The following is a 56,952-nucleotide window of genomic DNA, read 5'->3' as shown; positions in this document are numbered from 1 at the left end:
GCCCCCGGCGTCGACCATGAAGATGCTCTTCGCGGACACCCTCCTGCCGAAGCTGCCGAAGACCACCGTCCACAAGGTCGCCCCCGAGGAACTCGCCGACGTCGGCGCGGGCAGCAGCCTCGTCGGACTCAAGGAGAACCACACCTACTCGGTCCACGACCTGTGGCTGGGCGTCTTCCTGCGCTCGGGCAACGACGCCGTCCACGTCCTGTCGGCGATGAACAACGGCATCGACCAGACGGTCAAGGACATGCAGGAGCACGCCGAGGAGCTGCAGGCACTCGACACCACGGTCGTCTCCCCCGACGGCTACGACGCCCCCGGCCAGGTCTCCTCCGCGTACGACCTGATGCTGATCGCCCGCAGCGGCATGCAGAAGAAGGACTTCCGCGAGTACTGCTCGACGGTGAGCGCCGACTTCCCCGGCGAGCAGAAGGAGGGCGAGAAGCGGGGAACGTTCAAGATCGAGAACACCAACCGCCTACTCACCGGCGCGAACGGCATCACCCCCTACAAGGGCATCGCCGGCGTGAAGAACGGCAGCACCACCCAGGCAGGCTCCACCTTCACCGGCGTCGCGGAACGCAACGGCAAGGTGCTGCTGGTCACCGTCATGCACCCCGACTCGGGAGAGAGCCTGGCCGTCTACAAGGAGGCCGGCCGGCTGCTCGACTGGGGCTTCTCCGCGGCCGGCAAGGTGACACCCGTCGGCGAGCTGGTGCCGCCGAGGTCGGCCGAGTCGGCAAACGACACGGAGGCGGTCAAGGACGACGAGGACCGCAAGGCCGACGCCGCGAATCCGGTCGCCGCCTCGCAGACCGGCTCCAGCGGCCTGAGCATCGCGCTGAGCGTCGGCGGCGCCGTGCTGATGGCCCTTGCGACCGCCGTGTTCCTGGTCAAGCGCCGCTGGCCGCTGCCCGACCGGGCGCGTCGCGGACCGGGTCAGTAGCGGCCACGGCGGGCTGATCACCGCCACTGCTCTCCGGCTCGCCGGCACTGCTGCTCGCTTCGCCGTCGCTGTGCTGCGTCGCCGTCCAGGCGGCGCAGAACAGCAGCAGCTTGGCCGTGAAGTTGATCCACAGCAGCAACGCGATCGGGACGCCGAACGCGCCGTACATGCTTCGCGACGCGACGCCGCTGATGTAACCGCCGAGCAGCAGCTTGAGCAGCTCGAACCCGACAGCGCCGATCAGCGCGGCCACCACAAGGCGCCGACGCGGCGGCTGCACCCCTGGCAGCAGGGTCAGCGCGTAGAGCAGGACCAGGAAGTTCGCGACAACACCCACCGCGAGCGCGGCGACCTGCAACAGCACTCCGCCGATCCCGCCGTCCTCGAGGCCCAGCCGGTCGGCGGTCCAGCCGACCGTGGTCGAGCCGAGGGCGGAGGCGGCGAACGACGCCAGGCCGATGCCGCCGAGACCGGCGAGCACGCCCACGTCCTTGACCTTGCGGACCACGGGATTGCCCTCGTCCACGTCGTCGAGCTCCCACACCGCCCGCAGGCATTCGCGCATCGACCCGACCCAGCCGACACCCATGAGCAGCAGCAGCGCACCGGCGACGACCCCGACCGTGCCCGCGTTGGCGACCAGACCGTTGATGTCGAGCTGGTCGGAAATACCCGGGACCTGGTCGGAGAGCTGCTCGTCCAGCTTGGCCAGCGCCTGCTGGTCGAGCGTCGCGGCGACGATCGCCGCGGCAACGGTGATCAGCGGGAAGAGCGCCAGAAAACTGAGGAACGTGATCGCAGCGGCAAGGCGCGTCCAGTGGACCCGGTCGAGCGTCTCGTACGACCGCCACGCATGGGTGCGCATCAGCCGCTGAACGAGGGGGCCGACGACGGGAAGCTTGATCAGCCAGTCCATACGCTACGCCTACCCGCCGTGACCCTCCGCAGGCCGGCGACTTGCCGGGAGATCACCGTCCGCTGCGGAGGGGCGCCTCGCACGGCCCGGGGAGCCAGGAGCAGCCGCGGAAGTTCTCGGGAAGCTCAGAGGGTGGTGGCGTGCTCGTCGACGGGGGTGCCCTGCGGGGGCACGCCGGAGATGCCTCCGAAGGTGTACGTGCTGAGCTTGCGCCACACGGCGTCCGCGCCCTGTTCGTAGAGGGCGAACGACGCACAGGTCCAGGCCGCCGCGTACTCGGAGAGCTCCTCGTACGCGCGGTCCATCGCCTCCTCGGAGATGCCGTGCGCCACCGTGACGTGCGGGTGGTAAGGGAACTGCAGCTCGCGCACCAGCGGCCCGGAGGCGTCCCGCACCCGCTTCTGCAGCCACGTGCAGGCGGCGCCGCCCTCCACGACCTGGACGAAGACGACGGGCGACAGCGGACGGAAGGTGCCGGTGCCGGACAGCCGCATCGGGAACGGCCGGCCGACCGCGGCGACGGCCGTCAGATGCGTCTCCACGGCGGGGAGCAGCGCGGAGTCGACCTCGGTGGGCGGCAGAAGGGTGACGTGGGTCGGAATGCCGTGCGCGGCGGGATCCCCGAAGCCCGCGCGCCGCTCCTGGAGCTGGCTGCCGTAGGGCTCCGGGACCGCGATCGAAACGCCGAGCGTTACGGTCCCCACGTCGTTCTCCTCAGGGTGTCGGTACGGATGGGATCGGTCGGATCGACAAGGGTCTGCAGCCGCCAGTGTGGCGGCTGCACCCTCTTTGTGGCCAGAGTCCTTGGACACAGGTCTTCGGACTCTTCGCGGTTCAGTGCTTCGCGGGGACGAATCCCAACTTGTCGTAAGTGTCCGCCAGGGTCTCCGCGGCCACAGAACGGGCCTTCTCCGCGCCCTTGGCCAGGATCGAGTCCAGCGTCTCTGTGTCGTCCAGGTATTCCTGCGTACGGGCCCTGAACGGTGTGACGAAGTCCACCATCACCTCGGCGAGGTCCGTCTTGAGCGCACCGTAGCCCTTGCCCTCGTACTTCTGCTCCAGATCGGCCACGGTCGTACCCGTGAGGGTGGAGTAGATGGTGAGCAGGTTGCTGACGCCCGGCTTCTCCTGCGCGTCGAAGCGGATCACCGTGTCCGTGTCGGTGACCGCGCTCTTGACCTTCTTCGCGGTGGTCTTCGGCTCGTCGAGCAGGTTGATCAGGCCCTTGGGCGTCGAGGCCGACTTGCTCATCTTGATCGTCGGGTCCTGGAGGTCGTAGATCTTGGCGACCTCCTTCACGATGTACGGGGCCGGGACGGTGAACGTCTTGCCGAAGCGGCCGTTGAAACGCTCCGCGAGGTCGCGGGTGAGCTCGACGTGCTGGCGCTGGTCCTCGCCGACCGGCACGGCGTCCGCCTGGTACAGCAGGATGTCCGCGACCTGCAGGATCGGGTACGTGAAGAGACCGACGGTGGCACGGTCGGCGCCCTGCTTGGCGGACTTGTCCTTGAACTGGGTCATGCGGGAGGCCTCGCCGAAGCCGGTGAGGCAGTTCATGACCCAGCCGAGCTGTGCGTGCTCCGGGACGTGGCTCTGGACGAAGAGCGTGCAGCGCTCGGGGTCGAGGCCGGCCGCGAGCAGCTGGGCCGCGGCGAGTCGGGTGTTCGCACGCAGCTCCGCCGGATCCTGCGGCACGGTGATCGCATGCAGGTCCACGACCATGTAGAACGCGTCGTGGGTTTCTTGCAGCGCCACGTACTGGCGGATGGCACCGAGGTAGTTCCCGAGGTGGAACGAACCGGCGGTGGGCTGGATACCGGAGAGCGCGCGGGGTCGGGATGAGGCCATGTTCCTCATTCTCTCAGGTACGGAACCGATCTCCGGCCGCCGGTGCATCCCTGGCCCTCCGCCCCCTTGGCGGGCCGGTGCCGCGGCCGCCGTCCGGCAACCGCGGCACCCCCGCGCCCCGGTCCCGCGCCGCTGACTGCCGGACGGCCGGAGGCACCGCCCGGCCGTCAGGGTCGTCCGGCGGTCATGGGTCAGGCGGTCAGGCCCGGTGCGGGGTAGGCGGCCATGAGCTCGGCCACCTCGGCCCGGATCGCGGCGAGCGTGTCCTCCTCGCCCTTGCCGGCGGCCGTGATGCCCCGGTCGATCCACTCGGCGACGGCTGCCATGTGCTCCGTGCCGAGGCCGCGGGACGTCAGGGAAGGAGTGCCGATACGGATGCCCGACGGGTCGAACGGCTTCCTCGGGTCGTAGGGGACGGTGTTGTAGTTGACGACGATCCCGGCCCGGTCGAGGGCCTTGGCCGCCACCTTGCCGGGGACGTCCTTGGAGGTGAGGTCCATCAGGATCAGATGGTTGTCGGTGCCTCCGGAGACCAGGTCGAAGCCGCGGGCCAGCAGTTCCTCGGCCAGCGCCTTGGCATTGGCGACGACTTGGGCGGCGTAGTCGCGGAAAGACGGCCGGGAAGCCTCGTGCAGGGCGACCGCGATGGCGGCGGTGGTCTGGTTGTGCGGGCCGCCCTGGAGTCCCGGGAAGACCGCCTTGTCGATCGCCTTGGCGTGCTCCTCGCGGGACATCAGCATCGCGCCGCGCGGGCCGCGCAGGGTCTTGTGGGTGGTGGTGGAGATGACGTCGGCGTGCGGCACGGGCGAGGGGTGGGCGCCGCCCGCGATCAGCCCGGCGATGTGGGCGACATCGGCGACCAGCACGGCGCCGGCCTCCTTGGCGATCTCCGCGAACGCAGCGAAGTCGATGGTGCGCGGCAGCGCGGTGCCGCCGCAGAAGATGACCTTGGGCCGTTCCTCGAGAGCGAGTGCGCGCACCTCGTCGAAGTCGATGAGCCCGGTGTCCTGGCGTACGCCGTACTGGACGCCGCGGAACCACTTGCCGGTGGCGGAGACGCCCCAGCCGTGGGTGAGGTGGCCGCCCATCGGCAGGGCCATGCCCATCACGGTGTCGCCGGGCTCGGCGAAGGCGAGGTACACGGCGAGGTTGGCCGGGGAGCCGGAGTAGGGCTGGACGTTGGCGTGCTCGACGCCGAAGAGCGACTTGGCGCGGGCGACGGCGAGCCGCTCGACCTGGTCGATGTTCTGCTGGCCCTCGTAGTACCGGCGGCCGGCGTAGCCCTCGCTGTACTTGTTCTGCAGGACGGTGCCCGAGGCCTCCAGCACGGCCCGCGAGACGTAGTTCTCGCTGGGGATGAGCCGCAGCGTGTCGGCCTGGAGTTGCTCCTCCGCACCGACGAGAGCGGCGAGCTCCGGGTCGGTCGAGGCCAGTGCGGGGTGGGAGAGGGGAAGGGTCATGGAAGTGGTCCTCCGGGGCGATCCGTGTCGTCGGCCGTGGTCCTCGGGGTGCCTGGGGGCACCTCCCGTGCCGAAGGCCACGGGGGAGGGCGGCACCTCGCGCGTATACCCGCGCACGGCTTCCTCGGGGTCGCTTCCCCGTACGCCAGTCGCCGTGCGTGCCGCCCACAGTAGCGGCCGGGGTGCCGACGCGCCGCGCCGTCCACACTGCGAGCCGCGGGCGGCGCGCGACGATGGAGAGGGGCACGGTCACCCGCGCCCCACACCGGCCAGCCGTCCGTCCGTCCAGATGATCGATCGGAGTGCCCGTGTCGACCACGACATCCGCCTTCGCCTCCGCCGAGGCGCACAGCGCGCACAACTACCATCCGTTGCCGGTTGTCGTCGCCTCGGCGGACGGCGCCTGGATGACCGATGTCGAGGGGCGCCGCTTCCTCGACCTGCTGGCCGGGTATTCGGCCCTCAACTTCGGTCACGGGAACCGCCGGCTGATCGAGGCGGCGAAGGCACAGCTGGAGCGGGTCACACTGACCTCCCGCGCCTTCCATCACGACCGGTTCGGGGATTTCTGCGCCCAGCTGGCGGAGTTGTGCGGCATGGAGATGGTCCTGCCCATGAACACCGGGGCGGAGGCGGTGGAGACGGCCGTGAAGACCGCCCGCAAGTGGGGCTACCGGGTCAAGCGGGTGCCGGACAACATGGCCAAGATCGTGGTGGCGTCCAACAACTTCCACGGCCGGACGACCACGCTGATCAGTTTCTCGACCGACCCGGAGGCCAGGTCGGACTACGGGCCGTACACCCCGGGGTTCGAGATCGTTCCGTACGGGGACCTGACCGCGATGGACGCGGCGGTCACGGAGAACACGGTGGCCGTGCTGCTCGAGCCCATCCAGGGCGAGGCGGGCGTGCTGGTCCCGCCGGCCGGTTATCTCCCCGGCGTCCGCAGGATCACCGCCGAGCGGAACGTGCTGTTCGTCGCGGACGAGATCCAGTCCGGGCTCGGGCGTACGGGCAGGACGTTCGCCTGCGAGCACGAGGGCGTCGTGCCGGACATGTACGTGCTCGGCAAGGCGCTCGGCGGCGGTGTGGTGCCGGTGTCGGCGGTGGTGTCCTCCGCCGAGGTGCTCGGGGTGCACAGGCCGGGTGAGCACGGCTCGACGTTCGGCGGGAATCCGCTGGCCTGTGCGGTGGCCCTGGAGGTGATGGCGATGCTGCGCACCGGGGAGTTCCAGCGGCGCGCCGCCGAACTGGGTGAGCATCTCCACCACGAGCTGGGGCTGTTGACCGACGCCGGTCTGCTGACGGCGGTGCGCGGTCGCGGGCTGTGGGCCGGTGTGGACATCGCGCCGGGCCTGGGGACGGGCAGGGAGCTCTCGGAGAAGCTCATGGACCGGGGGGTGCTGGTGAAGGACACCCACGGAGCCACCATCCGGATCGCCCCGCCGCTGGTGATCGACAAGGAGGATCTGGACTGGGGCCTGGACCAGATCCGGGCCGTGCTGGCCGGCGGCTGACCTGCCGCGCGGGCCCGAGGCCCGAGGGCCTGCGGCGGGCGGCGCCTGCCGTCCGTCACTCCCCCAGAGCCCGGCACAGCGCCTCGAGCGCGCCGTCCCACGCGCTGTCCGGAGGGGTCGCGTAGCCGACGACCAAGGCGTCACGGTCGGCCGGCGCGTCCTCGTGGCGGAAACGGCTGACCGGCTCGACGCCCAACCCCTGCCACGCCGCGGCGCGCAACGCCGACTGCTCGGTGCCGGGCGGCAGTTCGAGGACCGCGTGCAGCCCGGCGGCGATGCCGCTCACCCGGATGCCCGGGGCGTGCTCGGCAAGCTGCTGCACCAGCTCGTCGCGGCGGCGCCGGTAGCGCAGTCGCATCCTGCGGACGTGCCGGTCGTACGCGCCGGACGCGATGAACTCCGCGAGGGTGAGCTGGTCCAGCGCGCTCGACACCCAGTCGACGCCGCCCTTCGCCTCCAGCACCTCGCCGACCATCGCCTGCGGCAGCACCATCCAGGCCAGCCGCAGGCCGGGAGCGAGTGACTTGCTGGCCGTGCCCAGATAGACGACATGCTCCGGTTCGAGGCCCTGGAGTGCGCCGACGGGCTGGCGGTCGTAACGGAACTCCCCGTCGTAGTCGTCCTCGAGGATCACGCCGCCGGTCGTGCGAGCCCAGTCGACCGCCGCGGCCCGCCGGTCGGGGTGGAGCGGGACGCCGATGGGGAACTGGTGGGCCGGCGTCATCAGCACCGCCCCCACGCCGCGCAGCTCGCCCCGGCCCAGCGGAGCCGTGTCCGTGCCCAGTTCGTCGAAGGGCAGCGCCGAGGTGCGCAGTCCGGCGTCGGCCAGCAGGTTCCAGTGCACATCGAGGCCGTACGACTCGACGGCCACGTCCCGTACCCGCCGCTGCCGCAGCACCTTCCCCGTCAGCATCAGTCCGTGCACGAAGCCGGAGCAGATCACGATGCGCTCCGGTGCGGCGTACACACCGCGTGCCCGCGCCAGGTAGTCCGCCAGGACCGTCCGCAGCTCGACGCGTCCGCGCGGGTCGCCGTAGCCGAACGCCTCGTGGGGCGCGGCGCTCAGTGCCCGGCGTGCGGCCTTGAGCCACTCCGTGCGCGGGAAAGAGGCGAGGTCGGGGCTGCCGGGCATCAGGCTGTACGTGGGCCGGCCGCGCGGCGGGCGCGCCCCGACCGTGCCCGCCGCGGGCTCGCGCGGCGCGGACCGCTGGGCCACCCGGGTGCCGGATCCCTGCCGGGCGGTGAGCCAGCCCTCGGCCACGAGCTCGGCGTAGGCGTCGGCGACGGTATTGCGGGCGATCCCGAGATCGGCGGCGAACGAACGGGACGACGGCAGCCGCGTGCCCGGGGCGAGCCGGCCCGTGCGGACGGCCTCCCGCAGCGCGTCCATCAGCCCCTGCCGCAGCCCGGGGCCGTGCAGCTCGAGATGCAGATCGGCTCCGAATGCGCTGGAACTGGCCCACGAATCCGTCATGGAAATGGACCATACTCGTGCGCCATCTGCGCCGTACGGTCTTGACCATGACGACAACCACGACTGGGACGACACCGACGACCGTGACGGCATCGACGACGCCGAACGAGCCCCACGCCGCCGAGCACACCCCGCGCCTCGCCTGGACCGAGTTCGCCCCCGACGTCTACAAGGCCATGGTCAGGCTGGACCAGGCGTCCCGGAAGCACCTCGACCCGGTGCTGCTGGAGCTGGTCAAGATCCGCGCCTCGCAGATCAACCACTGCGCCTTCTGCCTCGACATGCACAGCAAGGACGCCTTGGCGGCGGGCGAGTCGGTCGAGCGGATCGTGCAACTCAGCGCCTGGGAGGAGTCGCGGCACTTCTACACGGAGAAGGAGATCGCGGCGCTCGAGCTGACGGAGGCGGTGACGGTGCTCACCGACGGGTTCGTGCCCGACGAGGTGTTCGCGAAGGCCGCCGAGCACTTCGACGAGACGGAACTGGCCCATCTCGTCTCGGCGATCACCGTCATCAACGCCTGGAACCGCTTCGGTGTGACCGCCCGCCTGGTTCCCGGTCACTACACACCCGGTTCGCTGAAGCACTGAGAACTGAAGCGCGCAGGAACGGAAGCACGCAGGAACGGAAGAGAAGCCACCGACGAAGGGCGAGGACGCGAGATGACTGCAGCAACGGGGACGTTCCGCGCCCTGCACCACGGCCGGGCGGCCCACGATCCGCTCGTGCTGCCGGGGCCGTGGGACGCGGCGAGCGCCCGCGCCTTCGCCGACGCGGGCTTCCCCGCCCTGGCCACGCCGAGCGCGGGTGTCTCGGCCTCGCTCGGCTACGACGACGGCGCGACGCCCGCGGACGAGATGTTCGCGGCCGTGGCCCGTATCGCCCGGGCCGTCGGCGTACCGGTGAGCGCGGACGTGGAGGACGGCTACGGGCTGCCTCCGAAGGAGCTGGTGGCCCGCATCCTCGACACGGGCGCGGTCGGCTGCAACCTCGAGGACACGGACGCCGCGACAGAAACGCTCAAGGACCCGCATCGGCACGCCGACTGGCTGGCGGAGGTCCGGGCGGAGGCGGGTGACGCGCTGTTCGTGAACGCCCGCGTCGACACGTACCTGCGCGGCGGGAGCGACCCGGCGGAAACGATCGCCCGCATCCGGCTGTACGTCGAGGCGGGCGCGGACTGCGTCTACCCCATTCTGGCGCCGCCGGAGCATCTGCCGCTGCTGCGGGCCGCGACGGACGCCCCGATCAACGTCGTCGCTCCCGCGACCGCGCCCCCCGTGGCCGAGCTGGGCCGCATGGGAGCGACCCGGATCACCTTCGGTCCAGGACTCCAGCAGCGGGCACAGGCCCATGTGGCGGATCTTGCACGGGAGTTGTACGGGCGAGGCGGACCGGACAAGCCCTGAGGTTGCTCAGCTCCGTTGAGCGGCGGTCGGCCCTACCCCCGCCGCTCGCGGACCGCCTGCCATCGCCACGAGGCTTGCCGCTCGGCCGACCACGCGGGGCTGCCGGCCACCGGCAAAGCGCTTGACGCTCGGCCAACCACGCGGTGGCCCGCCGGGCGCCGGCCCGGCGCTCGACGCCAAGCCCGCCGCCACAGGGGCTCACGCCCGGCGCGCCGGGCTCCGTCAGGCGCCCGGCGCGGCGGTCCCACGACCGCGCGTCACTTCCCGAGCCACGCCTTCCACGTCGGCTCGTTGGCCTTGACCCACTTCTCGGCCGCCGCCTCGGGGGACATCTTCTCCCCGGCGATCATCTGCGCGACCTCGTTCTGCTGCTCGGTCGTCCACTTGAAGTTCTTCAGGAGCTCGGCGGCGTCCCCGCCGTTCTTCGCGAAGTCGGCGTTGAGGAACTTCTGCAGCGGGGTGTTCGGGTAGGCGCAGGCGACCTTCTTCGGGTCGGCGTCGCAGCCCTCCTTGTACTCCGGGAGCTTGACCTCGACGAGTTCGACCTCGGCGTTCAGCCACTGCGGCGTCCACCAGTAGGTGAGGAAGGGCTTCTTGTCCTTGACGTACTTCTTGATGGCCGTGATCTGCGCCGCCTCGGAACCCGCGTAGTTCGTCTTCAGGTTCAGGTCGAGGTTCTTGATGATCGCGTCGTCGTTGGTGACGTAGTCCGGGGAGCCTTCGAGGATCTCGCCCTTGCCGCCGCTCTCGGCGGTCGCGAACTCCTTGGCGTACTTGTTGAGGTTCTTCCAGTCCGTCACATCGGGGTGCTCGTCGGCGAAGTACTTGGGCACGAACCAGCCGATGTGGCCGGTGACTCCGAGATCGCCGCCCTTGACGACGGTCTTCTTGTCCTCGACGTACCGCTTCTCTTCCTTCGGGTGTCCCCAGTCCTCCATGATCGCGTCGACGTCGCCCTTGGAGAGCGCGTCCCAGGCGAGGACCTCGCCCATCTGCTGGGACTTGACCGTGTAGCCGAGCTCCTTCTCCAGGATGTACTCCGCGACAGCCGTGTTGGCCTGCGCGCCGACCCAGGAGGGAACGGTGAGCTTCACGGTCTTGTCACCGCCTGCCGCGTCCTGGCTCTTGCCGGTGTCCGCGGCGCTGCACGCGCTGAGCGTCAGGACGCCCAAGGCGCCGACGACGGCGGTGGCGGTACGGATGGTTCTGGTGCGGTTTCGCATGATGGTGCTCCTGCTGTTCGTGACGGGGACGTCGGTGGTGGGTCAGGTGGATCCGTGACGCTTGCGGGCAGCCGGCTGGGTGACCCTGTCCAGTACGAGGCCGAGACAGACGATCGCCAGACCGGCGGTCATCCCGAGGCCCATCTCGCCGCGGGACAGGCCCTTGACGACGTCGTAGCCGAGCGCCCCGCCACCGACGAGTGCGCCGACGACGACCACGGCGAGAACAAGCACGACGCCCTGGTTGACGGCGAGCTGGAGAGCCGGCCGGGCGAGCGGCAGCTGGACCTGGAAGAGCTGCTGCCTGGCCGAGGCGCCGAGTGAGCGTGCCGCTTCCATGGCCGCGGGGTCGACCTCGCGCAGGCCCTGTGCGGTGATGCGCACGACGGCGGGCAGCGCGTACACGACGGCGGCGATGATGGCCGAGGCCCTGGTGACTCCGAAGAGCGCCACGACCGGGATGAGGTAGACGAACTGCGGCATCGTCTGCATGGCGTCGAGAACGGGCCTCAGCCAGCGCTCGAGGCGCCCGGCGCGGGCGCACACGACGCCCACGAGCACGCCGACGACCAGCGTGACGACCAGCGCGGCCAGCACCTGCGAGAGCGTGTTCAGGGACTTCGTCCATACTCCGAGCACGCCGATCGCCGACATCGCGAGCGTGGCCGTCAGGGCGGTCGCCCACGTGCCGACGATCCAGGCCAGGGCGGCGACGATCAGCAGGACCGACCACCAGGGCAGCCAGAGAAGGCCGTCCCGCAGCGGGTTGAGGATCCACAGGGTGAACTGCTCCGACCAGACCTCGGTGCCGCCGAGCACCGGGATGCCGGACGAGAGGTGCTCGGTGACCCAGCCCTGCGCCTTGTTCACCGGCGTGGAGATGTTGAACGTCCAGGCCTCGGGCCACGCGCCGCCGATCAGGAACCGGGCCGACACGGCCACGGCGGTGCCCGCCGCGACCAGGCCCCAGCCGGAGCGGCCGTGCAGCAGACCGCTGCCCGGGACGCTGTGGCCGATCCGGTCGCCGGCCGCCGCCGTCGTGCGGTCCAGCCAGATGGCGATCAGCACGATCGGGATGCCGGCGGTGAGCGCCTTGCCGACGTCGACGGTGGAGAGCGCCGAGTAGACCTCTTCACCGAGGCCGCCCGCGCCGACGAGGGCGGCGATGACCACCATCGACAGCGCCATCATGATCGTCTGATTGAGGCCGAGCAGCATCTGCCGGCGGGCGAGCGGCAGCCGGGCGGTCCGCAGGCGCTGCCACGGGCTCGCGCCGAGCGACGCGGACGCCTCGAGCACCGAGGAGTCGGCACCGCGCAGGCCGAGCGCCGTGAGACGGGCCATGGGCGGGGCGGCGTAGATGACGGTGCAGAACAACGCGGCCGGTGTGCCGGTGCCGAAGACCAGCACGAAAGGCAGCAGATACGCGAAGGCCGGCAGGACCTGCATCGTGTCGAGCACCGGTCGCAGCGCGCGGTTGATCCGGTCGGACAGGCCGGCCGCCAGGCCGATCAGCACTCCGAGCAGCGCGGCGGCCGCCACGGCGACGACCATCAGCGCGATGGTCAGCAGCGTGGCGTCCCACATGCCCAGCAGCCCGCACAGCGCGAACGCGCCGAACGCGGTCGCGGCCACCTTCGCCCCGCTGCGGCCGAGTCCGGCGGCGCGCCAGGCGACGAGGACGCCGACGGCGAGCACTCCGAGCCAGCCCATCGAGTGCAGCAGGTCGTACACGCCGCCGACCGCGTCGGTGGCGGTGTTGGACAGGTGCAGCAGGAAGTAGAGGAAGAGCGGGTGGGAGTCGCGGTTGTCGATGACCCACTTGTTGGCGTCGTCGAGCGGTCCCGAGATGTCGACGTGCAGAGCTTCCGGCCAGCTCCCGCTGCCCCACAGGGTGATCCCGGCGGGTACGAGGAGGACCGCGAGCGCGGCGAGCGCCAGCAGCTTGCCCTGCACGGGACTGCGCAGGACGTCGCGGAACGACCGCCTGGTGATGTTCTTCTTCTCCGCGGCGGGCGCGGACACGGCGGCGGTCATCGGCGCCACCGCCCGTCGGCGTTGCGGCGGGGCGTCAGGAGCGGTCTGCGGATCACGCGGCGGCCTCCTTGACGGCCGGGACGCCCGCGACGACGCAGAGCAGGCTCGCGTGGTCCACGACGCCGAGGCAGCGGCCGTCCTGGATCACCCGTGCGCTCTCGCCGGTGCGGGCCACGGCCTCGATCGCCTCGTACACCGTCGCGTCGGGGGCGAGCGCCGGGCCCGCCTCCGATTCGGACGCGTCGGCGGGCCGCATGGCGCTGCGCACCGTCATGACCTGCTCGCGCGGCACGTCGCGTACGAAGTCCCGCACATACTCGTCCGCCGGCTCGCCCACGATTTCCTCGGGCGTGCCCAGCTGGACGATCCTGCCGTCCCGCATCAGCGCGATCCGGTCGCCCAGCTTGAGCGCCTCGTTCAGGTCGTGCGTGATGAAGACCATCGTGCGGCCCTCCTCGCGGTGCAGCCGTACGACCTCCTCCTGCATGTCGCGCCGGATCAGCGGGTCGAGCGCGCTGAACGGCTCGTCGAACAGCAGCACTTCCGGGTCGACGGCCAAGGCGCGGGCCAGCCCGACGCGCTGCTGCTGCCCGCCGGACAGTTGACCCGGGCGGCGTGACTCCATGCCCTCCAGACCGACCTTGGTGACGAACTCGGCGGCGCGCCTGCGCCGTTCCGCGCGGCCGACGCCCTGGATCTCGAGTCCGTAGGCGACGTTGTCGAGGACCGAGCGGTGCGGCAGCAGCCCGAAGTGCTGGAACACCATGGACGCCCGGTGCCGGCGCAGTTCGCGCAGGCGCCCGGCGTCCATCGACAGCACGTCCTCGCCGTCGATGGCGATCGAGCCGGACGTCGGCTCGATGAGCCTCGTCAGGCAGCGCACCAGCGTCGACTTTCCGGACCCGGACAGACCCATGACGACAAAGACCTCGCCCTTGCGGACGTCGAAGGAGACGTCGCGCACGGCGGCGGTGCAACCGGTGCGGCCGCGCAGTTCGGTCGCGTCGAGGGCTTCGAACTCGGGGTTCGAGGGCACCCGGCCGGCCTTCGGGCCGAAGACCTTCCACAGGTCGCGTACGGAGAAGACAGGCGGCGGCGGAGTACTCATCGTGCATTACCTCCCAGCAGGTCCGCGCATTTCTCCCCGACCATCAGCACGCCGATCATCGGGTTGACGGCCGTCATCGTCGGGAAGACGGACGCGTCGGCGATCCGGACGCCGTCGAGGCCCCGGATCTTCAAGTCAGGTGCGACGACGGCGAGTTCGTCGTCGACCGCACCCATCCGGCAGGTGCCGGCAGGGTGGTAGACGGTGTGCGCGACCTTTCGCGCGTACTCGCTGATCTCCTCGTCGGAGGTGACCTCCGGCCCCGGGCAGACCTCGCGCTTCAGCCAGCCGGCGAGCGGTTCGCGCGCCGCGATCTCGCGCGCCAGCTTGATGCCGTCGACGAGGGTGCGGCCGTCGTAGTCGTCCTCGTCCGTGAAGTAGCGGAAGTCCAGCGCCGGCTTCACCTCGGGGTCGGCGCTGGTCAGGTACAGCCGGCCGCGGCTCCGGGGCTTCGGGATGTTCGGGGTCATCGACACACCGTGCGCGGGCCGCTCGTAGCCGAGGCGCTCGGGATTGTCGGTGAAGGGGATCTGGTAGAAGTGGAACATCAGGTCGGGCCCCGCGGACGCGGGGTCCCGCCGTACGAAGAGCCCGGCGTCGCTGTCCATCGCGGAGTTCTCCGGGATGGGCCCGTGGGTCTCCCAGACGATGACCGACTCCGGGTGGTCGAGCAGGTTCTCGCCGACGCCCGGCAGATCGTGGACGACGGGTATACCGAGCTTCTCCAGATCGGCACGCGGTCCGATGCCGGAGTGCATCAGCAGCCGGGGCGTGTCGACGGCACCCGCGCAGACGAGCACCTCGCGGCGGGCGCGTACGACCCGCTCCTCGCCGTCCTTGGCGCGCACGTGCACGCCGGTCGCCCGGGTGCCGTCCAGCTCCAGCCGGAACGCCCAGGTCTCCAGCGCGATGTGGAGGTTCGGCCGGTCCAGGAACGGGTGCAGATAGGCGACCGACGCCGAGGAGCGCTTGTTGTTCTCCGGGTGGTAGGCGAGGTCGAAGAAGCCGACGCCTTCGTGGAAGGGCTGCTGGTTGAAGCCCTCGATCCGCGGCACCTCGAGTGCGGTCTGCGCGGCGTCGACGAAGTCGCGGGCGATGGCGTTCCGGTCGGCCTCGTCGACCGGGACGACGTTGTTGCGCAGCTTCGCGAAGTACGGGTCCATGGCGTCCGCGTCCCAGCCGTCGGCGCCGGCCTCGGCCCACTCGTCCCAGTCGGACGGCAGCGGTTTGAAGGCGATGAGCGTGTTGTGCGACGAGCAGCCGCCCAGCACCCGTGCGCGGCTGTGCCGGATGTGCGAGTTGCCGCGGGGCTGCTCGGTGGTGGGGTAGTCGTAGTCGAGCTCGCCGCCGAGCAGTCCCATCCAGCGGCGCAGGGTCAGTACGTCGTCGCGGCCGACGTCGCTCGGGCCGCCCTCTATGACGGCGACGGTGACGTCGGGGTCCTCGGTGAGGCGGGAGGCGATCACGGAACCGGCGGTGCCGCCTCCGACGACGACATAGTCGTACTCGTGGATGTGGTCGGTCATGGTGCGTTTTCCTCGACTCGGCGACTCAGCCCGCGAACCAGCGCACGGGACGCGGGGCAAGGTTCTGGTAGATGTGCTTGGCCTCGCGGTATTCGGCGAGTCCGGCGGGGCCCAGCTCACGGCCGATGCCCGACTTGCCGAAGCCGCCCCACTCCGCCTGCGGCAGATACGGGTGGAAGTCGTTGATCCAGACGGTGCCGTGCCGCATCCGCCCGGCCATCCGGCGCGCCCGGCCGGCGTCGGCGGTCCATACGGCGCCCGCGAGGCCGTACTCCGTGTCGTTGGCCAGCGCGAGGGCCTCTTCCTCGGTACGGAAGGTCTCGACGGTCAGCACCGGGCCGAAGATCTCCTCGCGGACCACGCGCATCGAGCGGTGGCAGTGATCGAGGACGGTGGGCCGGTAGAAGTAGCCGGGCCCCTCCGGCTTCTCGCCGCCCGCCCGCAGCACCGCGCCTTCACCGAGCGCGGAGGCGACGAAGTCCTCGGTCCTGGCGAGCTGCTGCGCGGAGACCAGCGGGCCGCACTCGACGCCCTTCTCGGAGCCGCGTCCGAGGCGGATCTTCTCGGCCCTGCGCGCCAGCTCGGCGACGAACCTCTCGCGCAGCGATTCCTCGATGATGAGCCGCGATCCGGCGGAGCAGACCTGGCCGCTGTGGATGAAGGCCGCGTTCAGTGCCTGGTCGACGGCGGTGTCGAAGCTCTCCGGCGTGGCGCACGCGTCGGCGAAGACGACGTTCGGGTTCTTGCCGCCGAGTTCGAGGGCGACCTTCTTGACGCTGTCGGCGGCGGCGCGGGCCACCTTCGTACCGCTGACGAGCCCGCCGGTGAAGGACACGAGGTCCACGTCGGGGTGCTCGGCCAGGCGTGCCCCGACCTGGTCGCCGGGGCCGGTGACGACGTTCGCGGCGCCGGGGGGCAACCCGGCCTCCATCAGCAGGTCGATCAGGGCGACCGTGGTCAGCGGCGTGATCTCACTGGGCTTGATCACAAAAGTATTGCCCGCGGCGAGGGCCGGGGCAATCTTCCAACTCGCCTGAAGGAGTGGATAGTTCCACGGTGTGATCAACGCGCAGACGCCGACCGGCTCATGCACGACGACACTGTGGATTTCGTCGGACCCGGCGTCGACGACGCGGCCGCCGCTCTCGTTCGTGACCAGGTCGGCGAAGTAGAGGAACGCGTCGCGAACACAGTCGACGTCGACGCGGCCCTCTTCGAGGGTCTTGCCGGCGTCCTGGCTCTCCAGCGCGCCGAGCTTCTCCCTGTCGCGCTCCAGCAGCGCGGCGACGCGGCGCAGCAGGGCGGCCCGCTCTGCGACCGGGGTACGCGGCCAGGTGCCGTCGTCGAACGCGGCACGTGCGCAGTCGACGGCGTCATCCGTGTCGGCGACGCCGCCCTCGGCCACGACGGCGAAGACACTCCCGTCCACCGGGTCGATGATGTCGCGCGTGGCCCCGGAGACGGCGAACCGCCACTCTCCGCCCACGTGAATGGTCTGCTGTACTGCCGACACGTCCTGTTTGGCCTTTCGTTCCCGTTTTGCACCGCACCGGTCACCCACCCCGGCGATCTGGCTGCCTGCCCGAAAGACCGAAAACCATGCGCAACGGTTAACCGAATGTGTCCACGCTCACTCCGCGGCGACGTCCGGCGTCGGCGTCACACGTCGGCGTCACGCAGAGTGTCGGCAGGGGGACGGGCCGCCCCACCCCGCGCGATCATGCGGTCCGGCGTCGGCCCTAGGCTTTTCTTCATGGCCACGACCTTCAGCGCTCCGTTCCTCCGCCTCACCGAGCAGCACGCCGCCTGGGGCGCCGAACAACTCGAGACGTTCAACGCGTTCCTGCCCATGGGCGAGTGGAGCGCCGACCTCGGTCGGTGCCTGTACCGGCAGGCCGGGCGTGAGCTGCGGATCTCCCTGCTCGGGACGTTCGACGTGAACGACCGGTCGTGGCTGTGGGCCTGGGCCAACCCCGGCTTCCAGGGCTCACCCGTCGCCCGCGCGGCGGAGCGGATCAGGCAGTACGGACAGGCGCACGGGCTGCACGAGTTCACCGACGACCTCGTGCGCCTCGCCGGCCACGAGGATGCGCGGCGGGCGGCGGAGACCCTTGCCTTCACGGCGATGGGCGTGCTTGGCGCGGCGGGCTACATAGGCGTGCAGGCAAGCCCCGACGCCCGTGCGTACATGGTCCCCGACGACCCGCAGGTCCCCCGGGCCGAGCCCGATGCCATCACGCTGCCCCGGGTTCTGCTCACCGGGGCGGGGCTACTGGGCGGCTCGGCCCGACAGGTGGTCGCCGGGTACTTCGCTCACCACGAACTGCCGCAGCGGCAGGCCGAGGACCGTCTGAGCGCCGGACTCCCGAACGGAGGCACGGTCGACGTCCTCTTCGACGACCTCGACCGCATCGCGTCCGTGCACGTCAACTCCAGGGAGCCTGCCGCCGACCGGCCCGGCCCGCCAGGTCCCGCTTAGCCCCCGCGTGCCCGAGCGCCACCCCCGCCAAGACGACGGCGACAAACAGCAGCACCGTGATCGCCGGGTTCACGAAGGCGGGGACGAAGTCGTACGTGTGACCGTCCGACCACCGGCAGACCGAGCTCACCGGGAACAGACTGTCCTGCATGCGCTCCAGGTTCGGCCCGTCCACCGGCGAGGAGTACCCGTACCGCTGCGTCGCGCAGGTGTACCACTCGTTCTCGAGGCGGATGTAGCACAGAAGGCCGTACAGGTAGATCGCCAGCGCGACCGACACGCACACCAGCGAGACGTCCCGAAGAGTCCCCGCAAGGGTCGGTGCGCCGAAACGACCGCGGGCGGCGAACGCCGGGAAGAGGTAGGCGCTCAGCGTGATCAGGACCAGCACGCCCAGGATCACTATCCCGAAGGCGGCCATCCCGTGCTGGCCGGTGTCCGTTGCCAGTTGGACGGCATCGGCGGCGCCCACGGCGTCACGGGCCGTGCTGGTCGCAAGCATGCGCCCCATCATGCGCCATCCGCTCCCGCGCCGCCGCAAGCTCCTCCCAGTGATGCAGCAGCGCCCTGCACACTCGGCCCAGCGGCACATCGAGATCCATGTGATGCCGACCGCGCGCGGCTGCCACGCCGGGCTCGGCGGGCCCGTTCACCCTGGTCGAGCCCCGTGACGCGGACCTGTGCGCCTGCCTCGAAGTACAGGACGTGGGCCGTCTGATCACCGGCCGGCGAACGGTCAGCCAGTTCGCCAGGCGGTATGGAATCCTCCAGAGCCAGGCCCCCCTGACCGACGAGTTCCCCGACAGTCCGGACCGGCTCGCGAAAGCGCTCAACGAGCTCGAAGCAGCCGGATACCTGAGCCGCGTGAAGCACCGCGCCCCGGGCCAGCGCATCGGCACCCGGACCACGTACTACGAGTGCCCCGGCGCCAAGCCGGAGCCACGTGCGCCCCTGCGGCGGGTCAGCCTGGTCAAGCGGGAGCCCGGACGCGCAGCCGGCCACGCCGGCGCTCTGCCCGGCCTTGGTGAGCTGCTGCGCCAGCCCGCCGCCCAGCTCCTCGCCGGACTGCGGACGCTCGACCCGCGCCTGACGCTCTCCGTCCGCGACATCGCCGACCTGGCCCCGGCCGTCGCGCAGTGGCTGGACCGCGACGTACCCGGCCCGCAGGTCGCCCGTACTCTCGCCTCCGCGCTGCCCGCAGGCACCCTGTACCGACCGTCCCGGATCCTCGCGTACCGCCTCGAGAACTGGCTGCCGCCCGAGCTGCCGAAGCAAGCCGCGGCCGTGGGGGTCGTCCCGCTCCAGGAGTGCGAGGGCTGCGCCCGACCGTTCAGATCTGCGGTGCCGGGCCACTGCCGCGACTGCCGTCCGCCCTCTGCGGTAACCGAGGAATGAGGTATTCAATTGTATTCTCAACGAGTGGCTGACACGACGATCAAAATCACCGACGAGGTTCGCGACAGGCTGCGGATACTGGCGGAGGAGCGTGGCACCAGCGTCCGCGGCCTCGTCGAGCGACTGGCCGCCGAGACACCGACGGAGGCCGAGCGCGCGGAACGCTCCGCGCGAGGTCTGGCTTACGTCCGCGCAAACTTGTGCCGCGATCTCAGCGAGGACGACGTACAACGCGCCCAGCTGTGGCGGGCGGACATCGCGGCCGGCCGCATCGGGAGGCGTAGGTGATCATCCTTGATCACACCGCTGTTCTCGCCTTGTGCAGGGGACACCGTTTCCTGTCCGGTCTCGCAGTGGTCGAGGCGCCCGATCCTGCCCAGCGTGCCCATGTGCCCGCGCTCTGCCTGATCTCGGCGAGCCTGGAACTGCCGGGCGTCGCGGCTCACGTAGGCGCCTTGCCCGGCCTGGAGTTCGACCCGCTGGACTTCGCCGCATGCGCCGCCGTCGAGCAGGCCGTGTCCTCCGGCATCGACTGGCGCCACGCCCACGCGGTCCACGCCGCGGTGTCCGGCGCCGTCGACGGCCAGGTGCTCAGCGCGACGCCGGAGGCATACTCCGGGACCGGTGTATGGGTGGTCGACATCGGCAAGCCGTGACGATTCCCGACCGGATCGTCCTCGCGGGCTGACGCCGCGCCACCCTTCACCCCGCCCTGCGCCCTCCGAACGCCGCCAGCGTCCGCTCCAGCACCGGCATCGCCCGCACCACCCGCCTGGAGCGGATCAGCGCGTCCCACGCGGGCTCGAACTTCTTCCAGCCGCCCGCGTACGCGAGATGGCGCAGCCGCTCGTGCGCGCCGGGCTGGGCGGAGGCGCCGCGCCAGATGTTGGACCAGCGGTAGAAGTCGCGGTACGCACGCCAGTAGCCGTCCTCCAGCTCCTTCGGGGTCATGCCCTTGGGGCGGTAGACGACGTGGCGGGTGTCGTAGAGGTCCCAGTCACGGTGCACGATCCGGTCCTCCGCCACCATCTGCTTCCACAGTCCGGTGGACGGATACGGCGTCATGATGTGGAACGTCGCCGTCTCGATGCCCTGCTCGACGGCCCACTCCACCGTGCGGTCGAAGACGTCAGGGCCGTCCTGGTCGAGACCGAAGACGAAGCTGGCATTGACCATGACGCCGGCGTCGTGCAGACGGCGGACCGCCGCGTCGTAGTCCTTGCCGATGTTCTGGTTCTTGCGCCGCTCCGCGAGGTTCGCGTCGTTGACGGTCTCGAAACCCACGAACAGACTGCGCAGGCCCGCGTCGACCGCCCGCTCCAACAGGCCGGGCCGCAGCACGGAGTTGACCGTCCCGGCGGCCTGCCAGAGGCGGCCCATTCCCTTCATCCCGTCGAACAGGGCCTCCGCGAAACGGCGGTTGCCCAGCAGATGGTCGTCGAGGAAGTAGAGATGACGGCCCGGCAGCCGGTCGATCTCACCGAGCGCGTCGTCGACGGTCTGCGTGTAGAAGGACTTGCCGCCCTCGAAGAACGCGTCCTTGTAGCAGAAATCGCAGTGGTGCGGGCAGCCGCGCGAGACGACGATCGAGTTCGGAACCAGGTACAGGTGACGCTTGATCAGGTCGCGGCGGACGGGCGGCAGGCCGACGAGCGTGCGCTGGGCCGTGGAGTCGTAACGCCTCGCGGGAACGCCGTCCCGGAAGTCCTTCAGGAAGAGAGGCCACTGTTCCTCCCCCGGCCCCGTGAAGATCGTGTCGGCGTGCGCGGCGGCCTCTTCCGGCAGTGAGGTGACGTGCAGCCCGCCCATCGCCACGTGCACGCCGCGTGCCCGGAAGTGGTCGGCTATCTCGTAGCCGCGCCGCGCGGAGGTGATGTACGGCTGGAGCACCAACAGGTCGGGGCTGGGCAGCGCCTCGATGTCGATGCGCTCGACGTGCTCGTCGTACAGCGTCACCTCGTCCGTGTCGTCGAGGTATGCCGCGAGGGTCGCGAGACCGAGCGGCGGGAAGAGCGAGTACTTGATGGGGCGGAAGAGCGGACTGGTCGCTTCGGTCAGGGCCGGCAGGATCATCATCACGCGCATGTGAGCCGAGACTCGGAAACACACCGCCCCAGTTCCCGAACGCGTTCAAAACTTTTCCGCTGCGTTCCGGTGGAACGCCGTACGCCCCGGCCGCAGGAGCGACCGGGGCGTACGCACGACGGGGGAAGCGTCAGATCAGGCCGAGCTCACGAACCGCGGCGCGCTCCTCCTCGAGCTCCTGCACGGACGCGTCGATGCGCGCACGCGAGAACTCGTTGATGTCCAGGCCCTGGACGATCTCGTACTTGCCGTCCTTGCAGGTGACGGGGAAGGAGGAGATCAGGCCCTCCGGGACGCCGTAGGAGCCGTCCGACGGGATGCCCATGGAGGTCCAGTCGCCCGCGGCGGTGCCGTTGACCCACGTGTGGACGTGGTCGAGGGCCGCGTTGGCGGCGGAGGCGGCCGAGGACGCACCACGGGCCTCGATGATCGCCGCGCCGCGCTTCGCGACGGTCGGGATGAACGTGTCGGCCAGCCACGCCTCGTCGTTGACGATCTCGGCGGCGTTCTTGCCGGCGATCTCCGCGTGGAAGATGTCCGGGTACTGGGTCGCCGAGTGGTTGCCCCAGATCGTGAGGCGCTTGATGTCGGAGACGGCGGCGCCGGTCTTGGCGGCCAGCTGCGAGATCGCGCGGTTGTGGTCGAGGCGGGTCATCGCGGTGAAGCGCTCGGCCGGTACGTCCGGGGCCGCGGCCTGGGCGATGAGGGCGTTGGTGTTGGCCGGGTTGCCGACGACGAGGACGCGGATGTCGTCCGCGGCGTTGTCGTTGATGGCCTTGCCCTGCGGCTTGAAGATGCCGCCGTTGGCGGAGAGCAGGTCGCCGCGCTCCATGCCCTTGGTGCGCGGGCGGGCGCCGACGAGCAGGGCGACGTTGGCGCCGTCGAAGCCGACGTTCGGGTCGTCGGTGATCTCGATGCCCTTGAGCAGCGGGAAGGCGCAGTCCTCGAGCTCCATGGCGGTGCCCTCGGCGGCCTTGAGTCCCTGTGGGATCTCGAGCAGGCGCAGCTTGACCGGCACATCCGCGCCGAGCAGGTGGCCGGAGGCGATACGGAAGAGCAGCGCGTAGCCGATCTGGCCGGCCGCGCCGGTCACGGTGACGTTGACGGGAGTGCGGGTCATGGCGATCTCCGTAAGACAGCTGGCGGTGGGCAACTCTGCCCCTCGTGCGGGACCTCTCGTCCACGCCCTGCTGAATCTTGACGTGAAGAGATTTCCAGCGGTCAGGCTATCCGACCCGGACGCGCGCAGTCCTCCGACCCCTTGCGGCGCGGCTCACCACGTCGCACCACAAGATCGTCACCGTGTGTCACGCCCCGCGTCACTGCGGGGAGGTGCAGCCCTCCGCACCGGCCTTGAGCGTGGCGCACGCCTTCACGTCGGCCGGATCGGGGGCCGCCGCCATCGGCGTGTACGCGTCCTTGTCCGCGTTGACCAGAGCGCTCTCCCGGGCCTTGCCGCCGACGGCTATCTGCACCGAGTCGCCGACGGCCGCCTGGGTGATACGGGCCCAGGCCGCGCCGCAGACCTCGCTGTGACGGACCTCGACCACCGCCGTGCCGACGGTCGTCGTGGAGACGGTCTTCGCGTACTCGCCGCCGCAGCCCATGCTCTCCGGATCCTGGCCGCCGCAGTCGGCGCCGTTGCACTTCACGCCGGCGGGCAGCTGCGGGCTGCTGGTGGTGGGGGCGGCCGACCGCGTCGGGGCGGCCTGCCTGCCGTCGTCGCCACTGTCGCCGTCGACCAGCAGCCAGACCCCGGCGCCCACGATGAGCACGCTGGCGACTGCGGCGGCGATGAACGGGGCCTTCCTGCGGCGCCTGACGGGGCGATCGGCGGGGGCCGCGGGCGCGCCGGCGCCGTGCGGGGGCCGCCCGGCCTGCTGCGGTACGCGCTGCGGGGCCGTTCCGCCGGCGGGGCCGTTGGGGCCGGGCCCGTACGACGCGCCCGCCATGGGGGGCCACCCCGAGCCGGACGGCCCGCCGCCGGACGCGGGACGAGTGCCGGGCCCGGTCGTGCCGCGCCGGGGCGCAGCGGTGGGCGCGCCCTGGCCGGCGCCACCCCCGAGCGCCTCGCGCGCCTGCGAGATCCGTATCGCTTCCATCGTCATGTCGTGCCGCATCTCGGCCCGGCTCCACGCACGCTCGGCGAGTTCCCACATGGTGGTCACATGAATGGGGCTCGTGCCGGTCACTTCGGCGAGCGCGACGACGGCGCCCTTGGGGGCGAGGAGCCGCCCGTTGAGATAACGCTCCCAGGACGTCTTGCTGTACCCGGTGCGGTCCGAGACGGCCGCGATGCTCAGTCCGCTGCGGTCGACGAGACCTCGCAGCTGCCCCATGAACTCGCGGACCTCCGGGTCCAGCCCCTCGGGCAATTCCCTCCAACGAGGCATTGGTACTTCCCCCTTGTCCCCCGAAGTGCTTTATATACCCCCGCGCTGCCGATGCGCCTCGGGTGCGGCCCCAGTCTCGCATCCGTAGCACGACGATCACACCGTGGCGGAATGGTCACTTCCGTGCCACAGGCCACAGTCGTCCCTTGAACGCATTTGGCGCGTCCATGACTCTTGAAGCACGACGGCGCCCGTCCTCCCTCGGGGGAGAGGACGGGCGCCGTCGGCGTCCGGCGTCACAGCAGGCCGTGGTCGGCCATCTTCTTCTGCAGGTTGGCGTCCAGGGTCTGCAGGAACTGCTCCGTGGTCTGCCACGGCTGGTTGGGGGAAATCAGCAGCGCCAGGTCCCTGGTCATCTGACCGCCCTCGACGGTCTCCACGCACACCCGCTCGAGCGCCTCCGCGAACCCGGTCACCTCGGGGGTGCCGTCCAGTCGGCCGCGGTGGGCGAGGCCGCGGGTCCAGGCGTGGACCAACGCGATCGGGTTGGTCGAGGTGTCCCTGCCCTGCTGGTGCTGGCGGTAGTGCCGGGTGACCGTGCCGTGCGCCGCCTCCGCCTCGACGGTCCTGCCGTCCGGGGACATCAGGACGGAGGTCATCAGGCCGAGCGAGCCGAAACCCTGCGCGACGATGTCCGACTGGACGTCGCCGTCGTAGTTCTTGCACGCCCAGACATAGCCGCCCTCCCACTTGAGTGCGGCGGCCACCATGTCGTCGATCAGACGGTGCTCGTAGGTCAGGCCGGCCCTGTCGAACTCCCCCTTGAACTCGGCGTCGAAGACCTCCTGGAAGATGTCCTTGAACCGGCCGTCGTACTTCTTGAGGATCGTGTTCTTCGTGGACATGTAGACCGGGTAGCCACGGCCGAGCCCGTATCGGAACGAGGCGCGCGCGAAGTCGCGGATCGAGTCGTCGTGGTTGTACATGCCGAGCGCGACGCCGGGGCCGGGGAACCGGTGCACCTCGACCTCGATCGGGTCGGAGCCGTCCTGCGGGGCGAACGACATCGTCAGGGTGCCCGGCCCGGGGACCTTGAAGTCGGTGGCGCGGTACTGGTCGCCGAAGGCGTGGCGGCCGACGACGATCGGCTTCGTCCAGCCCGGCACCAGCCGGGGCACGTTCCACATGATGATCGGCTCACGGAAGATGACGCCGCCGAGGATGTGGCGGATCGTGCCGTTCGGCGAGCGGTACATCGCCTTGAGTTTGAACTCCTCGACCCGCGCCTCGTCGGGGGTGATCGTGGCGCACTTGACGCCAACGCCGTGTTTCGCGATGGCGTTGGCGGCCTCGACGGTCACCTGGTCGCCGGTGGCATCGCGATGCTCGATGCCCAGGTCGAAGTACTTCAACTCGACATCGAGGTACGGCAGGATCAGCTGTTCCTTGATGAACCGCCAGATGATGCGGGCCATCTCGTCACCGTCGAGTTCGACGACGGGGTTGACTACCTTGATCTTGGCCATCGGGTGAACGTCCCTCTCGCGCGTCGACCGGCCCGCCGCCCCCGAGGGGAGGAAACGGGCCATCTCGACATCAAGCTACTCGCGAGAGAGGGCGACACTCCGGATCCCGGCCGCAGGACCGGCCCCGGGACCTCCCGTTCGGACCCAGGGCCCTTCGTTCGGACCTGAAAGAAAGACCCTCGACCCGATGCGGACGAGAGGCCTCAGCGCACCGTGAAATGAACGGCGTCCTCGAGGAACGGCACGTCGAGCCACGGCTTCGGCTGCGCCACCAGGGCGAGCAGAACGATCATCGTGCCCAGCAGCCCGTACGTGATCATGTCCGTGAAACGCGAGCGGACGGCGAGCATGCCGACGGAGGGCGTGACCCGCCGCAGCACGGCTCCGACGATCAGGCCGGCGCCGATCAGGATCGTGCCGACCCGGAAGGCGTCCGCGAAGGCGTCGGTGCCGATGATCAGCAGGCCGATGCCGGTCAGAGTCAGGACAGTGAGCAGCGGCCACTGCCGCGCGGGCGCCGGGGCGTCCCTGGGCGCGGCCCGACCGCCACCCTCGGGCCGCGCGGTGTCACGCGTGACGGTCGGCGGGCGCCTTGAGCCCGCTCTGCGGGCGGCGTCGTCCGAATCCTCGGACGCACCCCCGGGGCCGTCCTGCGGCCCGTCCACCGACGCCTCTTCGCCGGAACCCGCGTCGGGGCCGGGGTCAGTGCCGTTCAGCCACGCCCGGACCTCCTCCTCGGACGGCAGCTCCTCGCCCTCGGAAGGGTCGGAGTCGTCGAGGGCTTCGCCGTCCTTGGGGTTGTCGGACGTGGAGCCGTCGACGGCGTCCGCGGTCCCGGCGCCCTCGGCCGGCTCCGCACCGCTCACGTCCGCCGGACCCTGCCCGCGGTCGTCGCCGGCGGCAGGGCCGGGCGAGGAACCGTTCGAGGAGTCCCTCGAAGGGCCCTTCGAGGGGCCGGAGGCGGAGCCGTCGGGCCCGGCGGCCTGCGGGGCCACGTCGTCGTTCGGGCGCACGTCCATCGGACCGGCCCCCGTCAGACCGCGGACTCGGCGGAAGCCGCGCGCTCGGCCGCCTCGACCACGTTCACCAGCAGCTGCGCCCGCGTCATCGGGCCGACGCCGCCCGGGTTCGGCGCGACCCAGCCGGCCACCTCCGCGACACCGGGGTGGACGTCGCCGACGATCTTGCCGTTCTCGTCGCGGCTGACGCCGACGTCGAGGACGGCCGCGCCCGGCTTGACGTCCTCGGGCTGGATCAGGTGCGGCACGCCGGCCGCCGCGACGATGATGTCGGCCTGCCGGAGGTGGGCGGAGAGGTCGCGCGTACCGGTGTGGCACTGCGTGACCGTCGCGTTCTCGGACTTGCGGGTGAGCACAAGCGGCATCGGCCGCCCGATCGTGATACCCCGCCCGACGACCACCACGTTCGCGCCCTTGATCTCCACTCCATGGTGGCGCAGCAGCTGGACGATGCCGTACGGGGTGCACGGCAGCGGCCCCTCGACGCCGAGCACCAGCTTGCCGAGGCTCATCGGGTGCAGCCCGTCCGCGTCCTTGGCCGGATCCATCAGCTCCAGCACCCGGTTTGCATCGATGCCCTTGGGAAGCGGGAGTTGGACGATGTAGCCGGTGCACTCGGGGTTCTCGTTGAGCTCCCGCACGACCGCCTCGATCTCCTCCTGCGTGGCGGTGTCGGGCAGTTCGCGCTGGATCGAGGCGATGCCGACCTGCGCGCAGTCGCGGTGCTTGCCGTTGACGTACCAGCGACTTCCCGGGTCGTCTCCGACGAGAAGGGTCCCGAGCCCGGGGGTGACACCCCGCCCCTTGAGGGCCGCCACGCGGGCGGTCAGATCGGACTTGATCGCAGCTGCGGTGGCCTTGCCATCGAGAATCTGGGCAGTCATGCGCCCATCCTCGCGGATGAACCCTCCCTCGTTCCAATCCGGCCCACGGGGCGGGCATCGCCTCGGCGGAGCCCCGCAAGCACAACAGGTTGCACTTGCACAACACCTGCGTATACCGACTGGACAAAAAGTCGACGCAGATACGACGATGAACCGCGCAGTGCCGCGGGCAGTGCCGGGGGGCAACTAGAGATCGACAGTCGTGCAGTTCCTCCGCTCCGACCGCGTCGTCCCCGCACTTTCAACGGAGGAAACCCGCCATGAGCTTCGGCGACCCGAACAACCCCTACGGCCAGCAGCAGGGCCAGCAGCCCGGCTACGGCTACCCCCAGGCACCGCCGGTCCAGCAGCCCTACGGCGGCGGTTACCCGGCCGGTCCGACCGAGATGCCCGGCATCACCAAGGCCGCCCGTATCTTCCTCTTCGTCATCGTCGCCTGCCAGCTCGCTGTCGCCGCTCTCTACGGCTACACGATCTCGGAGTTCGACAAGGCCGCGGCCGACCTGAACGGCACCGAGAGCGAAGCCTTCGCCGACCTCGGCAAGGGGGTGCTCGGGTTCCTCCTGGTGCTCTCCCTCGTCTTCGCCGCGCTGGGCCTGGTCCTCGCGCTGAAGTACGCCAACGGCGCCAACGGCGTCCGCGTCTGCTCGATCGTCTACGGCGCCTTCGCCATCATCAGCGGCATCTTCACCATCCCGATCGGCCTGATCACGCTGATCGTGGCGATCCTGCTGATCGTGTTCGCGTCCAAGAGCGCGACCGCAGACTGGTTCAAGCGACCGCGTCACTGACCTCGTGGCGCTCCGAAGGCCGTGACTCCCGACGGGATCACGGCCTTCGGTCTTTCTCGGCCGGTCTCGTGCCGCACCGGCGGAAAGCCGTGCTCTTGGGCCCTCCCTCTCCCTACCCCGGCGCTGACTCCACCTGGGGAGGGGAACGGACGGCCCGCCGGCTTGCGACCGGCGGGCCGTCTTCGCGCGCTCAGTGCTCACGCTCAGTGGAAGAAGTGGCGCGTCCCCGTGAAGTACATCGTCACGCCGGCCTTCTTCGCGGCCTCCACGACCAGCTCGTCGCGGACCGAACCGCCCGGCTGCACCACGGCCTTGACGCCCGCCGCGGTCAGGATCTCCAGCCCGTCCGGGAACGGGAAGAACGCGTCCGACGCGGCGTACGCGCCGCGCGCCCGCTCCTCGCCGGCCCGCTCGACCGCGAGCTTCGCGGAGTCGACGCGGTTGACCTGCCCCATGCCGACACCCACGGAGGCGCCGTCCTTGGCGAGCAGGATCGCGTTGGACTTCACAGCGCGGCAGGCCCGCCATGCGAAGGCCAGCTCGGCGAGCTCCTCGACGGAGAGTGCCTCGCCGGTCGCCAGCGTCCAGTTCGCCGGGTCGTCGCCGTCGGCCTGCAGACGGTCGGTCACCTGGAGAAGCGCGCCGCCGTCGATGGGCTTGATCTCGACCGGGTTCGCGGGGGCGCCCTCGGCGCGCAGCACCCGGATGTTCTTCTTCTTGGCCAGGACCTCGACCGCGCCCTCCTCGTAGCCGGGCGCGACGATCACCTCGGTGAAGATCTCGGCGACCTGCTCGGCCATCGCCACGGACACCGGGCGGTTGACCGCGATCACACCGCCGAACGCGGACAGCGGGTCGCAGGCGTGCGCCCTGCGGTGCGCCTCCGCGACGTCCGCACCCACCGCGATGCCGCACGGGTTGGCGTGCTTGATGATCGCGACGCACGGCTCGGAGTGGTCGTACGCGGCCCGACGCGCGGCGTCGGTGTCCGTGTAGTTGTTGTACGACATCTCCTTGCCGTGCAGCTGCTCGGCCTGCGCCAGGCCGCCGCTGCCGGAGGTGTAGAGCGCGGCGGCCTGGTGCGGGTTCTCGCCGTAGCGCAGCACGTTCTCGCGCTCCCACGTGGCACCGAGGAAGTCCGGGAACTCCGACTCGTCGGCGGGGGCGTAGGACGAGGCGAACCAGGAGGCCACGGCGACGTCGTAGGCGGCGGTGTGCTGGAACGCCTCCGCCGCGAGCCGCTTGCGTGCCGCCAGGTCGAAGCCGCCGTCGTTGACCGCGGACAGGACGTCCGAGTAGCGGGCCGGGCTGGTGACGACCGCGACCGAGGGGTGGTTCTTGGCTGCGGCGCGGACCATGGAGGGCCCGCCGATGTCGATCTGCTCGACGCACTCGTCCGGACCGGCGCCGGAGGCGACCGTCTCCTTGAACGGGTACAGGTTCACGATCACCAGCTGGAAGGGCTCGACGCCGAGCTCGGCGAGCTGGCTGCGGTGATCCTCCAGACGCAGGTCGGCGAGGATGCCGGCGTGCACGCGCGGGTGCAGCGTCTTGACCCGGCCGTCCAGGCACTCCGGGAAGCCGGTCAGCTCCTCGACCTTGGTCACCGGCACACCGGCGGCGGCGATCTTCGAGGCCGTGGAGCCGGTCGAGACGAGTTCGACGCCCGCCTCGTGCAGGCCGCGGGCGAGGTTCTCGAGCCCCGTCTTGTCGTAGACGCTGACCAGCGCGCGACGGATGGGCCGCTTCATGGATTCGGCGGTCACGGGATAATTACCTTTCGTCCCTCAATGCGGTAGCCGTTACGGGCCAGACGCCCCACGACATCGACGAGCAGCCTTCGCTCGACTTCCTTGATGCGCTCATGAAGAGCGTCGCCACCGTCTGCGTAGTCCTCGTCCCGGACCTCGACCACGCCCTGGGCGATGATCGGCCCGGTGTCGACGCCGTCGTCGACGAAGTGGACGGTGCACCCGGTGACCCTGACGCCGTGCGCGAGTGCGTCGCGCACGCCGTGGGCTCCGGGGAAGCTGGGCAGCAGGGCGGGATGTGTGTTCACGAACCGCCCTCCGAAGCGCGCGAGGAACTCCTTCCCCACGATCTTCATGAAACCGGCCGACACGACGAGGTCCGGCTCGTACGCGGCAGTGGCCTCGGCGAGCGCCGCATCCCACTCGTCGCGGGTGGCGAAATCCTTCACCCGGCAGACGAAGGTCGGCACGCCCGCGCGCTCCGCGCGCTCGAGACCGGCGATGCCCGCCCTGTCCGCGCCCACGGCGACGATCTGCGCTCCGAATCCGTCCGGGTCGGCGGCGATCGCGTCGAGAAGGGCCTGAAGATTCGTCCCTGACCCGGAGACCAGGACGACGAGGCGGGCGGCAGCCACAGAGAGACTCTTTTCGCGTTACGGTGCGGCATACGGTGCGACTTTGTGCGGTCGTACGAACGAGTCGCATCCCCGGATACGGGGAACTCTACGAAGGGGTCGACCGTCAGCAACGATACCGGCACACAGAACGGCCCCCACGGGACGGGGGCGTGGCCGGAAGGTAGCGTCTGGGGGCAGAGCCCGCGCCAGACGGGCCCGATCACGGGCATGACGAGGGGAAGACGTTCACCAGATGCCGGACCGACGCCGCCGTACGGACCTCCTGTTGCCGCGGGAGCGCCAGTCCACGGACGACAACAACCCCTTCGCGCCGCCGCCGGAGGGCAGGCCGGACCAGCCGTGGCAGCCACGCCACCCGTCGCAGAGCGACGACTCGTCCTCGAACTCGAAAGACTCCGGCTCACCGGACTCACCGGACTCATCCGACGGGGGCAGCTCCGGCTCGGGCTCCAACCGGGGCAGCCAGTGGAGCAGCCGCCAGCCCGGCCGCTCCTCGGGCGGCTTCGGCGGCCGCCCCGGATCTGACGGGAACGGTGGCTCGGGCGGGCAGTCCGGCGGCCCCGGGGGCATGCGCTGGGACCCGACGGACCCGGCCCAGCGGCGAGCGCGGTACGCCCTGCTGTCGGGCATGTGGGCGTTCTTCTTCGCGGTCTTCGACTTCGCCGAGATCGCTCTGCTGCTGGGCGCGCTCGCGCTGTACTGGAGCATCAGCTCCCTGCGGGCCAAGCCCCAGCGCCGGGTGTCCGCCGACGCCCTGACGACGGGCGGCACCCCGCCGAACGCTCCGCCCCCGCCGCCGCACGCCCCCGCTTCCGCCACCACGTCGGGCGGCAAGCCGCAGATCACCTCGGCCGTGAGCGGACTGGTGATGGCGAGCATCGCCCTGCTGATCGTGGCGGCCTCGTTCACGGCGCAACTGGTCTACCGCGACTACTACACCTGCGTGAACGACGCCCTGACGAAGTCGGGCCAGCTGGCCTGCAACGAGGAACTCCCGAAGCCGCTGCGCGGCATTCTGGGCGTCAAGGAGTAGCACCCCGCATCGCGGAACCACGTGACGCCGCGACGGACTCCGGTCCGTCGCGGCGTCACGTGGTTCCGGGGCTGCCCCCGGCGGCGTCAGGACTTCGCATCCGCCGGGGGCGCCTCGGGCGCCGGGGGCACGTCCGGGTCTGCGGGTGCGTCCGGAGGTGCGGATGCGGCCGGAGGTGCGGATGCGGCCGGAGGCGCGGCCGTGGGGGCGTCCCGGGAAGCGGGGACGGGCCCGTCCGGCCATGCGGGGGCGTTCGCGCGTGCGGACGTCAGGGAGGGGCGGGTACGTCGGCGGGCGACGGCTCGTCCGGTTTCTCAGCGGCCCCTTCCGGCGCGGGCACGTCCGACGCGGCCCCTTCCGGCGCGGGCGCGTCCGGCTGCGCCGGGGCGTCCTCCGGCGTCGGCACCGGCGTCGGCGGCAGGTCCGTCCCGAGGACCACCGAGGGCTCCTTCGGCGAGGACTCCTTCGGTGCGGGCTCCTTCAGCGCTGCCCAGCGGGTCTCGCCGGGCCCGGGTTCGGGCCAGGTGTCCAACGGCCGGAAGTCGTACGGTTCGAACTCGTCCTCCGCGTCGAGGTCCTGGCCCGTCGGCTGCCCGGACTCGTCCACGGTCACTGCCGCAGCCGCCCCGGCCCCCTCCCCCGCCGTGCGGTCGCGCCGCAGCAGTCCGCGCCACCACCCCTGGCCCGACCTCAGCCGCCAAGCCCGCAAGACCAAGGCCAGCGGAACCCCCAGAACGGCCGTCCAGACCAGTGCCGCCGGGCCCGCGAGCCACCACACCGGCCCGAATTCGGCGAGGCGCCCGGTGCCCAGCGGCCCCCCGGAAGCCGCGGCCAGCACGGCCACGACCATCCCGCAGCCGACCGAGCCGAGCAGCGCGGCGAGCGCGGTCCCGCCGGGGCGCCAAGCCGTCTCGCGCTCCCCGTACCGCGGTGCCGCCGTCCCCACCGTGAACCACGCGATCACCGCGGCCGCGGCGACCGGGACCGCCATCGCCGCCCAGTGCAGTGGCGTGCCCGGCCCCTGCGCCGGCACCGCTGCCAGCAGGGGGAAATCGGGCAGCGCGGGCGACCCGGCCAGAGCGAGCGGCGTGGCCGTCGCGCCCGTACCGACGGCGAAGCCGGGGCCGAGCCCGTAAGTCGCGCCCCACACCGCGGCGTTCGGCACGAGAGCCAGCGTCAGCAGCACGAGCGCCGCCTGTCCCGACCACTCCCCCGAGAGCCCCAGGAACGACTCCTGGACCGCCTTCCCGTGCCAGACCGAGGAGACGATCACGAGTACCGCACCGCCGGCGAGCAGCGCCAGCGCCCCGGCGGCGGCGGACCGGAGGGCGACGTGCGCCCGTGTGCGGGCGAGGGCGACCCGCAGCCACTGCGGCACCCACTCGGGGAGCGGGCCGAGCGGCCGGCCGCTCGCGGTCCAGGACCCGAACCCCGCCGCCACGAGCGTCACCAGCGGCAGATGAAGCAGGGCGCTCAGCGGATCCGCGGCGAAGGACCCACCGGCGGCATAGAGCACGACGGGCGCGCCAACCATCACGTAGCCGCTGGTCACCATGGTGGGCGCGCCCCACGCCGAGGGCCTCGGCCTGCCCTCGTCGGGTTCCAGGGCGTCGCGGGCCGCCCGGTGCGCGAGCCACGCGGGCAGGGCGACGAAGAGCAGCGGCACGACCCCCATCGGCGCGGGAACGCCGGACAGCGTGTCCGCCCGTACGAGTTCCGTGCCGTGTGCGAGCAGCCACAGCGCCGCCGCCACGTGCAGCGCGTCGGCGGGGCCGCTGTCCGGGAAGGGTGAGCTGATCCACATCACCATGACGAACACGCTGATCAGGCCGAGCCCGAGCCCTGCCGCCGTCGCGCCGCGCACGAAGGACGCGACCAGCGCGACCGACGTGCCGCCCTGCACGGCGACCTCGGCTTTCGGCATCGGGGGGCTCTGTTCGGTCACTTGGGTCACGCGGCCATGCTGCCAACGACACGCGCTTTATCCACGTAACGGGGCAATGGCCGATGTGTCGCACAAGATACGTTTATGTGTTTTTTCGCCCATTGCAGTGCCGCATGGAGCCCTTCATGAGAGAAAGCACCACACGCTCCACGTCCGGCGCCCCCCTGCCGCCCCCCGCGGAACGGCGCAGGCTCCGGGAGGCCCTGTCCCTGACCGAGGCCGAGGTCGCGACGACGATCGGGGTCACCCGTGCGACGCTCCGGTCCTGGGAGACGGGCCGCGCGAACCCCAGAGGACGCAAGCGCGAGGCGTACGCACGGCTGCTCGCCTCGCTCGACGCCCAGCGCCCGGAACCCGCGCCGCCCCTGGTGCCGCGCCCCAAGCCGTCGGCCACCCCGCACGGGGAACCGCCGCCCCGCCCGCCGGCCGCGGCCCCGGCCCCGCCCGTGACGACCGCGGAGGAGGCCTTCGACGAGCTGTACGCGCGCACGGCTCCCGGTCTCGTACGCCAGACATACCTGCTGACCGGCCGCCGCCTGCTCTCCCAGGAGGCGGTGGAGCGCGCCTTCCACATCGCCTGGGAGCGCTGGCCGGAGGTTGCCGTGGACCGGGATCCGGCCGGCTGGGTGCGGGCCGTCGCGTACGACTGCGCCATGTCCCCGTGGATGCGGCTGCGGGCCGTCCACCGGTACCCCGACGAACCGCCCGAAGAGCCGTCCCGGCGCGGCGTGCTCGAGGCGTTGCAGGAACTCCCCCCTGCGTACCGCCGGACGCTGCTGCTCTACGACGGCCTCGGTCTGGACCTGCCCGAGACCGCCGCGGAGACGGAGGCGAGTACCCCGGCCACCGCCAACCGCCTCCTGCACGCGCGCGAGGCCGTGGCCGAGCGGCTCCCCGAACTGGCCGACGCGGGCGTGCTGCAGAACCGGCTGTGGGAGATCACGAGCAACGAACCCGTCCCCGTCATGACACCGGCGCACGCGGTGCGCGACAGCTGCGAGCGCCGGGCCGGGCTGTGGACGAGGTCGGTCGTGACGGCGACCGCACTCATCGTGGCGGCGACCGCGTTCACGCTCGTCACGGCGCCCCGGCAGTACGATCCCCCGATGTCCCCGGCCCAGCGGGTCGAGGACGTGCCGGGACCGCAGCACGGCCCACCGGTGCTCACGCCCAAGGTCAAGCAGCTGCAGGACAAGCTGCGTGCGAAGACGGCCGGCAGGCCCGAGCATCTCGTACCGCTGCTGCGTTGAGCGCGGTGATCCGCCGCGCGCGGATACGCGTGTGGGCCCGCCCCGGTCACCCGGGAGCGGGCCCACACGCGTACTGCGTCCCTCACGCGTACCGCGCGAGGAACGGTCGGCGAGGATCAGCCGGCGAGAATGGCTCGCGCCAGCTTGGCCGTCTCGGTCGGCGTCTTGCCGACCTTGACGCCTGCGGCCTCGAGGGCCTCCTTCTTCGCCTGGGCGGTGCCGGAGGAGCCGGAGACGATGGCGCCGGCGTGGCCCATGGTCTTGCCCTCGGGCGCGGTGAAGCCCGCGACGTAGCCGACGACCGGCTTGGTGACGTTGGCCTTGATGAAGTCGGCCGCCCGCTCCTCGGCGTCGCCGCCGATCTCGCCGATCATGACGATCAGATCGGTGTCGGGGTCCGCCTCGAACGCCGCGAGGGCGTCGATGTGCGTCGTGCCGATGACCGGGTCGCCACCGATGCCGACGGCGGAGGAGAAGCCGATGTCACGAAGCTCGTACATCATCTGGTAGGTCAGCGTGCCGGACTTCGACACGAGACCGATGCGGCCGGGCTTGGTGATGTCGCCCGGGATGATGCCGGCGTTGGACTGGCCCGGCGTGATGAGGCCGGGGCAGTTCGGGCCGATGATCCGGGTCTTGTTGCCCTTGGACGTGGCGTACGCCCAGAAGGCGGCGGAGTCGTGGACGGCGATGCCCTCGGTGATCACGACGGCGAGCGGGATCTCGGCGTCGATGGCCTCGACCACGGCGGCCTTGGCGAAGGCCGGCGGCACGAAGAGGACGGAGACGTTGGCGCCCGTCTTCTCCATCGCCTCGGCGACGGTGCCGAAGACCGGGACCTCGGTGCCGTCGAAGTCGACGGACGTGCCGGCCTTGCGCGGGTTCACGCCGCCGACGATGTTGGTGCCGTCGCCCAGCATGAGCTTGGTGTGCTTCATGCCCGTGGCACCGGTCATGCCCTGGACGATGACCTTGCTGTCCTTGTTCAGGAAGATAGCCATGGTTCTACGATCCCTCTTCCCTTACTTCGCAGCAGCGGCGAGCTCGGCGGCCTTGTCGGCCGCTCCGTCCATGGTGTCCACACGCTGCACCAGCGGGTGGTTGGCGTCGGAGAGAATCTTGCGACCCAGCTCCGCGTTGTTGCCGTCGAGGCGGACGACCAGCGGCTTGGTGACCTCTTCGCCCTTCTCGGCGAGCAGGGCCAGGGCCTGGACGATGCCGTTGGCGACCTCGTCGCAGGCGGTGATGCCGCCGAAGACGTTGACGAAGACGGACTTGACGTCCTCGTCACCGAGGATGATCTCGAGGCCGTTCGCCATCACCTGGGCGGACGCGCCGCCACCGATGTCGAGGAAGTTGGCGGGCTTCACGCCGCCGTGCGCCTCACCGGCGTAGGCGACGACGTCGAGGGTCGACATGACCAGACCCGCGCCGTTGCCGATGATGCCGACCTCGCCGTCGAGCTTGACGTAGTTGAGGTTCTTGGCCTTGGCGGCAGCCTCGAGCGGGTTGGCTGCGGCCTTGTCCTCGAGGGCCTCGTGCTCCGGCTGACGGAAGTCGGCGTTCTCGTCGAGAGACACCTTGCCGTCGAGCGCGATGACACGCCCGTCGGCGACCTTGGCCAGCGGGTTGACCTCGACGAGGAGCGCATCCTCGGCGATGAAGGTCTTCCACAGGGTCACCAGGATGTCGGCGACCTGGTCGGCGACCTCCGCCGGGAACTTCGCCTGGGCGACGATCTCGGCGGCCTTCTCCTTGGTGACACCCTCGTTGGCGTCGACCGGGACCTTCGCGAGGGCCTCGGGCTTGGTGGCCGCGACCTCCTCGATGTCCATGCCGCCCTCGACCGAGGCCATGGCCAGGAAGGTGCGGTTGGTGCGGTCGAGGAGGTACGAGACGTAGTACTCCTCGGCGATCTCCGGAGCGGTCTCCGCGATCATCACCTTGTTGACCGTGTGGCCCTTGATGTCCATCCCGAGGATGTCCGTCGCGCGGGCGACGGCCTCGTCCGGAGTGGCGGCCAGCTTCACGCCGCCGGCCTTGCCGCGGCCGCCGACCTTCACCTGCGCCTTGACGACCGACTTGCCGCCCAGCCGCTCGGTGGCTTCGCGCGCCGCCTCAGGCGTGTCGATGACTTCACCGGCCAGCACCGGTACACCGTGCTTGGCGAAGAGATCCCTCGCCTGGTACTCGAACAGGTCCACGCGCGTCCGTCCCTTTTCTGATGATCGCGGTTCGTTGTCTGCGTGGGCGTGCCGCGAAGGGCAACGTGACTGCTCTTGTCACTAGGGAGGCACACACGGTGTCCGTGGGCGCGGCATGTCCGCCTGGCAGGTTATCCCCGCCGGACGTGCGCCCCTAAATCGCAGATCACACCTGAGCGGTGATTACGGTCACAGAGCGGGTGCGGTGGGTAGGGGCGCAGGGACGGGCGGGGCGCCCCGGCCCCGTTGGGCGAGACGCCCCACGGGGTCGACGGGACGCCCCTTCTTGGTGCTCGATGCCTGGTCAGCCGCCCTGGCGGCGCCTGACCGGGCCGCTGCTCAGATGCCGTACGGGAGGTAGCTCGGCGTCACGTCGGAGACGACGCCACGCGCACCGGCGACGGCGTTGCCGGCGAGCGGAACGGTGTCACCCGTGACGTTCGTCGCAATACCCTCCGCGAAAGGCCGGACCTCGGACACCACACCGGCGGCGAACGGGTCCACCTCGGACACCACACCGGCGGCGAACGGGTCGACCTCGGACACCACGCCGGCGGCGAACGGGTCGACCTGGCCGGTCACGCCGTAGGCCAGGCCGGTCGCGGCCGAACCGACACCCTGGGCGACCGGCCGGACGTGCGCGACCACGGTGTCGACCACGGGCTGCACCTCGGCGGCCACACCGGCCGCGAACGGGTGGACCTCGCCGACGACACCGCCCGCGAACGGCTGCACCTCGGAGACCACACCACCGGCGAGCGGCTGCACCTGGCCCACCACGTCGCCGGCGAACGGCTGGACCTCGCCGACGACACCGCCCGCGAACGGCTGCACCTGACCGATGACCCCGCCGGCGAACGGCTGCGCCTCGGAGACGACGCCCTGCACGAGAGCACCGGCGTCACCGACGGCCTGAGTCGCGACCGGCTGAACGCCGGCGACGGCGGTGCCGACGACGGGCGGCAGGACGGCCGCGGAGGTCTCGTCCACGATCGGACCGGAAGCGGCGACCGCGGAGTGCGCGCCGGCCTCGACCTGCTCCGGGGCCTGGTGCAGCTCGTGGGCGAAGGCGGACAACGGACCGAAGAGGTAGTCGATGTCGGCGTCGACCGCCGGGGTCTCGACCGCCGGGGCCTGCACGCGCGGCAGCCCGGCCTCGGGGACGGACGGCGCCTCGTACGAGGGGAGCGCGCCCTCGACGTACTGACGGGCCTGGTCCTTGACGTACTGACCGGCCTGGTCCTTGACGTACTCACCGGCCTGCTCCTTGGCCTCGGACGTCACGTCGGACACGGCGTCCCGAGCGCCACCGTAGGGCAGCCGGTTCGCCGGCTCGGCGTCGGCGACGGCCTTGTCGGCGACCGTGTCGGCGTCGGCGAGCGTCTCGACGGCGTCGGACGCCTCTGCCGCCTGGTCCGGCGTGGACAGCGGCAGGGAGGCGGGCAGCTCGTCGGCGGAGGCCGCTGCGGTACCGAGGGCCCACATACCGGTGGCCGTGGCGGCGACGGCTATGGAACGACGGATGTTCTTGTGCATGCTTGGTGGTTCCTTCGAATTCGTTCGGCGGTCCGGAGGGGGTGAGGGCTCCGGAGTGGCGGGCAGACCTGCCCACCCCCGCGTGGCAGGTCCTGAGGCGGGGGGAGGCCTGCCCTAGCCGGGGAATTCGAGAACGTCGCGCGGCCTGTCGCGCGTCGGCGGCTCCGCCGCCGGGCACACGGGACCGGACGCGAAGGCGTCGGGCGATCCGTGTGCGGGCGTCGCCGCCTGCTGGTCGCCCGCACGAGGCGAGTGGGTCTCGCCCGAGTGCGGTACGACGCCGTGAAGGGAGCGGCACGGGTCGAACGGCCCCGGAGCGGGAGCGCGCGCCGGTGCCTGTACGGACTCGAGCCGAGAACCACCGACTCGGGCGTCCTGCTCGCCGTCAGGGTGAGCGCCAGGCCGACCGGCGACGGCACCGGACTGGTCCGGTGCCGCCCGGCCCGTACCGCCGACAACGGATCCAGGGCCGGCGGGTACGGCGCCGTACACGGCGTCCTGCGACGCGGGCTGCGTCACCGTCAGCCCGTCCGGAACGGCGCCGATGCCACCGGTGCCCGGCAGATCTCCCTGTGGAAGCGGGCCGGTGAGGACGCCCAGCAGGGAACCGACGAGCCGCATCGCGCTGTCGGTGACCGGAAGGCTCATCTCGCGGAGCGAGTCCCCGGCCGGTACGGCACGCGCGGCACCGGTCGCCTCGACGAGCCGTACGGAACCGGCGGCGGCGCGCCGCACTTCGCGGACGACCGGCTGCTCGGCGAACTCCTTGGCGGCCGCATCCCACCGATCGGCGGGAGAAGCGGGCGCGGTGGGAGAAGCAGGGTCCGCGGACGAACCTGCCGCCGTGCCCGTCGTGTCCGTCGCGCCCGTCGTGCCGGTCGCGCCCGCCTTGGCACCGGCGGCGACGGTGCTCCGCCCGGTCGTCGGTGACGCGTGGGCGACGCTCTGGGACGGGACTGCGGCACGGACGTTCGTGGTCGCGTCGGCCGGCGATTCGGCCGCATGCGCCGGGGCACCGAGGAGAAGACCGAGCGCCAGCAATCCCCCGACGAAGAGCAGCACGTGCAGCACCCGTGGCCCGGGCGCCGTCCGGCGCAGCGCGCTCAGGACGGCAGCGGGGCGAAGCGCTGCGGCAGCCACAGTGGAGGAGCTCTCTTTCGGTCGGGGCGGGACGATGCTCGCACGAGCCTCCCGGGGCGACGCAAATCCACTGTTACCGATGAGTCACCTTGTCATGGCCTGTGACTGATGGGCCGCCATATCCGGTATGACCATGTCCGGTGCGGTGATGTCCGGTGTGGTCGTGTCCGGTATCGGCAGAGGCCGCTTCTCGATGGCCGCCGCCATGACATCGGGGAAGAGGTCCGGCGTACAGGCGAACGCCGGTGCTCCGAGGGCCGCGAGGGCTGCCGCGTGCTCACGGTCGTATGCCGGGGCACCCTCGTCGGACAGTGCGAGCAGAGTGACGAACTGCACGCCGGACGCCTTCATCGCCGCGACCCGCTTGAGCATCTCGTCGCGAATGCCGCCCTCGTACAGATCGCTGATCAGCACGACAACGGTGTCCGCGGGCCGGCTGATCTGCGACTGGCAGTACGCGAGCGCCCTGTTGATGTCGGTCCCGCCGCCGAGCTGGGTGCCGAAGAGGACGTCCACGGGGTCGTCGAGCTGGTCGGTCAGGTCGACGACCGCCGTGTCGAAGACGACGAGCCGGGTGGCGATGGAGCGCATCGAGGCGAGGACAGCGCCGAACACCGACGCGTAGACGACGGAGGCGGCCATCGAGCCCGACTGGTCGATGCAGAGCACAACCTCCTTCTTCACCGCCTGCGACGCCCGCCCGTATCCGACGAGCCGCTCCGGGACGACGGTGAAGACGCCGTCCTTGCCGGGAACGGGCAGGTAGTTCTTGAGGTTCGCCCGGATCGTGCGGTCCCAGTTGATGTCCCGGTGGCGGGGCCTGCTGATCCTCGCCGAGCGGTCGAGCGCCCCGGTCAGCGTGGAGCGAGTGCGGGTGGCGAGCCTCTTCTCCAGGTCGTCGACCACCTTGCGCACGACGGCACGCGCCGTCTCCTTCGTCGTCTCCGGCATGGCCTTGTTGAGCGAGAGCAAGGTGCCCACGAGGTGGACGTCCGCCTCCACGGCCTCCAGCATCTCGGGCTCCAGCAGCAGCGCGGAGAGCCCGAGCCGCTCCATCGCGTCGCGCTGCATGACCTGCACGACGGAACTGGGGAAGTACGTGCGGATGTCACCCAGCCAGCGGGCGACGGACGGGGCGGACGCACCGAGCCCCGCCGACCTGCCGCCACCGCGGTTTCCCGCGCCGGAGCGGGAGCCGTAGAGCGAGGTGAGCGCACCGTCCATCGCCGCGTCCGCACCGGAGAGCGCGCAGTCGGTGCCGTCGGCACCCGACTCGCCGCCCAGCACCAGCCGCCACCTCCGCAGCCTCTCGTCACTACCGCCCTGCGTCATCGGGCCACCCCCGTCAGGTCGTTGTCGTCGATACCGAGCAGCAGCCGCAGCACGGGAAGGACCGCATCGGCGCGCGCGGTGTCGAGATCCGGCCCGAAGCCGGGCACCGCGGTGTCGGCCGGGGCCGCTCCACCACCCGCACCGGGGCCGCGGCGGACGAGTTCGCCCAGCGTGCGGCGGACACCGGGCTCGTAGGCCGAGAACGTACGGCGCAGCAGTGGCAGCACGTCCGTGAACGCCCCCGCCGGCACACCGGTCAGCCAGGAGTCGACCAGGCCCAGCAGGCGCTCGTCGTGGACCAGCAGCAGTCCACCGCCGGACGCACCGCCGACGAAACCCTCGATCCAGGCGGCCGCGTCCGACGGCTCCGCCCCCGGGGAAAGGGCGAGCGCCATCAGCCGCGCGGCCTCTTCCTCCCCGAGCCATCCTTCGTCCAGCAGCAACCGTGCCGCCCGGCCGCGGATCACACCCGGAACGGAGTCGCGGCCGGCGAGCTTGTGCAGGACGGATCTCCAGCGCTCGGCCACGCCTTCGGGATCCGGCAGCAGCCCAACGGCGCTGTGCACGCCGTCGAGATGACCGCGCATCTCCGCCGCGCCGTCCGCGTCGAGTCCGACGCAGGCGGGTGGCAGGCCGACGCAGATCCGCTCGGCGAGCCCGACGGCGACCTCGGCGAGCGCGGCCGTGTCCGTGGCCCGTACGTCGCCGTACCGCAGCGAACGGGCGAGCGCCGGGAAGGCCTGGGCCAGGTGGCTCACATCGGCGTCGAGGGCGGCACGGTCGGCGAGGGCTCTCATGACGACCGGGAGCGCCTCGGGCAGTTCGGCCAGGAGGCACTGCTCGGCCAGCCCGGTCACCTGCCCCAGCGCCGTCGCGGAGACGGCCTGCGACTGCGCCTTCGCGGTGGCGGCCGAGATCACCGTGGTCCCCCAGACACCGGCCTCCGCGACCTTCACGAACAATTCGGGCTCCCAGCGCAGCCGCCAGCTCTCGCGGAACGTGCCGGTGCTCCCCCGCCCGCCGACGGGCTCGCCCCAGCCGACGGCGAGCAGCCGCAGCCGGTGCAGCAGTCTGCTCTTGGCGGCGTCGGTCTCCTTGCGCAGATCGAGCTCCAGCTCGCGCTCGAGGGCCTCCGGCTTGAGCCGCAGGCTGCGCTGCTGCCGGGTCAGGTCCCGCTGGAGCGGCACCGCGGGCGCCGCGTCGGGCACCTCGCCGAGGACATCCCCGATGACGAGCCGGTCCCGCACCAGGCCGAGCGGCACGTCGGAGCCGTCGCACATCACGGCGCGAATGGCGTCGACGGTCTCGGTCAGCCCGGCCAGCGGCCGTCCGCGCATGGCCGCCAGCGTCTCGGCGAGCCGGACCGCTTCGATGACATGGGCGGACGACACCATCCGGTCCTCGTCCCGGAACAGGCCCGCGACCTTGGTCATCCAGCGCTCGACGGGCCGTTCGGGCGCGCCGAAGAGATGCGCGTACCAGCCTGGCGAGTCGATGCCGGCGCCGTACCCGGAACGGCGGGCCAGCCGTCGGTGGGTCCAGGGCACCCAGGTCATCTCCGTCTTGACTCTCGGCAGTCCCTTCAGGAGCGCCTTGTCCGCGGCGACGGTCGTCCTCGCCTCGAGCGCCGGGACGTGCCACGCACCGCAGACGACGGCGACGCCGTCGCCGAACTCCTTCACGGCGGCGCGCAGTCGGAGCCGCATGTGCGCCTCGCGGACGAGGTCCCGGTCGTGCCCGCCGTGTCCGTACGTCTCCCGGAGTGCGGCCATGGCCTCCCCCAGCGCGAGGAACGGGGCGAACGGATCGGGATCGCCCGCCACCTCGGCGCCGGGGTCGCCCGGCCGGGCCGGACCGCTCCTGGCGGCCGTCGGGCGGCCCGGGACCGCCGACGACGAGCCGTCGGAGGACACCCCGCTCAGGGTCCGCGGCGATGCCGCCGTGCTCGGTGCGGGGTTGCTGCCGCGCAGTTCGACGACGTCCTCCCACCACCGCTCAGGGTCGTCGTATCCGGCGGTCTGCGCGAGCACGCCGATGGGATCGACCCGCACGTCGCGCGCCTCGTCGTCGGCGCCCTCCGGCTCGGGGTCCGTCTCCTCGGTGAGCGCCAGGGAATGAGCCGCGGGAAGGTCGATGAAGCGCACCGCGGCGCCATGGTCCAGCGCCCAGCGGATGGCGACCCACTCGGGGGAGAACTCGGCCAGCGGCCAGAACGCCGCCCTGCCCGGGTCGTCCACCGCATGGGCGAGGAGCGCGACCGGCGGGCGCATCTGCGCGTCGGCGGCCAGCGTCAGCAGGGCGTCGCCCTCCGGCGGCCCCTCGATCAGTACGGCCGCGGGCCGGGCCGCCTCCAGCGCTGCCCGCACCGCCCGTGCCGAGCCCGGCCCGTGGTGGCGGACACCGAGCAGGAGCGGGCTCGTCATGCGCTCACCTCACGGCAGGCGCGGTAGAAGTCCTTCCAGCCCTCCCGCTCACGCACGACCGTCTCCAGGTACTCCTGCCAGACGACGCGGTCCGCCGCCGGATCGCGCACGACCGCGCCGAGAATGCCCGCCGCCACGTCCGCCGGCCGCAGAACGCCGTCACCGAAGTGCGCGGCGAGCGCCAGCCCGTTGGTCACGACGGAGATCGCCTCCGCCGTCGACAGCGTCCCGGACGGCGACTTGATCTTCGTACGGCCGTCGGTGGACACCCCGTCCCGCAGCTCGCGGAAGACCGTGACGACCCGGCGGATCTCCTGCAGGCCCTCCGGCACGGCCGGGAGGTCGAGCGAGCGCCCGAGCTGGTCGACGCGCCGCGACACGATGTCGACCTCTGCCTCCGGCGTCGCCGGCAGCGGCAGCACCACAGTGTTGAAGCGCCGACGCAGCGCGCTGGACAGGTCGTTGACCCCGCGGTCGCGGTCGTTGGCGGTGGCGATGAGGTTGAAGCCGCGGACTGCCTGCACCTCCTGCCCCAACTCCGGTATCGGCAGGGTCTTCTCGGACAGGATCGTGATGAGGGTGTCCTGCACGTCGGCCGGGATGCGGGTCAGCTCCTCGACGCGTGCCGTCATGCCGTCGGACATGGCACGCATGACCGGGCTGGGCACCAGAGCGTCCCTGCTGGGGCCGTGCGCGAGCAGCTGGGCGTAGTTCCAGCCGTAGCGGACGGCCTCCTCCGGCGTGCCGGCGGTGCCTTGCACGAGGAGGGTGGAGTCGCCGCTGACGGCCGCGGCCAGATGCTCGGAGACCCAGGTCTTCGCGGTGCCCGGGACGCCCAGGAGCAGCAGCGCACGGTCGGTGGCGAGCGTGGTGACGGCGACCTCGACGATGCGGCGCGGCCCTACGTACTTCGGCGAGATGACCGTCCCGTCGGAGAGCGTGCCGCCGAGCAGGTAGGTGGCGACAGCCCAGGGAGACATCCGCCAGTTGACGGGCCGCGGCCGGTCGTCGACCGCGGCGAGCGCCGCGAGTTCGTCCGCGAACGCGTCCTCCGCGTGCGGTCGCAGGACTTCGGCTTCTGTGGTCGCGCCGGTTGCGGACACGGTCATGGATCCCCCTCCAGATCGTTCGACCCGATGTGGGATCCACCGTGCACCATGCCACTGACAATCGATCGTGGCGGCGACATGACCGCAGGTCAGAAGCCGAAAGTCGCAGCCGGGAAGGCGAGTCAGCCGCCGATCGGCGACTCGGCGATGCAGCCGCCGGCGGTCACGAGACCTTCGGCCTTCTCCTCCTTGAGCACCTTGCCCTCGTGCGTGATCTTGCAGCTGACGTCGGCCCCCGTGAGGTCCGCGGCGATCGGCATCACCGCCGCGGGCATGATGCCGCGCAGCGTGACCGTCTTCTTCCACGGCAGGGTGGGCTTGTCGACCGTCTCGATCTTCGGGTTCATCGCCTCGCCGCCACCGGCGTGGAACTGGATCGAGTCGACGTTCTTGCCGGTGACCTCGTACGTCACCTCGTACGTCTCGTTGACGGCCTTGTCGACCGTGTCGACCGCCTCGGAGCAGGCGGTGAGGCCGAAGGCCAGACCGGCGGCGAGGCCGGTTGCGGCGACGGCGCGTGCTGTCGTGCGGATGGAACGGTTCATGCCGGATCCCCCATGTCCCGGACGTGATGTGAGCCCAATTTAGCAAAGCGAAGGCAAAGCCACACCGTCTCCGACCGTACGAAACCGCTGGTCAGGTGGATTGTCAGTGGGGGCCCGTAGCGTCGTACACATGCTGCGAACAAACGGGGGAGGGCCCCCGCACGCCCCGGAGACGGGAGTGCGCTGGGCGCCGGAGCAGGTGATGTCACTGGCTCCTGACGAGGCATCACGCAAGGCGGGCAACAAACTGGCCGCCGCGGGTCCGTGGTCGGGCGCGGGCTGCGACAGGTCGGGGGCCCTGTGGGGGCTGTGCAAGGGCAGCGGCAGCAAGCCGTACCAGACCGTCGTCGACACCACCGACCCTGCGTACAAGTGCAGTTGCCCGAGCAGGAAGTTTCCGTGCAAGCACGCGCTGGGGCTGCTGCTGCTCTGGGCCGCGGACGAGCAGACCGTCCAGGAATCCGCCGTCCCCGACTGGGCGGAGGAGTGGCTGGCCGCGCGCAAGCGCCGGAAGGACCAGGAGCAGGGCCGTGCCGGCTCCGGGGCCACCGCGAAGAGCGCCGATCCGGAGGCGGCCAGGAGGCGCGCCGAGCGCCGGGCCGAGCGGATCACCGCCGGCGCGACGGAACTGGAGCAGCGGCTGGCAGATCTGCTGCGCGGGGGCCTCGCGTCGGCGGAGCAAGCCGGCTACGGACCGTGGGAGGAGACCGCGGCCCGCATGATCGACGCGCAGGCCCCCGGTCTCGCCGCCCGTGTCCGCGAGTTGGGGGCGATCCCGGGATCCGGCCCCGGCTGGCCGGTCCGGCTGCTGGAGGAGTGCGCCCTGGTCCATCTGCTCGACTCCGCGTGGCTGGGGCGCGAGCGCCTCCCGGAGCCGTTGGCCGCCACCGTCCGCACGAGGGTCGGGCTCACCTCGCCCGCGGAGGGCCCGACCGTCCGGGACCGATGGATGGTCCTCGCCCAGTACGACACCTGTGACGGCAAGCTCACCACGCGCCGCGTCTGGCTGTACGGACGCGAGTCGCAGCGGGCCGCGCTGCTGCTGTCCTTCGGCGCTGCGGGCCGCTCGCCACAACTGGCCCTGCCCGTGGGGACGATGATGGACGCCGAAGTCACCGCGCACCAAGGCGGTCGGCCGAGGGCGGAGCTGGGCGAGCAGTTCACCCCGCCCGTCGCCGTCGACGCCCCGCCGGCGGGCGGCTCGTGCGACTCGGCCGTCGAGGCATACGGGCAGGCGCTGCGCGACGACCCCTGGCTGGAGTCCTGGCCCGTCACGCTCACCCGCGTCATACCCGTACCGGACGCAGACGGATGGCAGCTCGCCGACGCGGACGGCGGCGGCGCGCTGCCCATCGCCGCCCCGGCGCTCGCCCGTCCCGGACTGTGGAAGCTCGTGTCCCTCGCCGGCGGTCTGCCCGTCACCGTTTTCGGCGAGTTCGGTCACCGGGGCTTCACGCCGTTGACGGCCTGGCCCGAGGACATGTCCGAGACGGTCCCGCTGATCTGAACGTCGGGAGACCCCTATGACCAGCACCACCGCAACAACCACAGCCGGCACCACCGCAACAACCACAGCCGGCGCCTCAAGCACCACAACCGGCGCCGCGAGCACCGCCGGTTCGTCACCGTGGGAAGAGCTCGTCACCTCGGCTCTGCTCGGCACCGACCGCCGCACCCCGCCGGCCGGCACCGTGCCCGCCGGCAAGGACGCTCCCCTCGCGCTGCTCGACGCTGCCGCGCTGCACACAGTGCGGCGCAGGGCAGGCCTGCGGCCGGGGCCCGCGGCGGACGGGGGGACGGAGCCGGCGCCGCTCGACCCTCGCCGCGCACTGCCCGCACCCGCCCGGCGACGGCTCGCCCAGCTGCTGGCCGACCGCGCCGGCCCGTCGGGCACCGGAGGCAGACGCGGCACCGCACCGGACCTCACCGAGCTGCTCCCCCAATGGCTCGCCGCCGCCAACGAACACGGCTACCAGACACCGGCCTCCCTGCTTCCCGCGCTGCTGGACGCGGCGCGGGCACGAACCGACCTGCGGCCCCACGCGCTGGCGTTCGCCGGGCCGCGCGGACTGTGGCTCGCACGGCTCAACCCCGAGTGGAAGTTCGCACTGCGCGGCGGATCGGCGGGCTCCGCACTGCCCGACATGGGCGACCCGGAAGCGGTGAGGAGTCTGTGGGACGAGGGCCTGTTCGCGGAGCGGGTCGCGCTGCTCGCCGGCGTGCGGGCGCATGACGCGAACGCCGCGCTGACGCTGCTCGGCACGACATGGGCCACCGAGCGGGCGGAGGACCGGCTGATGTTCCTCGACTCGCTGCGGGCCGGGCTGTCCCCGGCGGACGAGCCGTTCCTGGAACAGGCTCTGGCCGACCGCAGCCGCAATGTCCGGGCCACGGCAGCGGAGCTGCTGTCGGCACTGCCGCAGTCCGCGCTCGCCGGGCGCATGGCGGAGCGCGCCGCGTCCTGCGTCGCCCTGGACCGCAGCGGCGACGCGGGGGCGGTGATCGCCGTGGAAGCGCCCCACGAATGCGACGCGGACATGCAGCGGGACGGCGTCGTCCCGAACCCGCCGTCGGGGCGGGGCGAGCGGGCGTGGTGGCTGGGCCAGCTGGTGGAAGCCGCACCGCTGTCCGTCTGGTCCGGCCGGCTCGGTGGGCGAACGGCCGACGAGATCGTCGCGCTGCCGGTGTCCGACGACTGGGCGGACGAACTGCACGCCGCGTGGTGCCGGGCGGCGGTGCGCCAAAGTGACGCCGAGTGGTCGCGCGCCCTGCTCGGCGCGCCTGCCGCTCCACCGTCGACAGGGCCGGGCACCACATCATTGGCCGAACGGTCGAAGCTCCTCGCGATCCTGCCGGACGACGAACGGGCGGCCTGGGTGGCCGAGTTCATAGCCGCGCACGGCCTGTCGGAGGCGTTCCAGCTGCTCGGCGTGTGCGCGGTCCCGTGGGCCGAGCCGCTCGGCCGGGCCGTGGTCGACGCCCTCGACATCGCCCGGGACGCGGGCAGTTATCCATGGAGCTTCAGCGGCGTGATGGGCCTCACGGAACGCTGTCTGGCTCCTGACGAGGCGGACAGGCTGGAGGTCCTGACGGCGACACCCGACGAACAGGAGAACGCGTCACCGGGCGCGGGCGGCTACTGGTCGGAGGCATTCCAGCGCCTTGTCTCCACACTGCGCCTCCGCGCCACCATCCGCGCCGAACTCACCCCACCCCCCGCCCCCGCCTGACCTGGGGCGTGGGCCTCCGGGGCGCAGCGCCCCTCAGCTGCCACCCCGGTCAGGGAAAGCGGGCCCCGGCCTCGGGGCGCGGCGCCCCCTCGGGTGCCGCCCCGGTCGCGGAAAGCGGGGCCCGGCCCGGGCCCGGGAAACGCGCGCCTACGCCTCCGCCGTCGCGCGGACGTTCGCGTTCACCCAGTCCACGATCGACGCCGTCGTCGCGCCCGGCGTGAAGATCTCCGCCACGCCCTTCTCCTTCAGCGGCGCGATGTCCGCCTCGGGGATGATCCCGCCGCCGAAGACCTTGATGTCCTCCGCCTCGCGCTCCTTCAGGAGCTGGATGACCTTCGCGAAGAGCGTGTTGTGCGCGCCGGAGAGGATCGAGAGGCCGATCGCGTCGGCGTCCTCCTGGATCGCCGTGTCGACGATCTGCTCGGGCGTCTGGTGGAGTCCGGTGTAGATGACCTCCATACCGGCGTCGCGCAGCGCCCGCGCGATCACCTTGGCGCCACGGTCGTGGCCGTCGAGACCCGGCTTGGCCACCACCACGCGGATCGGACCAGTCACACCCATCACTGCCTCCTACGTCCCCGCGGCCCGTACCGGGGCGCGGAGAGTGAACGAACGTTATCTCCAGCATCCCGCAAGCCGCCGTTTCGCGGTGCACCGGGAGGGGGAAATCACACGTGGGACATTTTCGCTGAGCGTCGTACCGGCTTCAGGCATCGCGCACGCCCTCCGCGCGCGCCCCCGGGCACGGTCGCACGGGGAGCCGCCGCAGGTCCACTACAGGTCGTCGTACCACCGTGCCGACAGCCGCACGGCACGGTGGTACGGCACCGACGGCGCGGAGACTGCCGCGCCGGACTCATCACGCGCGCTTCCCATGAGGGCACGCGGGGCAGAGCCGCCCCCGCCGTGCCGTTCGGGAGGTCGTCGTGAAGGCCCTGCCTCTTTCCCTTACCCTTCCGCGCCTGCACTGCCCGCGACTGCCGGCCGCGCTTCTGCGGGCGACCGCCCTGGAGCTGGCGATCCTCGCCGGGCATCTGCTGCTGTATCCGACCGGCCTCACTCCTGAGCGCCGCCGCCGTGTCCACGCCGTACCCAGCCTGCCGAGGGCCCGGGCCGATGTGCCCACCGTCCTGCTGCACGGCTTCGTCGACAACCGCTCCGTGTTCGTCCTGCTCCGCCGCGCTCTCGCCAGGCAGGGCCCGCACCATGTCGAGTGCCTCAACTACTCGCCCCTCACCTGCGACATTCGCGCGGCCGCGGATCTGCTGGGCCGCCATATAGAGGAGATCTGCGAGCGGACCGGCAGGCCCGGGGTCGACATCGTCGGCCACAGCCTCGGCGGCCTCATCGCCCGCTACTACGTACAGCGCCTCGGGGGCGATCGGCGGGTGCGGACCCTGGTCACCCTCGGCACCCCGCACTCGGGCACAACCGTCGCACCGCTCGCGAGCGCGCACCCGATCGTGCGCCAGATGCGCCCGGGCTCGTCGGTGATCGAGGAGCTGCGTCTTCCCGCGCCCGACTGCCGCACCCGGTTCGTCAGCTTCTGGAGCGATCTGGATCGGATCATGGTGCCGGTCGAGACGGCCCGCATCGACCATCCCGACCTTCTTGCACACAATGTGCAAGTGAGCGGAATTGGCCATCTGGCGCTGCCTGTTCATCCCGCGGTCGCCGACGGCGTCCGGCAGGCGCTCGAGTCGGGCGTGTCGGAGGCCGGTCCCACCGGGGCCGCTTCCGTCGCCTGAGGTGACCGAACGGCACCGATTCATCGAACACTTCTCGAACGTAGGGCCAAAGCTCCGACCGCGGACCGCCGAAACGCGACTGAATGCCCGTTTCCTGATTGCGTAGATCCTGCCGAAGATTGTCGCCGCCGCGTACCGCCGGGTACAGTCGCGCCACTGCTTCCCCCTGGGACCCCCCATGCAAACCGGTGGCCCCAGAGACAGGTCCTGCTGCCGAGGCGAGAGAGAAGTTGGGTGAACGACCAGCACGCCCACGCCGGGTACGGCGGCTACGCCACCGGCAGCTTCGACTCCGACCCGCTCTTCGGCGCCCTTCCGGGCAGTTACGAAGCGGGCCACAGCGGCCAGTACGACTCGTCCCAGTGGGACAGCGGCTCCCACCAGCCCGCCGGCTACGACGCATACGCGACGGCCGAGCAGGCTCAACAGCCGCAGTACGACCAGCAGTACGGCCAGTACGACACGACCGGGCAGTGGGACGCGAGCGCCTGGAACGAAGCGGGCGGAACCGGCCAGTACGAGACGGCCGCCGCCACCTTCGCCTACGACACGACCGGCCAGTGGGCGCCCGGCACCTTCGAGACCGGCGCCTACGACGCCACCGCGTGGAACTCCGCGGCGGCCACGCCGGAGGGCCTGGTACCCCAACAGTTCACTCCGCAGCAGGAGTTCACCCAGCCCGTCGAGCAGCTCACGTACGAGGCATACGGCACGCACGCGACGAACGATCCGTACGCGATAAACGATCTGTACGAGTCGAACGATGCGTACGAGACGGGCAGTACGTACGAGGCGAACCACGCGCACGAGGCGAACGACACGTACGAGACGGGCGATCTCTACGCGGCGAACGAGGCGTACGCGACCGCGTACTCCTTCGAGGCCGAGCCGGACAACGCCGCCCCGACGGACACCGAACCCGGGCACGAGGCCGACCACGAGGCGCAGTCCGCGACCGAGCTCCTCACCGTCGAAAGCGGCGACGAGCCGGAACACGACGCGCCCGCACAGACCATGCCCGCCACCCCCGTCACCCCCCGCCCGGTCCGCCGCAGCGGCGGAAGTCGCGGCCGCCGCCGTACGCCGGCCAAGCGCTCGGCGCTGCTGACCGTCGCCGTGCCCTCCGCCTGTGTCATGGGTGTCGCCGGCGTAGCCGCCGCGTCCGTCAGCGGTCTCGGCAGCGGCAGCGAGACGAAGGACGGCAAGAGCAACGTCACGGCCGCCGACCCGGCTTCCGTCGAGCCGGTCGCCGCCAACAACGCCATGGACACCCAGCTCGCCGCGCTCAGCGCCGACGCCCGTGACTTCGGCGACCGCGCCTCCCGCACGCAGGAACGCCTCGACCTCAAGGCGCGCCAGGCGGCGGAGAAGAAGAAGCGCGAGGAGGAGGCCGCTCGCCGTGAGGCGCTGCGCCCCAAGTTCATGATGCCGGTGAAGCAGGACGGGCTCAGCGCGTACTACGGCCAGTCCGGTGTCAACTGGATGTCCCTGCACAGCGGTATCGACTTCCCCGTCCAGTACGGCACCGAGGTCATGGCCGCGACGGACGGCACCGTCCGCACGCAGTGGAACAGCGCCTACGGCAACATGGCCATCGTGACGGCGGCCGACGGCACCGAGACCTGGTACTGCCACCTCAGCAGCACCAAGATCCGCAGCGGCTCGGTCAAGGCTGGCGACGTCATCGCATACTCGGGCAACTCGGGCAACTCCACCGGCCCGCACCTGCACTTCGAGGTCCGGCCCGGCGGCGGCGCGGCCATCGACCCGCTGCCGTGGCTCCGCAGCCACGGCATAGAGCCGACGTAGGCGGCGTCCGCACCACGTGAACGGCAAGAACCGGGCCCCCGCGGGGGCCCGGTTCTGTCAGAGCTTCTTGAACCGCCGGCGCGCCTCGAAACCGTCAGAGCTTCTCGACCGGCGCGTACCTCAGCAGCAGCCGCTTGGGCTTCTCGTCCCCGAAGTCGATCGTCGCCTGCGCCTCGGAGCCGGAGCCCGTGACCCCCACCACGGTCCCCAGCCCGAACTGGTCGTGGGTGACCCGGTCGCCGACCGCCAGCGAGATCACCGGCTTGTCGCCCGTACGCCGTGTGGCGAAGCCCGATGCGCCGCCGCGCGAGCGGGACGACGACAGGGAGGACGCGATACCCGATGTCGGCCCCGCCGGCGCGGCCATCGGACCGGTCCGCTTCCAGGTCAGATGCTGTCCGGGAATCTCCTCGAGGAAGCGCGACGGCGGGTTGTACGAAGGCTGGCCCCATGCGCTGCGCAACGTCGACCGGGTCAGATAGAGCCGCTCACGGGCGCGGGTGATGCCGACGTACGCCAGGCGCCGCTCCTCCTCCAGCTCCTTCGTCTGCCCCAGCGCCCGCATGTGCGGGAAAACGCCGTCCTCCATGCCGGTCAGGAACACGACGGGGAACTCGAGACCCTTTGCGGTGTGCAGGGTCATCAGCGTGATGACGCCGGTGCCCTCGTCGTCCTCGTCGGGGATCTGGTCGGAGTCGGCGACGAGCGCCACCTTCTCGAGGAACTCGGCGAGCGTCCCCGCGCCTTCTTCCTCATCGCGCTCCTGCTCGAACTCGAGCGCGACCGCCGCCAGTTCCTGGAGGTTCTCGATGCGGGTCTCGTCCTGCGGGTCCGTGGACGCCTGCAGTTCGGCGAGGTAGCCGGTCCGCTCCAGCACGGCTTCCAGTACGACGGCCGGGCCCGCGCCCGAGTCGGCGATCGTGCGCAGCTCCTCCATCAGCACGTTGAACCGCTTGACCGCGTTCGCCGAGCGGGCCGCCATGCCGTACGCCTCGTCGACGCGGCGCAGCGCCTGCGGGAAGGTGATCTTCTCCCGCAGCGCGAGGGCGTCGATCATCGCCTCCGCGCGCTCGCCGATACCGCGCTTGGGCACGTTGAGGATGCGGCGCAGCGGGACGTTGTCCTCGGGGTTGGCGAGGACGCGCAGGTACGCCAGTACGTCGCGGACCTCTTTGCGCTCGTAGAAGCGCACTCCGCCGACGACCTTGTAGGGCAGGCCGACGCGGATGAAGATCTCTTCGAAGACACGCGACTGGGCGTTCGTCCGGTAGAAGACGGCGACGTCGCCGGCCTTCGCCTCTCCTGCGTCCGTGAGCCGGTCGATCTCGTCGGCGACGAACTGCGCCTCGTCGTGCTCGGTGTCCGCGACGTAGCCGGTGATCTGCGCGCCGGCGCCCGCGTTGGTCCACAGGTTCTTGGGGCGGCGGGACTCGTTGCGCTCGATGACGGCGTTGGCGGCGGAGAGGATCGTCTGGGTGGAGCGGTAGTTCTGCTCCAGCAGGATCGTCGTCGCGTCCGGATAGTCCTCCTCGAACTGGAGGATGTTGCGGATGGTCGCGCCACGGAAGGCGTAGATCGACTGGTCGGCGTCGCCGACGACGCACAGCTCGGCCGGGGCCAGGTCCTCGTACCCCTTGCCCACCAGCTCGCGCACGAGCGTGTACTGAGCGTGGTTGGTGTCCTGGTACTCGTCGACGAGGACGTGCCGGAACCGCCGCTGGTAGTGCTCGGCGACATCCGGGAACGCCTGGAGCAGGTGGACGGTGGTCATGATGATGTCATCGAAGTCCAGGGCGTTGGCCTCGCGCAGCCGCGCCTGGTACATCCGGTACGCCTCTGCGAGCGTCTTCTCGAAGCCGTCCTGGGCCTGGTCGGCGAAGGTCTCCTCGTCGATCAGCTCGTTCTTCAGGTTCGAGATCTTGGCGCTGAAGGACTTCGGCGGGAACTTCTTCGGGTCGAGATCCAGATCACGGCAGACCAGCGACATCAGCCGCTTGGAGTCCGCCGCGTCGTAGATCGAGAACGACGACGTGAAGCCCAGCTTCTTCGACTCGCGGCGCAGAATCCGGACGCAGGCGCTGTGGAAGGTCATGACCCACATCGCATTGGCGCGCGGGCCGACCAGGTCCTCGACGCGCTCCTTCATCTCACCGGCGGCCTTGTTGGTGAAGGTGATCGCCAGTATCTGGCCGGGGTGGACATGCCGCGTGCCCAGCAGATGCGCGATGCGGTGGGTGAGGACCCGGGTCTTGCCGGAGCCGGCGCCGGCCACGATGAGCAGCGGTGACCCTGTGTGGACGACGGCCGCACGCTGTTGTTCGTTCAGCCCCTCGAGCAGGGCGGCGGGGTCCACGACAGGGCGCGGGGCGCCGTCGCGGTAGTACCCGTCGCGGGCCGGAGGCACGTCGAACGCGCCCTGGAAGAGATCGTCCGGAAGCTGCTCCGGAGCCGATTCCTCGGGCGGCGGCGGTTGCTCGTCCCCGTCGGGCTGGAGGTCCGCCAGGAAGCTGTCGTCAAAGAGGCTGCTCATCGCTTAACGAGTCTAGGCGGCCGGACCGACAGCCCGTGGCCGCATCGGGGACACGAGCGGGACACGGTACGTGACGGGACGCATCCGCCCTGCCACAGCGGCCCGCCCGACGGCCGCCCGCGGAAAAAGGTCACGAAAATGTATCGGACATATCGAACATCAACCTTCACAGCACACACACGAGTTGGCTAGCGTGCTCGACCAGGCGGCCCGTACCCCTCCTGGCGAACCACGCCGAACGGGCGGCCTGCGCCGAATCCGGGCTCCCGTCAAGGGAGTTCGGAACCGGGGACCCACCATGCACAACCGGGGTGAATCGGACCGCGCACCACTCGGTCCGTAGGGCGTCTTCCGTTCCGCCCGAACCCGACAGCTAACCCGGTAGGCGGTCCACGGAAGAAGGAGATGCCGGCCTTGGCGTCGCATCGCAAGCCCCGCAGCCGAACCGCAAAGCCCTCCCCCGCCGTCGGGTTCACGACGGCAGCCCTCGCCGGTGTGACGCTGCTCTCCACGCAGAGCGCGACCGCCGCACCCTCCGACCCGAAGCCCAGCATCGAAGAGGTGCAGAAGAAGGTCGACGACCTGTATCGGCAGGCGGGCAGCGCCACCCAGGAGTTCAACAAGGCCAAGGAAGCCACGGCGGAGAAGCGCCAAGAGGTGGACCAGCTGCTCGACGACGCGGCCAAGCGCACCGAGAAGCTGAACGAGTCCCGCCGCGCCCTCGGCAACTATGCGGCCGCCCAGTACCGCACCGGCGCCGTCACCCCCACCGCCGCCCTGATGTTCGCGGACAGCCCGCAGGCGTACTTCGACCAGACGCAGCTGATGGACCGCATGACGGACCAGCAGCGCAGGACCGTCACCGAGTACGAGACCGAGCGGGCGGCGGCTGCCAAGCAGCGCGCGGAGGCGACGAAGAGCCTCGAGTCCCTCACGGACTCCCAGGAGTCCCTGCGCACCAGCAAGCAGACCGTGCAGACCAAGCTCGCCGAGGCACGCACGCTGTTGTCGAAGCTGACGGCCGAGGAGAAGGCACGGCTCGCCGCGATCGAGCGGAAGAAGGAGGAGGAGGCGCGCCGCAAGGCCGAGGCGAAGGCAAAGGCCGAGGCGGCGGCACGCGCCGAAGCGGAGGCGGAACGGCAGCGGCAGCGGCAGGAGCGCGAGACCACCCCGGGCGGGGACACCGGCACGGGCGCCGGGACCGGTACCGGCACGGACGACGGCACCTACGCGGCCAAGGCCGACAAGGTCCTCGCGTTCGCCCGCACCCAGATCGGCAAGCCGTACGTCTGGGGCGCGACGGGACCCAGCTCGTACGACTGCTCCGGCCTCACCCAGGCCGCGTGGAAGGCCGCCGGTGTGGACCTGCCGCGCACCACCTGGGACCAGGTGGAGGTGGGCTCCCGCGTGCAGACGGCCGATCTGCTCCCCGGCGATCTGGTCTTCTTCTACGACGACATCAGCCACGTCGGCATATACATCGGCGACGGCAAGATGATCCACGCCCCCAAGCCGGGCGCCAACGTCCGCGAGGAGTCGATCTACTACATGCCCATCTACGGCAGCGTCCGCCCCGCCTGACGCAGGGCGGCCAGCTGTAGGGCCGCTTTAGATCTGTCAGATTCTCAGCGATCTGTCGTCAACTTGTCGTCTGCGACAGGTCGCTGAGAATCACTCCGTAGAGTGGCCCTCGGCCACTCACAGCATCCTTGCCCTCCCCCGATGCATGGGACGCCGCAGCCAATGGGCAGTCTCGGCCGGGATCACCTTCTGTGTCCCTTCGGGTACGTATATCGCCGGTGGCGGTGCCGTACGTATCGGTTCGAGAGCCAACGGCTGAGGCCAGAGCTATGGAGGTCCGCTACCGCCAGGCAGACGGGGTCTTCGCGGAGACCTCGTCGCATCTGCTGGTGAGTGAAGAGGTAGCGGCCGGGCTGCCGGTGCGGGAGTTCCGCTGGTACAAGAGGCGTCGGCACTACTCGGGCTGGTACCACGCGGTGACGCGGCGATCGTCTGGTGCCCTACGAGAGCCGTTTGGAGCTCGCCCGCATCGTGCTGGCGGATTTTGCCCAGGATGTAGCCGAGATTGCCGCTCAGCCGTTCCAGGTATGCGGGGACGACGGAGCCGGCATCCGTCGGCACGTACCGGATCTGCTGCTGACGCATGCGGACGGGCTGGTCACGGTGGCGGACATCAAGGCTCCGTACCGTGTGGACGTACCGGAGGTAGCGGCCCAGTTCGACGGCCTGTGCGGCGGGAGACGCGGCGTCCGCGGCGCCGGCGCCGACGAGGAGTCGGCCGGGCAGTTGTGGCAGCCTGCGTCCGCCAGACAGGCGAAAGCGCCATTCGGTTGGATGCCACCGGCCCCTGACCGGTTGCGGCCGTCCGAGTTTGGCTGATTGCTGAGGGTGTCGACATCAACGGCGCGACCCCCAGGAGACACGCATGAGCTACCAGCAGGACCTGATAATCTGCCGCGAGCTGGGCGAACGCCATGGCGAGAGCCGGGCGCTGAACAGCCTCGGCGTCGCCCTGCAGCAGGTGCAGCGGTTCGACGAGGCCATCGACGCCCACCAGCACGACCTCGTCACCTGCCGCGAGCTGGGCGAGAGCCATGCCGAAGGACGGGCCCTGAACAATCTGGGCATGGCTTTGCAGCAGGTGCGGCGGTTCGACGAGGCCATCGACGCACATCAGCAGGCCGCCGCTCGTTTCGCCGAGCTGGGTGACCATCACCGCGAGGCGCAGG

The 56,952-nt window shown here is 71.1% G+C and carries 47 protein-coding genes, 1 pseudogene and 1 riboswitch (2 of these 49 only partly in view); of the genes and pseudogenes, 18 read left to right on the top strand and 30 right to left on the bottom strand.

The window, feature by feature from the left end; genetic code table 11:
• Positions 1–949, top strand: the 3' portion of a protein-coding gene (locus tag ACIQ7Q_RS01670; RefSeq protein WP_403855145.1) for a D-alanyl-D-alanine carboxypeptidase family protein. Its footprint begins 305 nt before the window's first position; the window shows 949 of its 1,254 coding nt (coding positions 306–1,254); its start codon lies beyond the left edge, outside the window; its stop codon occupies positions 947–949.
• Here the strand turns inward: ACIQ7Q_RS01670 and ACIQ7Q_RS01665 are convergent.
• From ACIQ7Q_RS01665 to glyA, 4 genes are all read right to left on the bottom strand, one after another.
• A complete protein-coding gene (locus ACIQ7Q_RS01665) occupies positions 897–1,865 on the bottom strand; it encodes a YihY/virulence factor BrkB family protein (RefSeq protein ID WP_403855143.1) in 969 nt (322 codons plus the stop codon). The genes ACIQ7Q_RS01670 and ACIQ7Q_RS01665 overlap by 53 nt on opposite strands.
• 125 nt (positions 1,866–1,990) lie before the next feature.
• A complete protein-coding gene (locus tag ACIQ7Q_RS01660; RefSeq protein ID WP_403855142.1) occupies positions 1,991–2,569 on the bottom strand; it encodes a 2'-5' RNA ligase family protein in 579 nt (192 codons plus the stop codon).
• Positions 2,570–2,699: 130 nt separating this feature from the next.
• Positions 2,700–3,713: a tryptophan--tRNA ligase gene (gene trpS, locus ACIQ7Q_RS01655; RefSeq protein ID WP_403855140.1), complete on the bottom strand. Its 1,014-nt coding sequence runs from the start codon at positions 3,711–3,713 to the stop codon at positions 2,700–2,702.
• 191 nt (positions 3,714–3,904) lie between these two features.
• Complete coding sequence (gene glyA, locus ACIQ7Q_RS01650) at positions 3,905–5,173, bottom strand: serine hydroxymethyltransferase (protein WP_403855138.1); 1,269 nt, start codon at positions 5,171–5,173, stop codon at positions 3,905–3,907.
• 308 nt (positions 5,174–5,481) lie between these two features.
• Between glyA and rocD the strand changes: the two genes are divergently transcribed.
• Positions 5,482–6,690 carry an ornithine--oxo-acid transaminase gene (gene rocD / locus ACIQ7Q_RS01645; protein ID WP_403855136.1) on the top strand — a complete coding sequence of 403 codons (1,209 nt, stop codon included), beginning with the start codon at positions 5,482–5,484 and terminating at the stop codon, positions 6,688–6,690.
• Positions 6,691–6,745: 55 nt separating this feature from the next.
• On the opposite strand, the gene ACIQ7Q_RS01640 is transcribed toward rocD, so the two are convergent.
• Positions 6,746–8,164, bottom strand: a complete 1,419-nt coding sequence (locus ACIQ7Q_RS01640; RefSeq protein ID WP_403855134.1) for a PLP-dependent aminotransferase family protein — start codon at positions 8,162–8,164, stop codon at positions 6,746–6,748.
• 47 nt (positions 8,165–8,211) lie between these two features.
• On the opposite strand from ACIQ7Q_RS01640, the gene ACIQ7Q_RS01635 reads away from it, so the two are divergent.
• Positions 8,212–8,754 (top strand): carboxymuconolactone decarboxylase family protein, encoded by a 543-nt coding sequence (locus tag ACIQ7Q_RS01635; protein WP_403855132.1) that lies wholly within the window; start codon positions 8,212–8,214, stop codon positions 8,752–8,754.
• 72 nt (positions 8,755–8,826) lie between these two features.
• On the top strand, positions 8,827–9,573 hold the full coding sequence (locus tag ACIQ7Q_RS01630) for an isocitrate lyase/phosphoenolpyruvate mutase family protein (protein WP_403855130.1): 747 nt from the start codon (positions 8,827–8,829) through the stop codon (positions 9,571–9,573).
• Positions 9,574–9,830: 257 nt separating this feature from the next.
• Here ACIQ7Q_RS01630 and ACIQ7Q_RS01625 read toward each other — a convergent pair whose 3' ends face one another.
• Genes ACIQ7Q_RS01625 through ACIQ7Q_RS01605 form a run of 5 tightly spaced genes read right to left on the bottom strand, consistent with a single transcriptional unit; the run spans position 9,831 to position 16,980 of the window.
• The gene (locus ACIQ7Q_RS01625; RefSeq protein WP_403855128.1) at positions 9,831–10,796 is read right to left on the bottom strand and encodes an ABC transporter substrate-binding protein; all 966 of its coding nucleotides are present in this window, start codon (positions 10,794–10,796) and stop codon (positions 9,831–9,833) included.
• A 42-nt stretch (positions 10,797–10,838) separates the two neighbouring features.
• Positions 10,839–12,833: an ABC transporter permease gene (locus ACIQ7Q_RS01620; RefSeq protein WP_403855126.1), complete on the bottom strand. Its 1,995-nt coding sequence runs from the start codon at positions 12,831–12,833 to the stop codon at positions 10,839–10,841.
• A gap of 52 nt (positions 12,834–12,885) precedes the next feature.
• On the bottom strand, positions 12,886–13,941 hold the full coding sequence (locus ACIQ7Q_RS01615) for a glycine betaine/L-proline ABC transporter ATP-binding protein (protein WP_403855124.1): 1,056 nt from the start codon (positions 13,939–13,941) through the stop codon (positions 12,886–12,888).
• Positions 13,938–15,467: a GMC family oxidoreductase gene (locus ACIQ7Q_RS01610; protein WP_403855122.1), complete on the bottom strand. Its 1,530-nt coding sequence runs from the start codon at positions 15,465–15,467 to the stop codon at positions 13,938–13,940. Before ACIQ7Q_RS01610 ends, ACIQ7Q_RS01615 begins: the two co-directional genes overlap by 4 nt.
• Positions 15,468–15,492: 25 nt before the next feature.
• Positions 15,493–16,980: an aldehyde dehydrogenase family protein gene (locus ACIQ7Q_RS01605; protein WP_403855120.1), complete on the bottom strand. Its 1,488-nt coding sequence runs from the start codon at positions 16,978–16,980 to the stop codon at positions 15,493–15,495.
• A 240-nt stretch (positions 16,981–17,220) separates the two neighbouring features.
• Between ACIQ7Q_RS01605 and ACIQ7Q_RS01600 the strand changes: the two genes are divergently transcribed.
• Positions 17,221–17,946, top strand: coding sequence for a DUF6882 domain-containing protein (locus tag ACIQ7Q_RS01600; RefSeq protein ID WP_403855118.1), 726 nt, complete (start codon positions 17,221–17,223; stop codon positions 17,944–17,946).
• Here the strand turns inward: ACIQ7Q_RS01600 and ACIQ7Q_RS01595 are convergent.
• The gene (locus ACIQ7Q_RS01595) at positions 17,894–18,448 is read right to left on the bottom strand and encodes a hypothetical protein (RefSeq protein WP_403855116.1); all 555 of its coding nucleotides are present in this window, start codon (positions 18,446–18,448) and stop codon (positions 17,894–17,896) included. The two genes, ACIQ7Q_RS01600 and ACIQ7Q_RS01595, sit on opposite strands and share 53 nt — an antisense overlap.
• 203 nt (positions 18,449–18,651) lie before the next feature.
• Between ACIQ7Q_RS01595 and ACIQ7Q_RS01590 the strand changes: the two genes are divergently transcribed.
• Genes ACIQ7Q_RS01590 through ACIQ7Q_RS01580 form a run of 3 tightly spaced genes read left to right on the top strand, consistent with a single transcriptional unit; the run spans position 18,652 to position 19,997 of the window.
• On the top strand, positions 18,652–19,341 hold the full coding sequence (locus ACIQ7Q_RS01590; RefSeq protein ID WP_403855114.1) for a helix-turn-helix domain-containing protein: 690 nt from the start codon (positions 18,652–18,654) through the stop codon (positions 19,339–19,341).
• A gap of 24 nt (positions 19,342–19,365) precedes the next feature.
• Entirely contained in the window at positions 19,366–19,629 is a 264-nt protein-coding gene (locus ACIQ7Q_RS01585; protein ID WP_403855112.1) for a hypothetical protein, read from the top strand.
• Positions 19,626–19,997 carry a hypothetical protein gene (locus ACIQ7Q_RS01580; protein WP_403855110.1) on the top strand — a complete coding sequence of 124 codons (372 nt, stop codon included), beginning with the start codon at positions 19,626–19,628 and terminating at the stop codon, positions 19,995–19,997. The genes ACIQ7Q_RS01585 and ACIQ7Q_RS01580 overlap by 4 nt, the downstream gene beginning before the upstream one ends.
• A 46-nt stretch (positions 19,998–20,043) precedes the next feature.
• Here ACIQ7Q_RS01580 and ACIQ7Q_RS01575 read toward each other — a convergent pair whose 3' ends face one another.
• From ACIQ7Q_RS01575 to ACIQ7Q_RS01550, 6 genes are all read right to left on the bottom strand, one after another.
• Complete coding sequence (locus tag ACIQ7Q_RS01575; protein WP_403855108.1) at positions 20,044–21,426, bottom strand: B12-binding domain-containing radical SAM protein; 1,383 nt, start codon at positions 21,424–21,426, stop codon at positions 20,044–20,046.
• 130 nt (positions 21,427–21,556) lie between these two features.
• Positions 21,557–22,546, bottom strand: a complete 990-nt coding sequence (locus ACIQ7Q_RS01570) for a malate dehydrogenase (protein WP_403855106.1) — start codon at positions 22,544–22,546, stop codon at positions 21,557–21,559.
• 199 nt (positions 22,547–22,745) lie between these two features.
• Positions 22,746–23,819 carry a helix-turn-helix domain-containing protein gene (locus ACIQ7Q_RS01565; RefSeq protein WP_403855104.1) on the bottom strand — a complete coding sequence of 358 codons (1,074 nt, stop codon included), beginning with the start codon at positions 23,817–23,819 and terminating at the stop codon, positions 22,746–22,748.
• Between the two features lie 236 nt (positions 23,820–24,055).
• A complete protein-coding gene (locus ACIQ7Q_RS01560; protein WP_403855102.1) occupies positions 24,056–25,285 on the bottom strand; it encodes an NADP-dependent isocitrate dehydrogenase in 1,230 nt (409 codons plus the stop codon).
• Between the two features lie 203 nt (positions 25,286–25,488).
• Entirely contained in the window at positions 25,489–26,304 is an 816-nt protein-coding gene (locus ACIQ7Q_RS01555) for a DUF3017 domain-containing protein (RefSeq protein ID WP_403855100.1), read from the bottom strand.
• 14 nt (positions 26,305–26,318) lie between these two features.
• Positions 26,319–27,188: a bifunctional methylenetetrahydrofolate dehydrogenase/methenyltetrahydrofolate cyclohydrolase gene (locus ACIQ7Q_RS01550; RefSeq protein ID WP_403855098.1), complete on the bottom strand. Its 870-nt coding sequence runs from the start codon at positions 27,186–27,188 to the stop codon at positions 26,319–26,321.
• A 260-nt stretch (positions 27,189–27,448) separates the two neighbouring features.
• Here ACIQ7Q_RS01550 and ACIQ7Q_RS01545 point away from each other — a divergent pair, with 260 nt between their 5' ends.
• Complete coding sequence (locus ACIQ7Q_RS01545; protein WP_403855096.1) at positions 27,449–27,979, top strand: hypothetical protein; 531 nt, start codon at positions 27,449–27,451, stop codon at positions 27,977–27,979.
• Between the two features lie 203 nt (positions 27,980–28,182).
• On the opposite strand, the gene purH is transcribed toward ACIQ7Q_RS01545, so the two are convergent.
• Positions 28,183–29,745: a bifunctional phosphoribosylaminoimidazolecarboxamide formyltransferase/IMP cyclohydrolase gene (gene purH, locus ACIQ7Q_RS01540; RefSeq protein ID WP_403855094.1), complete on the bottom strand. Its 1,563-nt coding sequence runs from the start codon at positions 29,743–29,745 to the stop codon at positions 28,183–28,185.
• Entirely contained in the window at positions 29,742–30,365 is a 624-nt protein-coding gene (purN, locus tag ACIQ7Q_RS01535; protein ID WP_403855092.1) for a phosphoribosylglycinamide formyltransferase, read from the bottom strand. The genes purH and purN overlap by 4 nt, the downstream gene beginning before the upstream one ends.
• A gap of 235 nt (positions 30,366–30,600) precedes the next feature.
• Here purN and ACIQ7Q_RS01530 point away from each other — a divergent pair, with 235 nt between their 5' ends.
• Entirely contained in the window at positions 30,601–31,401 is an 801-nt protein-coding gene (locus tag ACIQ7Q_RS01530) for a hypothetical protein (protein ID WP_403855090.1), read from the top strand.
• A 268-nt stretch (positions 31,402–31,669) separates the two neighbouring features.
• Here the strand turns inward: ACIQ7Q_RS01530 and ACIQ7Q_RS01525 are convergent, their stop codons facing one another.
• Positions 31,670–33,355, bottom strand: coding sequence for a DUF6350 family protein (locus ACIQ7Q_RS01525; RefSeq protein ID WP_403855088.1), 1,686 nt, complete (start codon positions 33,353–33,355; stop codon positions 31,670–31,672).
• Positions 33,356–33,471: 116 nt separating this feature from the next.
• On the opposite strand from ACIQ7Q_RS01525, the gene ACIQ7Q_RS01520 reads away from it, so the two are divergent.
• Entirely contained in the window at positions 33,472–34,596 is a 1,125-nt protein-coding gene (locus ACIQ7Q_RS01520) for a sigma factor-like helix-turn-helix DNA-binding protein (RefSeq protein ID WP_403855086.1), read from the top strand.
• A 116-nt stretch (positions 34,597–34,712) separates the two neighbouring features.
• Here ACIQ7Q_RS01520 and sucD read toward each other — a convergent pair whose 3' ends face one another.
• The 8 genes and pseudogenes from sucD to ACIQ7Q_RS01480 form a co-directional block, all read right to left on the bottom strand.
• Entirely contained in the window at positions 34,713–35,597 is an 885-nt protein-coding gene (gene sucD / locus ACIQ7Q_RS01515; RefSeq protein WP_403855084.1) for a succinate--CoA ligase subunit alpha, read from the bottom strand.
• A 21-nt stretch (positions 35,598–35,618) separates the two neighbouring features.
• Positions 35,619–36,800: an ADP-forming succinate--CoA ligase subunit beta gene (gene sucC, locus ACIQ7Q_RS01510; protein ID WP_403855082.1), complete on the bottom strand. Its 1,182-nt coding sequence runs from the start codon at positions 36,798–36,800 to the stop codon at positions 35,619–35,621.
• Positions 36,801–37,139: 339 nt separating this feature from the next.
• A complete protein-coding gene (locus tag ACIQ7Q_RS01505; protein ID WP_403855080.1) occupies positions 37,140–38,336 on the bottom strand; it encodes a hypothetical protein in 1,197 nt (398 codons plus the stop codon).
• Between the two features lie 114 nt (positions 38,337–38,450).
• Positions 38,451–39,476 carry a hypothetical protein gene (locus ACIQ7Q_RS01500; protein WP_403855078.1) on the bottom strand — a complete coding sequence of 342 codons (1,026 nt, stop codon included), beginning with the start codon at positions 39,474–39,476 and terminating at the stop codon, positions 38,451–38,453.
• Positions 39,477–39,641: 165 nt separating this feature from the next.
• Positions 39,642–40,808, bottom strand: a pseudogene (locus ACIQ7Q_RS01495) (VWA domain-containing protein); the annotation flags it as partial.
• Entirely contained in the window at positions 40,805–43,231 is a 2,427-nt protein-coding gene (locus ACIQ7Q_RS01490; protein WP_403855076.1) for a DUF5682 family protein, read from the bottom strand. The pseudogene ACIQ7Q_RS01495 and the gene ACIQ7Q_RS01490, both read right to left, overlap by 4 nt.
• Positions 43,228–44,340, bottom strand: coding sequence for an AAA family ATPase (locus ACIQ7Q_RS01485; RefSeq protein ID WP_403855074.1), 1,113 nt, complete (start codon positions 44,338–44,340; stop codon positions 43,228–43,230). The genes ACIQ7Q_RS01490 and ACIQ7Q_RS01485 overlap by 4 nt, the downstream gene beginning before the upstream one ends.
• A 122-nt stretch (positions 44,341–44,462) precedes the next feature.
• Positions 44,463–44,885: an MmpS family transport accessory protein gene (locus ACIQ7Q_RS01480; protein WP_403855072.1), complete on the bottom strand. Its 423-nt coding sequence runs from the start codon at positions 44,883–44,885 to the stop codon at positions 44,463–44,465.
• A 130-nt stretch (positions 44,886–45,015) separates the two neighbouring features.
• Between ACIQ7Q_RS01480 and ACIQ7Q_RS01475 the strand changes: the two genes are divergently transcribed.
• Positions 45,016–46,392: an SWIM zinc finger family protein gene (locus tag ACIQ7Q_RS01475; protein WP_403855070.1), complete on the top strand. Its 1,377-nt coding sequence runs from the start codon at positions 45,016–45,018 to the stop codon at positions 46,390–46,392.
• A 16-nt stretch (positions 46,393–46,408) separates the two neighbouring features.
• Positions 46,409–48,115 (top strand): DUF5691 domain-containing protein, encoded by a 1,707-nt coding sequence (locus ACIQ7Q_RS01470; RefSeq protein WP_403855068.1) that lies wholly within the window; start codon positions 46,409–46,411, stop codon positions 48,113–48,115.
• A 147-nt stretch (positions 48,116–48,262) separates the two neighbouring features.
• On the opposite strand, the gene ACIQ7Q_RS01465 is transcribed toward ACIQ7Q_RS01470, so the two are convergent.
• Complete coding sequence (locus ACIQ7Q_RS01465) at positions 48,263–48,676, bottom strand: cobalamin B12-binding domain-containing protein (protein WP_403855066.1); 414 nt, start codon at positions 48,674–48,676, stop codon at positions 48,263–48,265.
• Positions 48,677–49,041: 365 nt separating this feature from the next.
• Here ACIQ7Q_RS01465 and ACIQ7Q_RS01460 point away from each other — a divergent pair, with 365 nt between their 5' ends.
• Together ACIQ7Q_RS01460 and ACIQ7Q_RS01455 are read left to right on the top strand one after the other, a co-directional pair.
• Positions 49,042–49,863 (top strand): esterase/lipase family protein, encoded by an 822-nt coding sequence (locus tag ACIQ7Q_RS01460; protein ID WP_403855064.1) that lies wholly within the window; start codon positions 49,042–49,044, stop codon positions 49,861–49,863.
• Between the two features lie 234 nt (positions 49,864–50,097).
• Complete coding sequence (locus ACIQ7Q_RS01455) at positions 50,098–51,672, top strand: M23 family metallopeptidase (protein ID WP_403855062.1); 1,575 nt, start codon at positions 50,098–50,100, stop codon at positions 51,670–51,672.
• A 94-nt stretch (positions 51,673–51,766) separates the two neighbouring features.
• Here ACIQ7Q_RS01455 and pcrA read toward each other — a convergent pair whose 3' ends face one another.
• Positions 51,767–54,202 carry a DNA helicase PcrA gene (gene pcrA / locus ACIQ7Q_RS01450; protein WP_403855060.1) on the bottom strand — a complete coding sequence of 812 codons (2,436 nt, stop codon included), beginning with the start codon at positions 54,200–54,202 and terminating at the stop codon, positions 51,767–51,769.
• Between the two features lie 240 nt (positions 54,203–54,442).
• A riboswitch (cyclic di-AMP (ydaO/yuaA leader) is annotated at positions 54,443–54,606 on the top strand.
• A 1-nt stretch (position 54,607) separates the two neighbouring features.
• Between pcrA and ACIQ7Q_RS01445 the strand changes: the two genes are divergently transcribed.
• From ACIQ7Q_RS01445 to ACIQ7Q_RS01435, 3 genes are all read left to right on the top strand, one after another.
• A complete protein-coding gene (locus ACIQ7Q_RS01445) occupies positions 54,608–55,783 on the top strand; it encodes an NlpC/P60 family protein (RefSeq protein WP_403855058.1) in 1,176 nt (391 codons plus the stop codon).
• 435 nt (positions 55,784–56,218) lie between these two features.
• Positions 56,219–56,602: a hypothetical protein gene (locus ACIQ7Q_RS01440; RefSeq protein WP_403855056.1), complete on the top strand. Its 384-nt coding sequence runs from the start codon at positions 56,219–56,221 to the stop codon at positions 56,600–56,602.
• Between the two features lie 46 nt (positions 56,603–56,648).
• Positions 56,649–56,952, top strand: the 5' end (the start) of a protein-coding gene (locus ACIQ7Q_RS01435; protein ID WP_403855054.1) for a tetratricopeptide repeat protein. It continues 917 nt past the right edge of the window; only the first 304 of its 1,221 coding nucleotides appear in the window; the start codon lies at positions 56,649–56,651; its stop codon lies beyond the right edge, outside the window.

This window comes from Streptomyces sp. NPDC096176 (assembly GCF_044763255.1).
Lineage (GTDB): Bacteria > Actinomycetota > Actinomycetes > Streptomycetales > Streptomycetaceae > Streptomyces.
The sequence above is the reverse complement of the archived record's forward strand: the minus strand, read 5'-3'. Positions and strand labels throughout refer to the sequence as shown.

What these genes read in the sequence shown, in the direction of transcription:
- ACIQ7Q_RS01470 (WP_403855068.1), top strand. Translation starts at nt 46,409, where the DNA reads ATGACCAGCACCACCGCAACAACCACAGCCGGCACCACCGCAACAACC.
- ACIQ7Q_RS01610 (WP_403855122.1), bottom strand. Translation starts at nt 15,467, where the DNA reads ATGACCGACCACATCCACGAGTACGACTATGTCGTCGTCGGAGGCGGC.
- ACIQ7Q_RS01665 (WP_403855143.1), bottom strand. Translation starts at nt 1,865, where the DNA reads ATGGACTGGCTGATCAAGCTTCCCGTCGTCGGCCCCCTCGTTCAGCGG.
- ACIQ7Q_RS01620 (WP_403855126.1), bottom strand. Translation starts at nt 12,833, where the DNA reads ATGACCGCCGCCGTGTCCGCGCCCGCCGCGGAGAAGAAGAACATCACC.
- ACIQ7Q_RS01555 (WP_403855100.1), bottom strand. Translation starts at nt 26,304, where the DNA reads ATGGACGTGCGCCCGAACGACGACGTGGCCCCGCAGGCCGCCGGGCCC.
- ACIQ7Q_RS01465 (WP_403855066.1), bottom strand. Translation starts at nt 48,676, where the DNA reads ATGGGTGTGACTGGTCCGATCCGCGTGGTGGTGGCCAAGCCGGGTCTC.
- ACIQ7Q_RS01575 (WP_403855108.1), bottom strand. Translation starts at nt 21,426, where the DNA reads ATGCGCGTGATGATGATCCTGCCGGCCCTGACCGAAGCGACCAGTCCG.
- glyA (WP_403855138.1), bottom strand. Translation starts at nt 5,173, where the DNA reads ATGACCCTTCCCCTCTCCCACCCCGCACTGGCCTCGACCGACCCGGAG.
- ACIQ7Q_RS01600 (WP_403855118.1), top strand. Translation starts at nt 17,221, where the DNA reads ATGGCCACGACCTTCAGCGCTCCGTTCCTCCGCCTCACCGAGCAGCAC.
- ACIQ7Q_RS01505 (WP_403855080.1), bottom strand. Translation starts at nt 38,336, where the DNA reads ATGCACAAGAACATCCGTCGTTCCATAGCCGTCGCCGCCACGGCCACC.
- ACIQ7Q_RS01630 (WP_403855130.1), top strand. Translation starts at nt 8,827, where the DNA reads ATGACTGCAGCAACGGGGACGTTCCGCGCCCTGCACCACGGCCGGGCG.
- ACIQ7Q_RS01560 (WP_403855102.1), bottom strand. Translation starts at nt 25,285, where the DNA reads ATGGCCAAGATCAAGGTAGTCAACCCCGTCGTCGAACTCGACGGTGAC.
- pcrA (WP_403855060.1), bottom strand. Translation starts at nt 54,202, where the DNA reads ATGAGCAGCCTCTTTGACGACAGCTTCCTGGCGGACCTCCAGCCCGAC.
- ACIQ7Q_RS01530 (WP_403855090.1), top strand. Translation starts at nt 30,601, where the DNA reads ATGCCGGACCGACGCCGCCGTACGGACCTCCTGTTGCCGCGGGAGCGC.
- ACIQ7Q_RS01445 (WP_403855058.1), top strand. Translation starts at nt 54,608, where the DNA reads ATGCCGGCCTTGGCGTCGCATCGCAAGCCCCGCAGCCGAACCGCAAAG.
- ACIQ7Q_RS01595 (WP_403855116.1), bottom strand. Translation starts at nt 18,448, where the DNA reads ATGCTTGCGACCAGCACGGCCCGTGACGCCGTGGGCGCCGCCGATGCC.
- ACIQ7Q_RS01625 (WP_403855128.1), bottom strand. Translation starts at nt 10,796, where the DNA reads ATGCGAAACCGCACCAGAACCATCCGTACCGCCACCGCCGTCGTCGGC.
- ACIQ7Q_RS01565 (WP_403855104.1), bottom strand. Translation starts at nt 23,819, where the DNA reads ATGCCTCGTTGGAGGGAATTGCCCGAGGGGCTGGACCCGGAGGTCCGC.
- ACIQ7Q_RS01550 (WP_403855098.1), bottom strand. Translation starts at nt 27,188, where the DNA reads ATGACTGCCCAGATTCTCGATGGCAAGGCCACCGCAGCTGCGATCAAG.
- ACIQ7Q_RS01570 (WP_403855106.1), bottom strand. Translation starts at nt 22,546, where the DNA reads ATGACCCGCACTCCCGTCAACGTCACCGTGACCGGCGCGGCCGGCCAG.
- ACIQ7Q_RS01615 (WP_403855124.1), bottom strand. Translation starts at nt 13,941, where the DNA reads ATGAGTACTCCGCCGCCGCCTGTCTTCTCCGTACGCGACCTGTGGAAG.
- ACIQ7Q_RS01490 (WP_403855076.1), bottom strand. Translation starts at nt 43,231, where the DNA reads ATGACGAGCCCGCTCCTGCTCGGTGTCCGCCACCACGGGCCGGGCTCG.
- ACIQ7Q_RS01635 (WP_403855132.1), top strand. Translation starts at nt 8,212, where the DNA reads ATGACGACAACCACGACTGGGACGACACCGACGACCGTGACGGCATCG.
- ACIQ7Q_RS01485 (WP_403855074.1), bottom strand. Translation starts at nt 44,340, where the DNA reads ATGACCGTGTCCGCAACCGGCGCGACCACAGAAGCCGAAGTCCTGCGA.
- ACIQ7Q_RS01520 (WP_403855086.1), top strand. Translation starts at nt 33,472, where the DNA reads ATGAGAGAAAGCACCACACGCTCCACGTCCGGCGCCCCCCTGCCGCCC.
- ACIQ7Q_RS01480 (WP_403855072.1), bottom strand. Translation starts at nt 44,885, where the DNA reads ATGAACCGTTCCATCCGCACGACAGCACGCGCCGTCGCCGCAACCGGC.
- ACIQ7Q_RS01475 (WP_403855070.1), top strand. Translation starts at nt 45,016, where the DNA reads ATGCTGCGAACAAACGGGGGAGGGCCCCCGCACGCCCCGGAGACGGGA.
- ACIQ7Q_RS01640 (WP_403855134.1), bottom strand. Translation starts at nt 8,164, where the DNA reads ATGACGGATTCGTGGGCCAGTTCCAGCGCATTCGGAGCCGATCTGCAT.
- trpS (WP_403855140.1), bottom strand. Translation starts at nt 3,713, where the DNA reads ATGGCCTCATCCCGACCCCGCGCGCTCTCCGGTATCCAGCCCACCGCC.
- sucD (WP_403855084.1), bottom strand. Translation starts at nt 35,597, where the DNA reads ATGGCTATCTTCCTGAACAAGGACAGCAAGGTCATCGTCCAGGGCATG.
- ACIQ7Q_RS01545 (WP_403855096.1), top strand. Translation starts at nt 27,449, where the DNA reads ATGAGCTTCGGCGACCCGAACAACCCCTACGGCCAGCAGCAGGGCCAG.